This is a genomic window from Pseudomonas sp. GOM7 (assembly GCF_026723825.1).
Classification (GTDB): domain Bacteria; phylum Pseudomonadota; class Gammaproteobacteria; order Pseudomonadales; family Pseudomonadaceae; genus Aquipseudomonas.
Genome location: NZ_CP113519.1, coordinates 57,672 through 114,447 on the forward strand (window position 1 = coordinate 57,672; position 56,776 = coordinate 114,447).

46 protein-coding genes (2 of these 46 only partly in view) are annotated in these 56,776 nt (G+C 64.2%); 16 read left to right on the forward strand and 30 right to left on the reverse strand.

All coding sequences use genetic code 11. From position 1 onward, the window contains the following. Positions 1–65, forward strand: the 3' end of a protein-coding gene (locus OU800_RS00270; protein WP_268180222.1) for a hypothetical protein. Its footprint begins 604 nt before the window's first position; only the last 65 of its 669 coding nucleotides appear in the window; its start codon lies beyond the left edge, outside the window; the stop codon is at positions 63–65. On the opposite strand, the gene OU800_RS00275 is transcribed toward OU800_RS00270, so the two are convergent. Beyond that, the gene (locus tag OU800_RS00275) at positions 28–957 is read right to left on the reverse strand and encodes an AEC family transporter (protein WP_268180223.1); all 930 of its coding nucleotides are present in this window, start codon (positions 955–957) and stop codon (positions 28–30) included. The two genes, OU800_RS00270 and OU800_RS00275, sit on opposite strands and share 38 nt — an antisense overlap. Positions 958–1,111: 154 nt before the next feature. On the opposite strand from OU800_RS00275, the gene glsB reads away from it, so the two are divergent. Next, positions 1,112–2,020: a glutaminase B gene (gene glsB / locus OU800_RS00280; protein WP_268180224.1), complete on the forward strand. Its 909-nt coding sequence runs from the start codon at positions 1,112–1,114 to the stop codon at positions 2,018–2,020. A 13-nt stretch (positions 2,021–2,033) separates the two neighbouring features. Here glsB and OU800_RS00285 read toward each other — a convergent pair whose 3' ends face one another. The 3 genes from OU800_RS00285 to OU800_RS00295 all read right to left on the reverse strand — a co-directional run bounded on the left by OU800_RS00285 (position 2,034) and on the right by OU800_RS00295 (position 7,881). Next, positions 2,034–5,276, reverse strand: coding sequence for an autotransporter family protein (locus tag OU800_RS00285; RefSeq protein ID WP_268180226.1), 3,243 nt, complete (start codon positions 5,274–5,276; stop codon positions 2,034–2,036). A 106-nt stretch (positions 5,277–5,382) separates the two neighbouring features. Then, entirely contained in the window at positions 5,383–6,375 is a 993-nt protein-coding gene (locus OU800_RS00290) for an asparaginase (protein ID WP_268180228.1), read from the reverse strand. Between the two features lie 66 nt (positions 6,376–6,441). Then, a complete protein-coding gene (locus OU800_RS00295) occupies positions 6,442–7,881 on the reverse strand; it encodes an alanine/glycine:cation symporter family protein (protein WP_268180230.1) in 1,440 nt (479 codons plus the stop codon). 161 nt (positions 7,882–8,042) lie between these two features. Here OU800_RS00295 and OU800_RS00300 point away from each other — a divergent pair, with 161 nt between their 5' ends. Next, entirely contained in the window at positions 8,043–8,855 is an 813-nt protein-coding gene (locus tag OU800_RS00300; RefSeq protein WP_268180231.1) for a helix-turn-helix domain-containing protein, read from the forward strand. An 8-nt stretch (positions 8,856–8,863) separates the two neighbouring features. On the opposite strand, the gene OU800_RS00305 is transcribed toward OU800_RS00300, so the two are convergent. Both OU800_RS00305 and OU800_RS00310 read right to left on the reverse strand, forming a co-directional pair. Beyond that, complete coding sequence (locus OU800_RS00305; protein WP_268180233.1) at positions 8,864–9,304, reverse strand: GNAT family N-acetyltransferase; 441 nt, start codon at positions 9,302–9,304, stop codon at positions 8,864–8,866. A gap of 18 nt (positions 9,305–9,322) precedes the next feature. Then, a complete protein-coding gene (locus tag OU800_RS00310; RefSeq protein WP_268180235.1) occupies positions 9,323–9,955 on the reverse strand; it encodes an FMN-binding negative transcriptional regulator in 633 nt (210 codons plus the stop codon). 98 nt (positions 9,956–10,053) lie between these two features. On the opposite strand from OU800_RS00310, the gene pdxR reads away from it, so the two are divergent. Beyond that, positions 10,054–11,520 carry a MocR-like pyridoxine biosynthesis transcription factor PdxR gene (gene pdxR / locus OU800_RS00315; protein ID WP_268184433.1) on the forward strand — a complete coding sequence of 489 codons (1,467 nt, stop codon included), beginning with the start codon at positions 10,054–10,056 and terminating at the stop codon, positions 11,518–11,520. 130 nt (positions 11,521–11,650) lie between these two features. Here pdxR and OU800_RS00320 read toward each other — a convergent pair whose 3' ends face one another. Together OU800_RS00320 and aspA are read right to left on the reverse strand one after the other, a co-directional pair. After that, positions 11,651–12,901: a dicarboxylate/amino acid:cation symporter gene (locus OU800_RS00320; protein WP_268180237.1), complete on the reverse strand. Its 1,251-nt coding sequence runs from the start codon at positions 12,899–12,901 to the stop codon at positions 11,651–11,653. 110 nt (positions 12,902–13,011) lie between these two features. Next, the gene (gene aspA / locus OU800_RS00325) at positions 13,012–14,436 is read right to left on the reverse strand and encodes an aspartate ammonia-lyase (protein ID WP_268180239.1); all 1,425 of its coding nucleotides are present in this window, start codon (positions 14,434–14,436) and stop codon (positions 13,012–13,014) included. A gap of 242 nt (positions 14,437–14,678) precedes the next feature. On the opposite strand from aspA, the gene OU800_RS00330 reads away from it, so the two are divergent. After that, a complete protein-coding gene (locus tag OU800_RS00330; RefSeq protein WP_268180241.1) occupies positions 14,679–15,584 on the forward strand; it encodes a LysR substrate-binding domain-containing protein in 906 nt (301 codons plus the stop codon). A gap of 314 nt (positions 15,585–15,898) precedes the next feature. Further along, complete coding sequence (locus OU800_RS00340; RefSeq protein ID WP_268180244.1) at positions 15,899–16,402, forward strand: DUF2127 domain-containing protein; 504 nt, start codon at positions 15,899–15,901, stop codon at positions 16,400–16,402. A gap of 224 nt (positions 16,403–16,626) precedes the next feature. Here OU800_RS00340 and OU800_RS00345 read toward each other — a convergent pair whose 3' ends face one another. From OU800_RS00345 to OU800_RS00355, 3 genes are all read right to left on the reverse strand, one after another. Continuing rightward, positions 16,627–19,482: a M48 family metallopeptidase gene (locus OU800_RS00345; RefSeq protein ID WP_268180246.1), complete on the reverse strand. Its 2,856-nt coding sequence runs from the start codon at positions 19,480–19,482 to the stop codon at positions 16,627–16,629. A gap of 353 nt (positions 19,483–19,835) precedes the next feature. Beyond that, positions 19,836–20,930, reverse strand: a complete 1,095-nt coding sequence (locus OU800_RS00350; protein ID WP_268180248.1) for a polyamine ABC transporter substrate-binding protein — start codon at positions 20,928–20,930, stop codon at positions 19,836–19,838. Between the two features lie 124 nt (positions 20,931–21,054). Then, positions 21,055–22,083: a histone deacetylase family protein gene (locus tag OU800_RS00355; RefSeq protein WP_268180250.1), complete on the reverse strand. Its 1,029-nt coding sequence runs from the start codon at positions 22,081–22,083 to the stop codon at positions 21,055–21,057. 211 nt (positions 22,084–22,294) lie between these two features. Here OU800_RS00355 and OU800_RS00360 point away from each other — a divergent pair, with 211 nt between their 5' ends. From OU800_RS00360 to OU800_RS00380, 5 genes are read left to right on the forward strand one after another with little or no spacing between them, the layout of a single operon-like run. Then, positions 22,295–22,564, forward strand: coding sequence for a PepSY domain-containing protein (locus tag OU800_RS00360; protein WP_268180252.1), 270 nt, complete (start codon positions 22,295–22,297; stop codon positions 22,562–22,564). Between the two features lie 54 nt (positions 22,565–22,618). Next, positions 22,619–22,921: a PepSY domain-containing protein gene (locus OU800_RS00365; protein ID WP_268180254.1), complete on the forward strand. Its 303-nt coding sequence runs from the start codon at positions 22,619–22,621 to the stop codon at positions 22,919–22,921. A gap of 10 nt (positions 22,922–22,931) precedes the next feature. After that, positions 22,932–24,212, forward strand: a complete 1,281-nt coding sequence (locus tag OU800_RS00370) for a sialidase family protein (RefSeq protein WP_268180256.1) — start codon at positions 22,932–22,934, stop codon at positions 24,210–24,212. Next, a complete protein-coding gene (locus OU800_RS00375) occupies positions 24,205–24,795 on the forward strand; it encodes a hypothetical protein (RefSeq protein WP_268180258.1) in 591 nt (196 codons plus the stop codon). Before OU800_RS00370 ends, OU800_RS00375 begins: the two co-directional genes overlap by 8 nt. Continuing rightward, positions 24,792–26,828 (forward strand): LTA synthase family protein, encoded by a 2,037-nt coding sequence (locus tag OU800_RS00380; RefSeq protein WP_268180260.1) that lies wholly within the window; start codon positions 24,792–24,794, stop codon positions 26,826–26,828. Before OU800_RS00375 ends, OU800_RS00380 begins: the two co-directional genes overlap by 4 nt. Before the next feature lie 75 nt (positions 26,829–26,903). Here the strand turns inward: OU800_RS00380 and OU800_RS00385 are convergent, their stop codons facing one another. The 3 genes from OU800_RS00385 to adhP all read right to left on the reverse strand — a co-directional run bounded on the left by OU800_RS00385 (position 26,904) and on the right by adhP (position 29,921). Beyond that, positions 26,904–27,896, reverse strand: coding sequence for an AraC family transcriptional regulator (locus tag OU800_RS00385; protein ID WP_268180262.1), 993 nt, complete (start codon positions 27,894–27,896; stop codon positions 26,904–26,906). Positions 27,897–27,977: 81 nt separating this feature from the next. After that, positions 27,978–28,772, reverse strand: coding sequence for a hypothetical protein (locus tag OU800_RS00390; protein ID WP_268180263.1), 795 nt, complete (start codon positions 28,770–28,772; stop codon positions 27,978–27,980). Positions 28,773–28,898: 126 nt separating this feature from the next. Then, positions 28,899–29,921 (reverse strand): alcohol dehydrogenase AdhP, encoded by a 1,023-nt coding sequence (gene adhP, locus OU800_RS00395; protein ID WP_268180265.1) that lies wholly within the window; start codon positions 29,919–29,921, stop codon positions 28,899–28,901. A gap of 302 nt (positions 29,922–30,223) precedes the next feature. Between adhP and purE the strand changes: the two genes are divergently transcribed. From purE to OU800_RS00420, 5 genes are all read left to right on the forward strand, one after another. After that, entirely contained in the window at positions 30,224–30,715 is a 492-nt protein-coding gene (gene purE / locus OU800_RS00400) for a 5-(carboxyamino)imidazole ribonucleotide mutase (protein ID WP_268180267.1), read from the forward strand. 147 nt (positions 30,716–30,862) lie between these two features. Further along, positions 30,863–31,948 (forward strand): 5-(carboxyamino)imidazole ribonucleotide synthase, encoded by a 1,086-nt coding sequence (locus OU800_RS00405; protein ID WP_268180269.1) that lies wholly within the window; start codon positions 30,863–30,865, stop codon positions 31,946–31,948. Between the two features lie 197 nt (positions 31,949–32,145). Beyond that, positions 32,146–32,391 carry a GlsB/YeaQ/YmgE family stress response membrane protein gene (locus OU800_RS00410; RefSeq protein WP_268180271.1) on the forward strand — a complete coding sequence of 82 codons (246 nt, stop codon included), beginning with the start codon at positions 32,146–32,148 and terminating at the stop codon, positions 32,389–32,391. 67 nt (positions 32,392–32,458) lie between these two features. Continuing rightward, entirely contained in the window at positions 32,459–32,992 is a 534-nt protein-coding gene (locus tag OU800_RS00415; RefSeq protein ID WP_268180273.1) for a DUF3299 domain-containing protein, read from the forward strand. Between the two features lie 30 nt (positions 32,993–33,022). Beyond that, entirely contained in the window at positions 33,023–33,493 is a 471-nt protein-coding gene (locus OU800_RS00420; protein WP_268180275.1) for an FAD/FMN-containing dehydrogenase, read from the forward strand. Positions 33,494–33,656: 163 nt separating this feature from the next. Here OU800_RS00420 and OU800_RS00425 read toward each other — a convergent pair whose 3' ends face one another. The 16 genes from OU800_RS00425 to tssF all read right to left on the reverse strand — a co-directional run. Continuing rightward, positions 33,657–34,643, reverse strand: a complete 987-nt coding sequence (locus OU800_RS00425; protein WP_268180277.1) for a lysozyme inhibitor LprI family protein — start codon at positions 34,641–34,643, stop codon at positions 33,657–33,659. Positions 34,644–35,175: 532 nt separating this feature from the next. Next, entirely contained in the window at positions 35,176–38,166 is a 2,991-nt protein-coding gene (locus OU800_RS00430) for a hypothetical protein (RefSeq protein WP_268180279.1), read from the reverse strand. A gap of 50 nt (positions 38,167–38,216) precedes the next feature. Continuing rightward, the gene (gene tssI, locus OU800_RS00435) at positions 38,217–40,301 is read right to left on the reverse strand and encodes a type VI secretion system Vgr family protein (protein ID WP_268180281.1); all 2,085 of its coding nucleotides are present in this window, start codon (positions 40,299–40,301) and stop codon (positions 38,217–38,219) included. A gap of 39 nt (positions 40,302–40,340) precedes the next feature. Further along, positions 40,341–41,312, reverse strand: coding sequence for a serine/threonine-protein kinase (locus tag OU800_RS00440; RefSeq protein ID WP_268180283.1), 972 nt, complete (start codon positions 41,310–41,312; stop codon positions 40,341–40,343). Then, positions 41,309–42,040, reverse strand: a complete 732-nt coding sequence (locus OU800_RS00445) for a PP2C family protein-serine/threonine phosphatase (RefSeq protein WP_268180285.1) — start codon at positions 42,038–42,040, stop codon at positions 41,309–41,311. The genes OU800_RS00440 and OU800_RS00445 overlap by 4 nt, the downstream gene beginning before the upstream one ends. Beyond that, the gene (gene tssM / locus OU800_RS00450) at positions 42,040–45,579 is read right to left on the reverse strand and encodes a type VI secretion system membrane subunit TssM (protein ID WP_268180288.1); all 3,540 of its coding nucleotides are present in this window, start codon (positions 45,577–45,579) and stop codon (positions 42,040–42,042) included. Before tssM ends, OU800_RS00445 begins: the two co-directional genes overlap by 1 nt. Next, a complete protein-coding gene (gene icmH / locus OU800_RS00455) occupies positions 45,576–46,457 on the reverse strand; it encodes a type IVB secretion system protein IcmH/DotU (RefSeq protein WP_268180289.1) in 882 nt (293 codons plus the stop codon). The genes tssM and icmH overlap by 4 nt, the downstream gene beginning before the upstream one ends. A 2-nt stretch (positions 46,458–46,459) precedes the next feature. Continuing rightward, positions 46,460–47,791, reverse strand: a complete 1,332-nt coding sequence (gene tssK, locus OU800_RS00460; RefSeq protein ID WP_268180291.1) for a type VI secretion system baseplate subunit TssK — start codon at positions 47,789–47,791, stop codon at positions 46,460–46,462. Next, complete coding sequence (gene tssJ, locus OU800_RS00465; RefSeq protein WP_268180293.1) at positions 47,788–48,270, reverse strand: type VI secretion system lipoprotein TssJ; 483 nt, start codon at positions 48,268–48,270, stop codon at positions 47,788–47,790. The genes tssK and tssJ overlap by 4 nt, the downstream gene beginning before the upstream one ends. Before the next feature lie 5 nt (positions 48,271–48,275). Next, entirely contained in the window at positions 48,276–49,472 is a 1,197-nt protein-coding gene (gene tagH, locus OU800_RS00470) for a type VI secretion system-associated FHA domain protein TagH (RefSeq protein WP_268180295.1), read from the reverse strand. A 20-nt stretch (positions 49,473–49,492) separates the two neighbouring features. Continuing rightward, positions 49,493–49,627 carry a type VI secretion protein gene (locus OU800_RS00475; protein ID WP_268180296.1) on the reverse strand — a complete coding sequence of 45 codons (135 nt, stop codon included), beginning with the start codon at positions 49,625–49,627 and terminating at the stop codon, positions 49,493–49,495. A 37-nt stretch (positions 49,628–49,664) separates the two neighbouring features. Further along, complete coding sequence (locus tag OU800_RS00480) at positions 49,665–50,054, reverse strand: DUF805 domain-containing protein (RefSeq protein WP_268180298.1); 390 nt, start codon at positions 50,052–50,054, stop codon at positions 49,665–49,667. 11 nt (positions 50,055–50,065) lie between these two features. Then, entirely contained in the window at positions 50,066–51,577 is a 1,512-nt protein-coding gene (locus OU800_RS00485) for a sigma-54-dependent Fis family transcriptional regulator (protein WP_268180299.1), read from the reverse strand. Between the two features lie 10 nt (positions 51,578–51,587). Beyond that, entirely contained in the window at positions 51,588–54,188 is a 2,601-nt protein-coding gene (gene tssH, locus OU800_RS00490) for a type VI secretion system ATPase TssH (protein WP_268180302.1), read from the reverse strand. Positions 54,189–54,198: 10 nt separating this feature from the next. Then, a complete protein-coding gene (gene tssG, locus OU800_RS00495) occupies positions 54,199–55,206 on the reverse strand; it encodes a type VI secretion system baseplate subunit TssG (protein ID WP_268180304.1) in 1,008 nt (335 codons plus the stop codon). Continuing rightward, positions 55,170–56,776, reverse strand: partial view of a type VI secretion system baseplate subunit TssF gene (gene tssF, locus OU800_RS00500; RefSeq protein ID WP_268180306.1) — the 3' portion only. Its footprint extends 184 nt past the window's final position; the window shows 1,607 of its 1,791 coding nt (coding positions 185–1,791); its start codon lies off the right edge, out of view; its stop codon occupies positions 55,170–55,172. Before tssF ends, tssG begins: the two co-directional genes overlap by 37 nt.

Sequence of the window (56,776 nt, forward strand, 5' to 3'; positions counted from 1 at the left end):
CGCGTCAGTTGGGTGTCGATCTGCAGCTCACGGCGCGAGTGCCAGTAGCAGCAGCGACAGCGTGAGCAGCGAGCCAAGTGTCGAGTAGAGAATCGCCCGCGACACCAGCGCTGCCTGGCGTTGGTAATACTCGGCGAGCATGAACGGCCCGGTGCCGGTGGGCAGCGCGCTGAGCAGCAGTGCGGCATGTGCCCAGAACGGCGGCAGGTCGAGCAGGACGAAGGCAATGAACCAGGTCACCAGTGGCTGCAGCAGCAGCTTCAGGGCCACCAGTGGCCAGGCGCCCTGAGCCGAGCCGCTCTGCCGCTGCGCCAGGAACAACCCCAGCGACACCAGCGCGCAGGGCACGGTGGCCGCGCCCAGCAGGCGCAGGAACTCGTCCAGCGCTGGCGCCAGCTGCCACCCACCGAGCGACCATAGGGCACCGAGCGCAGGAGCGACCACCAGCGGATTCTTCAGCAGTGCCAGGCTGACCTGGGCAATCGCTCCGCCCAGCCCCTTCTGGCTTTGCAGGCCGACCTCGATGCACACCACGGCCAGGGCGAACAGCACGCAGACCACGATCAGCGAGGCGATCAGCGCTGGCGTCATGCCGTCCTCGCCGAGCACCAGCAGGCACAGTGGAATACCGATATAGCCGGTGTTGGCATAGCCGGCGCTGAGCCCGTCGATGCTGGCGTCGACCAGGCTGCCAGTGGTCTTCCAGCGGTACGCCAGGGTGACCAGGAACACCGCCAGGGTGCCGCCGCTGAAAGCCAGCAGGAAACCGGGCTGCCAGATATGCGCCCAGTCGGCCTTGGCCGTGAGGCTGAACAGCAGCGCTGGCAGGCCGAGCCAGACCACGAAGCGGTTCATTTCCGAGGCGGCGGTCGGCCCCAGGCGGTTGCTGCGGCGACAGACGAAGCCGACCAGGATCAGGCCGAAGATCGGCAGCAGCACATTGAGAACGGTGGACATCGGCACAGCCATCGGCGCAAAGAGGCCCGAGCCTAGGGGCTGTCGCCGCTGTGGCGCAAGCCATTGCCTGTGATTCGGTTGCGCCCGCAGGCGTCTAGCACTGACCTGCCGGGATGCTCCGGCGCTGTCGCGAGACTTTGAACAGGCTTTATGCATGCAAGCGTTGTTGAACGAAATCCTCGATGAAGTCCGCCCGCTGATCGGCCAGGGCAAGGTGGCCGACTACATCCCCGCGCTGGCCAGTGTCGTGCCCGATCAGCTAGGCATCGCCGTGTACGGCAACGACGGCCAGTTGCATGTGGCCGGAGACGCGCGCACGCCCTTCTCCATTCAGAGCATTTCCAAGGTGTTCAGCCTGGTGCAGGCCATCGGTCACAGCGGCGAAGCGATCTGGCAGCGCCTGGGCCATGAGCCGTCCGGGCAGCCGTTCAACTCGCTGGTGCAACTGGAGTTCGAGCGGGGCAAACCGCGCAACCCCTTCATCAACGCCGGCGCGCTGGTGATCTGCGACATCAACCAGTCGCGCTATGCGGCCCCGGCGCTGTCGATGCGTGATTTCGCCCGGCGCCTGTCGGGCAACCCGGAGGTGACGGTGGACAACCACGTCGCCGAGTCCGAATACCAGCACCGTGCGCGCAACGCTGCCATGGCCTACCTGATGCAGGCCTTCGGCAACTTCCACAACGATGTCGAGGCGGTGCTGCGCAGCTATTTCAGTTGCTGCGCGCTGCGCATGAGCTGCGTCGACCTGGCCCGCGCCTTCGGCTTTCTGGCCAACCAGGGCTTCTGCCAGCACAGCGGCGAGCAGGTGCTGTCGCCCCGGCAGAGCAAGCAGGTCAACGCCATCATGGCCACCAGCGGGCTGTACGACGAGGCCGGCAACTTCGCTTATCGTGTCGGCCTGCCCGGCAAGAGCGGCGTCGGCGGCGGCATCGTCGCGGTGGTGCCGGGGCGCTTCAGTGTCTGCGTATGGTCGCCGGAGCTCAACGCCGCCGGCAACTCGCTGGCCGGCATCAAGGCCCTGGAGCTGCTCAGCGAGCGCATTGGCTGGTCGGTGTTCTGAGCCCCGCTGAGGCTCAGAAACGAGCCTGCCAACGCAGAATCAGCGCATGGTTCTGCGCCTTCTCGCCCAGTTCGCCGTTGTAACTCAGTGCCAGGTTCTGCGCGACGCTGAGGCCGAGATCCAGTCCCGCTTCGACTAGCAGGCTGTCGCGATCCAGCGCCGTGCCCTCCACCTCGAAGGCATTGCCGCCGGTGAGGAAGGACTGCCGTGCGCTGCTTTCGAGGTCGCCGAAGGTATGGCGCCAGCCCAGGCTCAGGCGTGGGGTCAGGCTCATGCCGTTCTCCAGGGTGCCGAGGTGGGCCAGGCGTACGCCCAGGCTGCTGCTGAGGTTGTCCTGGTCGTTGCCCTCGACATGCAGGGCACCGCTGCCGCCGCGCTCGTCGTAGCCTTCGCTGCTGTAGCGCTGGTAGCCAAGAGAGGCGAAGGGCTCGGCCAGCAGGCGTTGATGGGCCGTGCGGTAGGCCAGTTCGGCGAAGGCCTGCTGGCTGTTGGCGTCGAAGTCGCCCTTGAGTTTCTCCTGCAGCCCGGCGAAGTCGAGGCGGCGCTGGCTGTCGTTGTCGTGGCGGCTATAGGCCGCGCCGAGGCGCAGGGCCCAGGGGCCGTCGAGACGTTGTGCGTACAGGCCCAGGTGCAGGCTGCCGATGTCGTTCTCGGCGCTCTGGGTGGCGTCCACCTGGGTCTTGCCGTAGCCGCCCAGCACGCCCAGGCGCCATTGCCCGCCGACCGGCCAGTCGGCTCCGATCACCGCGCCGCCGTTGTCCTGGCGAATGTCGCCGGCCACGCTGTCGAGCTTGCCGTGGCTGCCCAGCGCTTGTATCCACAGGCGGGCGGCGGCGTTCGGGTCGTTCAGTTCGCGCGCTTGCTGGGGCACGCCGAGGGCGGCGAGCAATGGCCCGTCTTCCTCCAGTTGCGCGGTTTGCAGGCCGCCGCCGGCTACCTGCTGCATGGCCGCCAGCATGCTGGTGCCCACCTGCGTGCTGCTGGCCAGGGTGGCGCCGGCATTGCTGGCGTTGCTGCTGCCGGCCAGTTGTTCCAGGCCACGCTGCACATCCTGCGCGCTGGCACCCAACAGACGTTGCTGCAAGGCGCTGGCATTCTGGTTCTGCAGCGCCCTGGCCAGGCTGCGGGTATTGGCATTGCCGGCGAAATCGACCAGGCCCAGATCGTTGCGCTGCAGGGTCAGGGTGACGCTGTCGGCGGCGTAGCTCAGGGTCGGGGTAAAAAAGGCCAGGTTGCTGCTGACCGTGGCGAACTGACCGCTGATGCCAGCACCGGCCTCAAGGATCTGATACTGCCGGGACAGGGCATATTCACCTGGCGCGGCGAGAATGCGCAGGTTGGCGCCGGCCAGGCTGGCGCTGCCTCGCACCTGGGTGGCGTCGGCGCTGCTGGGGGTGAGGTGGAAGTCGAAATTGGCGCCGCTGGTCAGCGTCAGGTTGCCATCCACCTGGCCGCCGCCGAAGCCGGCACCGCTGGCGACGCTGACATCGCCGAGAATGCGCCCGAGGTTGTGCAGGCTGCCGCCGAGTACCTGCACGCGGTCACTGAAGTCGCTGCTGTCGAGCGTCCAGGCGCCCGCCAGCACCTCGAGGCGCTCGAAGCCGGTGCTGTTGCCGAAGCTGCCACCCTCGGCGCCGTTCAACTGCACCCGGTCGTAGCCAGCGCCGCCGTCGATGCGGCCGATGAAGCGCCCGCCAGCCAGTACCTCCAGGCGGTCGTCACCGGCGCCCAGATCCACCGCCAGGCCATTGCGGCCTTCGATCAGGCCGGCATTGCTGAGCAGGTCGTCGCCAGCCCCCATCTGCACGGCGGCGCCCGCCGTGGTGCTGCCCAGCTCGTCCACCCGGGTGGTGGCGCTGCCGCCCTGGATGACGCCGCCGCTGCGGTTGAACAGCAGATCGTCGAAGTCACCCACCAAGCCGATGGCCGCCTCCTCCTCACCGATGATGCTGCCGGCGTTGTCGATGCGCGCCAGGGTGGCGGCCACGCTGCTGGTGCCACGGCCGCTGGCCGCCGCGGTGCCGTTGGCACCGTCGTCGATGAGGATGCCCTTGGACTGGCCGAAGATGCTCGCGCCGCTGGCGTTGATGATGGTGCCGCCACCTGCGGCGATGCCATCCGCGCCGTTGGGCCGACCGCCGGAGTCCAGACCGCCGGCGCCGAGGCCTTCGATGCGGCCATGGTTCTCGATATAGGTCACGCCGTCGATGTCGACGCCATCACCGTCGCCATTGCTGGTGGTCTGGCCCGCGCCCTCGTGGTCGTAGACATTGCCCGCGCCGGCGTAACGGCCGCTGATCAGGCCGTAGTTGAACACCACACCGTGGCTGTCGAGGCCGACGCCGGAGCCGTTGTTACCGATGATGGTGCCGTCTGCGTAGTTGATCACCACTGAGTCGGCGATGCGCACGCCGCTGCTGGTGATGCCGCCGACCACCTTGTCGAAGGTCACTCCGTTGCCGTCTGCGGAGGTGATGATCAGGCGCTCCAGCCCCAGGAGGTTGGCGTCGGGGTTGAATGCCACAGGGTCGCCGCCATCGATGCCATGGCGCGGGCCTTCGATGCTGCCATGGTTGAGTATGGCAACGTTGCTGCGACCGTTCTCGATGGCCACGCCATCGGCGGCGGAGTAATCGTTCACGCAGTTCACGTAGCTCGGGCAACTGGTGTTGACCAGGCCCGTGGAAAAGATGCGGCCGTAGTTGCTCAGGGTGAAGTTGCTGCCCAGGCGCAGGGCGTCGTTGCCGCTGGAGCTGATCACCGCGTCACGGTTGCTGGTGCTGCCGTTGATGATCTGGTTGCCGCTGCTGCTGTAGTTGGCGTCGGCCTTGATCGCCCGCTCACCGTCCACGCTCGCGCCGCTTTGCGAGATGGTGCCCTGGTTGTCGATGAGGTAGTGGCCATTGGCGCGGTTGAGGCGGATGGCGACGTTGCCGGTGGCGTCGATCAGCGCGCCGGCGGCGTTGCGCAGGGTGAAATCGGGGGTGCCGCTGTTGGCATCGATGGCCCTGGCCGTGCCACTCTGGCGGATGCTACCGGCATTGTTCAGCAGCGAACTGCCGCTGGCCACCGTGACCGCCACGGTGCTGCCGCTGGTGGCCAGGCTGGCTGTCTGTTCCACCGTGCCGGTGCCGCTGAGGTTTTGCCCGCTGGTTTCCGTGCTACCGGCGGTGATGGTGAAGTCGGCGTGGGCCGGGCCGGCGATCAGGGCCTGCAAGGCCAGCGCAAGGGGGAGTGGACGCAGCAGCGGGTTCATGGCGGGCACCCTTCGTTGGAATAAGAATGGCCAACGAAGATGCCCGGGGGTTATGACGAAATGATGTCCAACGGCCGGCTCCGGGAGAGCTTTTGGATGGCTACCCTCAGTCGGCCATTTCTCCGCACAGATCCAGCCCCAGCCAGCGCTCCACCTCGGCCTGCGCCAGGCCGGCGCCGAGCAGGGCGAACAGCTTGCCCAGCGCCGCTTCGCGCGTCATACCGCCGCAGGACACCAAACCGGCCTCGGCCAGCCGACTGCCGGCCGCGTACACGCCGAACTGCACATGGCCCTGCATGCACTGGCTGATGGCAGCCAGCACCACGCCCTGCTCATGGGCTTCGCGCAGCGCAGTCATGAACTCGGCATCGCCGGCCGGGCCGGTGCCGCTGCCATAGCATTCCAGCAGCAGGCCACGGGCGCCGCTGGCCACCAGTGCGCGCACCTGGGCAGCCTGCACGCCCGGGTAGAACGGCAGCACGGCCAGGCTGACCGGCTGGCGCTGCTGGCGGTAGTCGGTGGCCGCGTCGATGCTGGCAGCCCGCTCGGCCTGACGCGTGCGCTCCAGCACCTGGAAGGCGTCGAAGGCATCGCTGCGCAACTTGGCGCAACGCGCGCCGTGCATCAGTTGGCCGTTGAAATACAGGTGCACCCCCGGCGCGACGCCGCGATGCAGGGTACGCAGGGCACCGAACAGGTTGGGCCAGGCGTCGCCGTTGGGCACGCCAGCCGGCTGCATGGCGCCGGTGAGCACCACTGGCACGTTCAGGCCAAGCAGCAGGAAGCTCAATGCCGCGGCGCTGTAGGCCAGGGTATCGGTGCCATGCAGCACGAGCACGGCGTCGCAGCCGTCGGCTTCGACTGCCTGGACGATGGCATCGCGGATGGCCAGCCAGTGGCGCTGGGTCATGTTGGCGCTATCGATCAACGGCAGCAGTTCGCGGAAGACCCAGTGGGGCAGCTCGGCCGGGTTCTCTTCGCTCTGCCGGGCACGCATGCGTGCCTCGAAACCGGAGGCCGGCGCCAGGCCGGCTTCGCTCATCTGCATGCCGATGGTGCCGCCGGTATACAGCACCAGGAGTTTTGCTGGGGTCGCCATGGGCTCTCCTCGGTAAACGTTGGGCAAGAAAAAGGGGGGCAACGCCCCCCTTGTTTCACGCGGGCGTCAACGCTGGTAGACGCGATCGCCAAGTTCGGCATGCGCGGCCGGGGCATCTGCCGGTGCGTGCCAGGCCTTGGGGTCGAGATCCAGATCGGCGAACTGCTTGGGATCGAGTACCGGGGTTTTTACACCGGCTTTGATCTGGCCGTCATAGTCGCGCATCAGGCGCAGGCCGACCTTGAACAGCAGTGCCAGGGCAATCAGGTTGCAGATTGCCAGCAGGCCCATGGTCACGTCGGCGAAGGCGAACACGGTGCCCAGATCCTGCACCGAACCCCACAGCACCAGCACGACCACCAGTACACGGTAGACCATCACCGGTACGCGCTTCTCGGTGAAGAAGCCCAGGGCGTTCTCGCCGAGGTAGTAGTTGTAAACCAGGGTGGTGAAGACGAACAGCAGCAGCGCCATGCTGACGAACACGCGGCCCCACTCGCCGACGACAGCGGCCAGAGCGCTTTGCGTCAGGACAACACCGGCCATCTCGGTACCCGGCTGGTAGACGCCGGACAGCAGGATGATCAGCGCGGTGCTGGTGCAGATCAGCAGGGTGTCGATGAACACACTCAGCGACTGCACGATGCCCTGAGCGGCCGGGTGTTGCACTTCGGCAACGGCAGCCACGTTCGGCGCACTACCCAGACCGGCTTCGTTGGAGAACAGGCCACGCTTGACGCCCATCATGATGGCGGCGCCCATGCCACCGGCAAATGCCGGTTCCAGGCCGAAAGCACTCTTGACGATAAGAGTCAGCACGTCCGGGACTTCCGTAACGTTCAGGGCAATCACGGTCAGCGCCATGGCGATGTAGGAGAACGCCATGATCGGAACCAGTACGTCAGCCATGCTGGCGATACGCTTGATGCCACCGAAGATGATCAGGCCGATCACCACGGTCAGCGCAATGCCGCTGGCGATGGTCGGCAGACCGAAGGTGTCATGCAGCGAGCTGGCCACGGTGAAGGACTGCACGGCGTTGAAGCCGAAGCCGAAGGTCGCCAGCAACAGCAGCGAGAAGATGATGCCCAGCCAGCGCTGGCCGAGGCCGTGCTGCATGTAGAACGCCGGGCCGCCACGGTAGGTGCCATCGGGCTCACGGCGCTTGTATAGCTGGGCCAGCGAGCACTCGAAGTAGCTGGTGGCCATGCCGATCAGAGCCACGACCCACATCCAGAACACCGCGCCAGGGCCGCCAAGCATGATGGCCACGGATACGCCAGCGATATTGCCTGCGCCGACGCGACCGGCAACCGACAGCATCAGCGCCTGGAACGAACTGAGTTGACCGGGCTTGCGTTCAAAGGCTTGGGCAAAAATGCTGAACATGCTGCCCAGGTAGCGGAACTGGACGAAGCGTGAGGTGATGGTGAAGGTCAAGCCAAGGCCGATCAGCATTACGATCAGCAGCTTGCTCCAGATAAAGTCATTGAGAAGATCGAGCATGGAGGCTTTCTCTCTTGTTGTTCTGAATGGGGAATACGCCTCTCTGGGCGGATTGCGGAATGGTTCGTGATAGAGGCCTCATAGGGCAATTTCGCAGGTCGCGGCGAAATGACGCGAGTTGATGCTAGAATCGCGTCACTCGCATCACCTGGACCGCCCATATGTCCGATTCCCTCGGCAGCAATCTCAAACTGCTTTGCAGTCATTACCGCTCGATTGCCGAGGTCTGTCGCAAGCTGGCCATCAACCGTGCGCAGTTCAATCGCTACCTGGCCGGGCAGAGTCGACCGACCGCGCACAACCTCAAGCGCATCTGCGATTTCTTCGGCGTCGAGGCCCACGAACTGGCACTGCCGAGCGAGGCCTTCGCCCGGCTGATGGGCACGCGCCATGGCGAGCCACAGCCGAGCCATGGCAGAGACCCACTGCTGGAGCTGTTCGAGCCATTGCGCGGCCATGCCAGTTCGCTGGCGCGTTACTGCGGTTACTACTTCGAGTATTCCAACTGCATGTCGGTGCCTGGGCAGATCCTGCTGTCGCTGGTGCACCTGCGCGAGGAACGTGGCAGCTACGTGTTCGAGCGCCAGGAACGGCAGGAGCGCGCCCGCGGCGGCGTCGCCGAGGACTGGGTGCGCTGCCGTTACCTGGGGGCCGCCTTCTACCTGCAGGATCGACTGTTTCTCATCGACTACGAGTCGCTGACCGGCAACGAGATGAGCCAGACCATCCTCATCCCCAGCTTCAAGAGCCATATCACCCGCCTCAACGGCCTGAAGACCGGCGTCTCCAGCGGCGACCGGCGCACCCCGGCCTGCACCCGCGTGGTCTGGCAATACCTGGGCAGCGAGATCAATCGGGTCAACGCCTACCGACAGGTGATGCTCTACGCCCCGGACGACCCACGCATCGACGACGACATCCGCCAGCGCCTGGGTGGTGCGCAGTTGCGCGATGGGCTGTTCGAGATCGAGTGAGGCGCGGCTCAGAACAACTTGCGGTACTGAATGAACCCGGAACGGTCGCCGATGCGGTCGTAGAGCATGCGGCCCTGGTAGTTGGTTTCCTGCGTCAGCCAATGCACGCGGCTGGCGCCAGCGGAGCGTGCCTCGGCGTAGACGTGCTCGATCAGCGCACGGCCCACACCGCCGCCACGGATGTGCTCGGCCACGAACAGATCCTGCAGGTAGCAGTAGTCACCGGTCGTCCAGCAACTGCGGTGGTAGATGAAGTGCACCAGGCCGACCGCTTCACCGTCCTGCCAGGCCAGTGCGGCGTGCATCGGCTCGGCCGGGTCGAGAAAGCGCTGCCAGGTGAGGGCGCTGGTTTCGGTCGGGATCTCGGCCTGGTAGAAGTGCTGGTAGCCCTGCCACAGCGGTAGCCAGGCGGCGTGATCGGCAGCGGTGATGGGGCGGATGTCGAGCATGGGGTTTTCCTTTGGTCTTCAGTCGCTAAGGGGCATGTGCGCTAGCAGTTCCCGCTCGCGCGGGTTGGCTGAAGCGGCCAGGCCATTGCGCACGCCGGCCTGATCGGCCGTCGAGCGGTTCTGGCTGAGTTTCCATTTGCCTTCGAGGCGGCGGATCGGCATGGCGAAGCCGACGATGGCGCGCAGCATGGTGTCGAGGTACTCACGCGGTGCATCGCTGACCGCCCAGGGCTGCGGGCGCCCCTGTTCGTGGCGTTCGCTGAGACGGCTGACCAGCTCCAGCAGGCGCTCGGGCTCGTCGAACACCTCGGCCTGACCCCAGGCATGCACGGAGATGTAGTTCCAGGTCGGTACCACCTTGCCGTGCTCGGCCTTGGCCGAGTACCAACCGGGATGCACGTATGCGTCCGGGCCGCTAAACACCGCCAGGGTCTCGGCGCCATCGGCCAGATCGCGCCAGTGTGGGTTGGCGCGGGCGAAGTGGCCGTAGAGGGTGCCGAACTCGCCTTCGCTGGGCTCCAGCAGCAGCGGCAGATGGCTGGCTTGTAAGCCCTGTTCGCCGGCACTGCTGAGCAGAGCCAGACCGCAGGCGTGAATCTGTGCGTGCAGGCTGGCCAGGTCATCCTGGCGGAAGGCGGCGGGGCAGTACATGGCAGCTTCTCCTGGCGTGATGAGCCCATGCTAGGCAGGATATTGGCCTGACGTAAGATCCATTTAAGATCACTTCGATGGAGCCAATCGCCGCTGCCATGGCCAAGTCGCCTGCCCTGCCCTTCGATCTTTCCGGCATTCACCTGCAGCCAGGCCATGGTCTGGCGCGCCAGCTCTACCAGGCGCTGCGCGAGCGTATCCTCGACGGTCGTCTGGTCGGTGGTACCCGTTTGCCGGCCAGTCGCGAGCTGGCCGCTTTGCTCGGTATCTCGCGCAATACCGTGACCCGCGCCCTCGACCAGCTCTATGCCGAGGGCTATGTGGCTGGGCGCGTCGGCGATGGCACCTATGTCGTCGAGCTGGCGCGGCCGCGTCCAGCCTCGTCCGCCGTTGCCGCCACGGCCGTCGATACCCCGGCGCTGCAGCGCTTGCAGGCGCATCATCTGCCGGTGCCGGTCGAGGGTGCGCCGCGGGCGTTTCGCATCGGTGTGCCAGCCTTCGACCTGTTCCCCTTCACCACCTGGGCACGCCTGCAGGCGCGCTTCTGGCGCAAACCTTCGCTGGCGCGCCTGGGCTACGGCGACCCCGCCGGCCTGCTGGAATTGCGTGAGTTGATCGCCGCCTACCTACGCAATGGCCGTGGTCTGGACTGCGACCCCAGGCAGATCGTGCTCACCACGGGGGCACAGCAGGCCATCAGCCTGTGCGCCCAATTGCTGGTGCAGCCCGGTGAGCGGGTGGCGGTGGAAAACCCCGGTTATCGCGCCGCCGGGCATGCCTTCGCCGTGGCCGGGGCGCAGGTGCGGGGCGTGCCGGTGGATGGTGAAGGCTTGCAGGTCGAGGCCCTGCAAGGCATCGGCGGCTGCCGGCTGGCCTACCTGACGCCTTCACACCAGTACCCGACCGGCGTGACCCTGTCACTGCCCCGGCGCCTGGCACTGCTGGAGTGGGCCAAGCGCGAGGGTGGCTGGATCATCGAGGACGACTACGATGGCGAATATCGCTACAGCGGCACGCCGCTGGCACCCCTGGCCGCGCTGGATGCCCTGCAGCGGGTGATCTATGTCGGCACCTTCGGCAAGCTCGCCTTCCCTGCCCTGCGCCTTGGCTATCTGGTGCTGCCCATGGCTTTGGTCGAGGGCTTCAGTCGCCGTCTGGCGCTGGACATGCGCCATCTGGAGATCGGCACCCAGGCGGTGATGGCCGAATTTATCGCGGCCGGGCACTTCCAGCGGCATGTGCGGCGCATGCGCCAGGCCGCGCGGTCGCGGCGCGACATCTTGCTGCGTGAATGGCCGCAGGCGATCCCGGGTTGTGCGCCGTTGCCGGCGGTGGAGGCCGGCCTGCACCTGAGCATCAGGGTCGAGAGCCTGGCGCGTGAGCACGAGCTGATCAGCGCGGCGCGTGCTGCCGGGGTGGAGATGAACCCGCTGAGCGGTTATTGGCTGCCCGACAGTGAAACGGCTGAGGACGCCCGCGCCGGGCTGGTGCTGGGTTTTGCTGCGGTGCCTGAGGCGCAGATCGTCGAGGCGGTGCAGACGCTACGCAGGGTCTGGAGGCTTTAATGCTGGCCAACCGGCGGTGCGCGCAGCGCACCCTACGGCAGCCACTCTTGAATGGCAGGCCACAAAAAAAGGATGGCCGAGGCCATCCCAGAGTGGTGAGGCTGGTGAGGCCTCCTATGAAAATCGTTGTTCAGGCCGCGTTGTCGCTGTTGTAGATATCCCGATCCAGCTCATTTTCACTGCGGCCGACCAGGGTGGTGGTCATCAGGTCGCCGGCGACATTCACCGTGGTGCGTGCCATGTCGAGGATGCGGTCGATACCGGCGATCAGGGCCACGCCTTCCAGCGGCAGGCCGACCGAGCTCAGCACCAGGCCGAGCATGATCAGGCCGGCGCCAGGGATGCCGGCGGTGCCGATCGAAGCCAGGGTGGCGGTGAGGATGATCATCAGGTACTGGCCGGCGTTCAGGTCGATGCCGAAGCCCTGGGCGATGAACAGTGCCAGCACGCCCTGGTAGATGGCGGTACCGTCCATGTTGATGGTGGCGCCCACCGGCAGCACGAAACCGGCCACGCCTTGCGACACGCCAAGGTTCTTGCGCGCGCACTCGATGGACACCGGCAGGGTGCCGGAACTGCTCGAGGTACTGAAGGCCACCGCCAGTGCCGGGGCGATGCCACGGAAGAAGCGCAGCGGGCTGAGGCGCGCCAGGCCGCCGATCAGGCCACCATAGACCACCAGCATATGGGCGATGCTGGCCAGGTAGATCACCCCGATCACCCCGGCCAGCGGCAGCAGTACCTCGATACCGTGGGACGAAACCACCCCGGCGATCAGTGCGAACACGCCGATGGGGGCGAAGCGCATCACCAGGTCGGTGAGCTTGTAGAGCACCTCGGCCAGGCTGTCGAACAGGCGAATCGCCGGCGCCGCCTTCTCGCCGACCAGGTTCATGCTCAGGCCCAGGGCGATGGCGAAGACGATGATCTGCAGGATGTTGCCTTCGGCGAAGGCGGTCACCGGGTTGGTCGGTACCAGGCCCACCAGTATCTCTACCAGCGAAGGTGCCTGCTTGGCCTCCATAGTGCCGTTGGCGACCATCTGCATGCCCTCGCCGGGGCTGAACAGGGTGCCGAACAGCAGGCCGATGCTCACCGCGAAGGCGGTGGTGATCAGGTAGATGGCGATGGTCTTGACGCTGATGCGGCCGAGCTTGGCGCTGTCGCTCATCGAGGTGATGCCGGCCACCAGGGAAACGAAGACCAGCGGCACGATGAGCATCTTGATCGCATTGAGAAACAGTGTGCCGATTGGCGCCAGCGCCTGGGCGCCACTCTTGAACAGCATGCCGACGGCCACGCCGAGCAGCAGGCCGACGAGAATCTGCTGCCACAGTGGCACGCGGGCAAGGAAAGACTGTGCAGCGGTGTTCTGACTCATATGGGTTGTCACCTGGATTGTCGTTGTTGTGATGCCGTCTGTGCGGCCTTGGTGCTATTGCCGTGGAAACGAACACGCCGCCCTGGCGGCGGCGTGTGTCATGCGCATGTTCAGCCCTGCAGTGGAACCAGGCGCGGTGCGATCATGTTCTCGGGGCGCAGGATGTCATCAAGGGTGGCGTCATCCAGCAGTTTTTCCTCGCGCACCAGTTCCAGCACGCCGCGACCGCTTTCCAGCGCGACCTTGGCGATACGGGTGGCGTTCTCGTAGCCGATGTAGGGGTTGAGCGCGGTGACCAGACCAATGGAGTTCTCCATCAGCGCGCGGCAGTGCGCTTCGTTGGCGGTGATGCCGTCGATGCACAGCTCGCGCAGCATGTCCATGGCGCGGGTCAGCAGGCGGATCGAGTCGAAGATCTTGTAGGCGATCAGCGGCTCCATCACGTTCAACTGCAACTGGCCACCCTCGGCGGCGATGGTCAGCGCCAGGTCGTTGCCGATCACCTCGAAGGCCACCTGGTTGACCGCCTCGGGGATTACCGGGTTGACCTTGCCCGGCATGATCGAACTGCCCGGCTGACGCGCCGGCAGGTTGATCTCGTTGATGCCGGTGCGCGGGCCGCTGGACAGCAGGCGCAGGTCGTTGCAGATCTTCGACAGCTTCACCGCGGTGCGCTTGAGCATGCCGGAGAACAGCACGAAGGCGCCCATGTCGCTGGTGGCCTCGACCAGGTCGGCAGCCGGCTTGACCGGATGGCCGCTGATCACGCCCAGGCGCTTGACCGCCAGGGCCTGGTATTTCGGATCGGCATTGATGCCGGTACCGATGGCGGTGCCGCCCAGGTTGACTTCGTGCAGCAGGGTCGGGGCGAGCATCTTCAGGTGCTGCAGGTCTTCGCCGAGGGTGGTGGCGAAGGCGTGGAATTCCTGACCGAGGGTCATCGGTACCGCATCCTGAAGCTGGGTGCGGCCCATCTTCAGCACGTGGCCGAACTCCAGGCCCTTGGCCGCCAGCGACTGGATCAGCTTGTCCAGCGCGGTGAGCAGGCTGTCGTGGCCCAGCAGCAGGCCCAGGCGGATGGCGGTCGGGTAGGCGTCGTTGGTCGACTGCGCCATGTTCACGTCATTGTTCGGGTGCAGGTACTGGTACTCGCCCTTCTCATGACCCATGGCTTCCAGGGCGACGTTGGCGATCACCTCGTTGGCGTTCATGTTGGTCGAGGTGCCGGCACCGCCCTGGATCATGTCCACCACGAACTGATCGTGGAACTCACCCTGGATGATGCGTGCACAAGCGGTGCTGATCGCCGTGTGTTTGGCAGCGGAGAGGTGGCCCAGCTCACGGTTGGCGTCGGCTGCAGCCTGCTTGACCATGGCCAGCGCGATCACCAGCTTGGGGTAGTGCGACAGGGTCACACCGGACAGTCGGAAGTTCTGTACCGCACGCAGGGTCTGGATGCCGTAGTAGGCATCGGCGGGGACTTCGAGGGTGCCAAGCAGGTCTTTTTCGACGCGGAAGGATGCAGCAGCGGACATGATGAGACAGGCTCTCTGGGAGATACGGCAAGTGCCGCGATGCCCATAGAGTAAGGTTTCTGGCGCTTGGCCGGCCAATGCCGTTGCTTGCTGCCCTATGCGCAATCGGCATAATGTGTATGTGACGCCCGTCTGACTTCGGACGTACCGCGTAGCCCGGATGCAATCCGGGAGCGCCCATTCAAACTCCCCGGATTGCATCCGGGCTACGTGCCGCACAGTGTCATGCCCCGGAGCCGGCAATGAATCTGGAAACCAAATGGCTGGAAGACTTCGTCACCCTGGCCGCCACCCGCAGCTTCTCCCAGGCCGCCGAGAAGCGCTTCGTCACCCAGCCCGCGTTCAGTCGGCGCATCCGCAGCCTCGAAGCCATGCTCGGGCTGACCCTGGTGGATCGCTCCTGCACCCCCGTCGAACTGACCGAGGCCGGGCGGTTGTTCCTGGTCACTGCGCGCAGCCTGGTGGAGCAGCTCGGCGAGGTGGTGCGCCATCTGCATAACCTGGAAGGCCAGCAGGGCGAAGTGCTGCAGATCGCCGCCGCGCACTCGCTGACCCTGGGCTTCTTCCCGCAATGGATCGCCGACCTGCGCCGCGACGGCCTGCCGCTCAACACCCGCCTGGTAGCGACCAACGTCGGCGAGGCAGTGCACTCGCTGCGCGAAGGCGCCTGCGACCTGATCCTCGCCTACTACGATCCCGACGCCGCCTTGCAGATGGATCCGAAGATCTTCCCCTCACTGCACCTGGGCACCACCGCCATGCTGCCGGTCTGCGCCACCGACGAGAGTGGCGCGCCGCTGTTCGACCTCGACAGCGGCCAGAGCATCCCCTTGCTCGCCTACACGGCTGGCGCCTTCCTCGGTCGCTCGGTGAACCTGCTGCTGCGCCAGCGCGTGTTGCGCTCCACCACCGTGTACGAAACCGCCATGGCCGACAGCCTCAAGAGCATGGCCCTGCAGGGCATGGGTGTGGCCTGGGTGCCGCGCCTGTCGGTCACCGCCGAACTGGCCCGTGGCGAACTGGCCATATGTGGCGGCGAGCACTGGCAGATCCCCCTGGAAATCCGCCTCTACCGCTGCGCACTGGTGCGCAAGGCGGCGGTGCGCTTGCTGTGGCGCAAGTTGGGGGCGGGGGAAGTCGGGGGATAAGTGGTGGATTACGCCTGTGGTTAATCCTGATTATTGGAGCGTTATCGTTATGGCATTCAGTGAATCGGAAAAGGCCGCTCTACTGGCCGTGAAAGGTGTTGGGCCTACGGTCATCAAGCGCTTCGAGGAGATAGGTATAGATTCATTCTCTGAACTGGCGAGCCATGAGCCAAAGGAAATAGCCCAAAGGGTGGCTTCCGTGCTCAGAACTACCTGCTGGAAGAATAGCCCTCAGGCCCTGGCGGCAGTGGAGTCCGCTATCAAAAGGGCGAGACAAGGTCTGTAATGAATGATGCGCACACACTGAAGAGTCGATGATGACATCCACGAGAAGCGGCCTTCGGGTCATTGCCGCGATAGAGGCCTGCAAGGGTCTTGCTTCACTTCTGGTCGCGCTTGGGCTGCATGAGCTGGCGGGGCGGAATCTGCAGCAGTTGGCTGAGGCGCTGGTCAGCCATGCGCATCTGAACCCTGCCAGTCACCTGCCCGGCATTTTCATTCAGGCCGTGAGCGCGCTACCCAATGTCGATCTGACGCTGCTGGCCTTTGGCGCTCTGGCGTATTCCGCCGTTCGCCTGGTCGAAGCCTATGGCCTGTGGAGGGGGCTGGTCTGGACCGAGTGGTTCGCCCTGGGCAGCGGGGCGATCTATTTGCCATTCGAGATCTATGAAATGGTTGCTCATACCAGCCTGCTGAGCGTTGCCGTCTTCGTGCTCAATGTCATCGTGGTCGGCTACATGGCCCGCGTACTGCTGGTGCAGCATGGCGCGGCAAAGGCATCTGGAGCTCAGGCCAACGAGCCGCGCAAGATCCTGTAGGAGAAATTCATTCGCGACAGGGGGCAACGTGGGCGACCGTGATCGCGAATGAAGGTTAGGCGCCTAATGCCGATCAGTTAAGCGCCGACTGGCTACGATCAGTCCCCTCTCCCCCAGCCCCTCTCCCGTAAACGGGAGAGGGGAGCCAAACGCGTACAGCCTTAACTGACTGGCATTAGGCTAGGCGCCTTCTTCGCTCCTACAGCGCTCCGTCGGCTTCGCAATCAAGGCGTCTTGCCGGCATAGGCTTTCCAGAGGTTGGCATGGGTCGCGTCCGGTGCATCCCAGCGTACATGGGCCTGGATGATCTGTTGCGCCTGTGCTTCGTTGCCGACCAGCTTGAGAACCTCCTCGGGTGTGCTGTCGCCCATGCCACTGATGATATGGCGCGTGGCGCCACCGCTCTTGCTGCTGATGGACTCGGGCGGGTCGGTGAAGAAGAAGTCGGCACGGGCGTCGAGCCAGCGCGGCGCGCCGAGAAAGCGTGGCTCTTCCTCGGCGGCATTGCCGTATGAGGCCGTCCAGGCAACCAGCGGGCTGGCGCCGGCGACGTTGTAGACGTAATGCAGCCCCGGGTTGCCCAGGCTGGGCTTGAAGGTTTCGATCAACTGACCATCGAGGGTACGAGCGCTCACCTGGGTGTTGGGGGTGAACTCGGTCTTGAACTCGGTGGACGAGTAGGGCCCGACCACCGCGCTCTGCTTGCCAATACGTACCTGCACGCTGGTGCCCAGGCCGTTGTACACCGCGACTTTGGTGTCCACGCCGGTCAGGCTGCCGAAGCCGAGCACAGCACCGACGATCAGCGCTGCCACCAGCAGGCGCATGCTGGTGGCGAAGGCACCATCGGCAATCTGGAAGCGATCCCACCAGTCCAGCTTCAACTGGCGCTTGCGCTCCTGGCCGGGCAGGAGCACGGCGTAGCGTTGTGGGTGGCGAGCCGGTGTCGGTGCCGCCTCGGGCTGGCTGTTCTGCCGCAGGTGGCGAGCCAGTTCGGCTTCGCTGTGCAGCAACTGCTCCAGGGTGGCGCTGCACAGGCCGGATAGCTGGGCGGCGAGGCTATTGCCCCAGCCATCGATCACCTGCATCCATTCGTTGACGTTGTCGGTGCTCGCCTGCGGCAGGGTGAAGTCCTCGAGCGAGGCCGCCCAGGAGTCGATGCCCAGCCGCTTCAGCAGCGGCTCATCGAGCACCACGAGCTGTTTGTCTTCGTGGATGGCCGCCATCACCCGATGCAGCGCATTGGCCGTCTGCAACAGGCGCTTGAGCTCGCGGGAGCTGACCTTGCCGTCGGCCAGCACCACGGCGGTGACATTGGCGAGCAGGCCCTGCGCATCGCGCAGGTCGGCCAGGCTGTGTTCGGCATAGTGCAGCACTTCGATCAGGCCGATCAGGTAGGCCGGCCAACCGCTGCCGAACCGTTCGGCGATAGCCAGGTGGGTGGCCCGGCAGCGTCGATCATGGCCTAGGATCTCCTGGCGCAGGGCTTCGGCCTCCTCGCTGACCTGCTCGATCAGGCGCGGCAGGTCGCGACGGGCAACGCTGCTGCCACGAAACACGATGCTGCCACCAGCGGCCTTGTAGACCTTGTCGCGCAGCGCTTGCAGCATGCCGCGCTCTTCTTCCAGAGCGCGCAGTTGGTGGAGCTGCTGGCTGAGGCTGGGCGGATAGAGGGCCTGCAACGCGCCGTACAGATCGGTGATGGGCGTCGAGTCCTGATAGAGCTCGGCGGCCTGTTCGGCATGGCGCGTCAGGCTGCGGCCCAGGTAGGCGCCCTGGTAGTCGGGGGCGTATTGCAGCATGTCGTAGCGGTCGGCCAGGTTGCGCAGGGATTCTTCCAGGGTGACGGGCTCGAGCTGCGCGCCGTGGAAGAAGTCACTGGTCAGGCGCTGGCGCAGCGCCGTCGGCTCGTCGAACAGCACCCAGGCGCTGCGCTCGTCGTGCGGAGCGGGCAGGTACAGGCGCTTGGCATTTTCTTCGCGGTCGCTGTTGGCCGGGTGGGTCGACCACATCTGCGGCGGTTGGGCGAAACCGGAAACGAACACGCGGTGCTGCTCGGGCGCGTTGCTGGTGCGAGGCGGAACCTTGCCGTAGCTGGGGTCATTGAGAATCTGCGTGACCCTTTCCAGCACCTGGGTCTGGATGCTGAACAGATCCTGCACCGAGCGGCCTTGCTGGTATTCGGCGTTGGCGAACGCCAGGGTGCGATCCCAGGCCTCGTCGGCGGCTTGCAGCTTGTGCAGGGCATGCACCAGCTCGTCGCTGCCGGTCAGGGAGACCGCCACCAGGTCGGCCTGGAACTCCATCTGCCGCGACAGCGCGCGTTGCGCCAGCACCACCAGGCGGAACAGGGTGTCGAGCAGCGAGCGGATCGACCAGACGATCAACGACAGCAGCCAGCCGATCCAGGCGATGCGCAGGTCGAACTTCGACAGCACGCGCAGCAACTTGTCCAGGGCGTCACGCTTGCTGATGATGTGCGAGGCGATCTGCTGGGCGATATAGACCCAACTGCCGATGGCCATGGAGCGCTGGGCGAAATGGCCGAACTCGTGGGCCAGCACGGCCTTGAATTCGCTCAGGGTGAGGATGTTGACCAGGGGCAGGCCTATTTCCAGGTTCTTGCGCGAGGGAAACAGGAGGTTGACCACCGACAGGTCATAGAACACCGCCGCATTGACCCGCGCCGAGAGATACACGCGGTGAGGCCGTGGTGCACCGGCCTCGTCGGCCAGTCGGTAGATAAAGGCGAACAGCTGTGGCTGCTCTTCGGGGCGCAGCTCGACATGGTTCGGCGCACCGCCGCGTTCGACGAAGAGCAGGGCCTTGAGCATGAACACGCAGAGGAAGGCGGAGCAGCCACCCACCAGGAAATGCACGAAGGCTTCTTCGCTACCGGCCAGGCCGCTGTTGATCAAGCGCCAGGCGGTCCAGCCGAACCAGCCGGCCAAGGCGAAGTACAGTGTGACGAACAAAGCCAGGCTGCCGACGGCGAGCCAGGCCTGGCGTTTGTAGAGGGAGCTGGGGCGGGTCAGGTTTGCCGGCACATCGCTGGGCCCGGCGGGATAGAGATTGTCCATATCGTGTCCTCGTCTCGAAGCTTTAACAGCTTTCAAGGGCTTCCATTGCACAGGGGTAACGCTGGGCCAGAGTGTCGATCAGTTGGAGACGCCAGTCCAGCGGCAGTAATGTGACATGGCCACTATTTCTGCAGCGTCTATTCGTTGGTTGGGGTGCGGTCGTCAAGACCAACGCACCCGCGAAGGCACATGATTGCTCCCACGCTCCGTGTGGTAACGCAGCCCAGGACGCTCCGCGTTCATCACGATTGTCACAGCAGCCAGCAGCCAGCAGCCAGCAGCACCAGGCACGACGCGGCGCCTCGCAACCGATGGAGCCCACGCAAAGCGTGGGCTCCATCGTTATAGGGGCGTTATTTGCCCGACTTGATCGAGGTCCACGCCCGTGTGCGTACGCGTTCGATCTTCTGTGGCAGAGGCTGCACCACGTACAGTGATTTCTGCATCTCCGGCGTTGGGGTCAGATCAGGGTCGGCGGCGATCTCCTTGCTCACCAGCTTCATGCCCGGCACGTTGGGGTTGGGGTAGCCGAGAAAATCGCTGATCGGCGCGATCACTTTCGGGTCGAGCAGGTAGTTGATGAAGGCATGGGCCTCGTCGACGTTCTGCGCGCTCTTGGGGATGGCCCAGGTGTCGAACCAGATCGGCGCGCCCTCCTTGGGCAGGCGCCAGTTGATCTTCACCCCGTTGCCAGCTTCCTTGGCGCGGTTGGCGAACTGGTAGAAGCTGCCGGAGTAACCGATGGCCACGCAGATGTCGCCGTTGGCGATATCGGTCATGTACTTGGCGGAATGGAAGTAGGTGACGTAGGGGCGCACCTTGAGCAGCAGCTCGGTGACCTTCTCATAGTCGGCCGGGTTGGTGCTGTTGGGGTCGAGTCCCAGGTAGTGCAGGGCGATGGGAATGATCTCGCTGGGCGAGTCGAGCATGGCCACGCCGCAGGATTTCAGCTTCTCCATGTACTCGGGCTTGAACACCAGATCCCAGCTATTGACCGGGGCATCATCGCCCAGCGCCGCCTTGACCTTGTCCGGGTTGTAGCCGATCAGTACGGTGCCGTACATGTAGGGCACGCCGTACTGGTTGCCCGGGTCGTTCTTCTCCAGCAGCTTCAGCAGCGCTGGGTCGAGGTTCTTCCAGTTGGGGATCTTCGACTTGTCCAGCGGGGCGAACACACCGGCCTTGATCTGGGTTTCGAGGAACTGGTTGGAGGGGATCACCAGGTCGTAGCCGGAGTTGCCGGTGAGCAGCTTGGCCTCCAGCGCCTCGTTGGTCTCGAAGGTGTCCCAGGTGATCTGGGTACCGGTTTCCTTCTGAAAGTCCTTGGGCACGGATGGCAAGATGTAGTCAGCCCAGTTGTACACGCGCAGCTCCTTGGCCTGCACCGCACCGCTGAGCAGGGTGGCGCCGCACAAGGCGGCGCCGAGCATCTGTTGGATGGCTTTCATCGTTTCTCACCCCTGAAGTGTCGTTGTTGGTCTTTTGGTAGGGTGGACCGGGCGCGTAGCTGACGCTTTATCCGTCCACCGTTGCAATGCCAGGTCTGACGCCCGGTGCATGGAAAAGCGCCAATTACGCGCCCTCGAACCCTTCCAGCACGTTCACCGCGTTGACGCCGATGGCCTCCACCGCATAGCCGCCTTCCATGATGAATAGCGTCGGCAGGCCCAGCGCGGCGATGCGCTTGCCCATGGCCAGATAGTCCGGGCTGTCGAGCTTGAACTGCGAGATCGGGTCTTCCATGTAGGTGTCCACGCCCAGCGATACCACCAGCACCTCGGCGCCGTAGTCGGCGATGCGCTGGCAGGCCTGCTCCAGTGCCGCGCTCCAGGTTTCCCAGGTGCTGCCCATGGGCAGTGGGTAATTGAAGTTGTAGCCCTCGCCGGCGCCCTCGCCCAGTTCGTCGGCGTAGCCGAGGAAGAATGGGAACTCCTCGGCCGGGTCGCCGTGGATCGAGGCGAACAGCACGTCGCTGCGCTGGTAGAAGATGTCCTGGGTGCCGTTGCCGTGGTGGTAGTCGACATCGAGGATGGCCACCTTTTTGCGGCCCTGATCGAGGAAGGCCTGGGCGGCTATGGCGGCATTGTTCAGGTAGCAATAGCCGCCCATCACGTCGCCAGCGGCGTGGTGGCCTGGCGGCCGGCACAGGGCGAAGGCGCTGTGGGCGCCGTGGGCGATCTCGGCCTGGGCGCTGAGCGCCACCTGCGCAGCACTATAGGCGGCCTGCCAGGTGCCGGCGGTGATCGGGGCGCCGCCGTCGAAGCTGTAGTAGCCGAGCTGGCCGTGCAGGTCGTTGGGGATCATCCGTCGCAGGGTGCGCGCCGGCCAAGTGAAGGGCAGCAGGTCACCCTTGCCGCCCTGCGCCTGCCAGCGCGCCCAGGCACCCTGGAAGAACTCCAGGTAGGCCTTGCTGTGGATGCGCTCGATGGGCTCCAGGCCGAAATCCTTGGGCGCGCGAACTTCGCCGAGTTGGCGCTGCTTGACGCGGGCGAGGATATGGTCGGCGCGTTGCGGCATCTCGAAGCAGGGCAGCAGTTGCCCGTCGATCAGCTCGCATTTGCCGTGGTGCAGGTGATGGTCGTCACTGTAGTAAGTGAGCATGCAAAGCGCTCCAGGCTCGTTGTTATGCCTGCATTGTTCGTTCGTCGCGCCGTGCTGGAGAACGCTGCTAATGGCCAAAAGGGGATCGAAATGGCCAAGTTGCACGGGCACAGGGATGCTCGCCGGCAAGATGTAACGGGGTGTGAGCCTTAAGTTTTCGTTAAGCCAGCGCGCCGAAGGTGGCGGCTCCGACACCTCTCAGGAGCTCACCATGCGTCGTCTATTGCTCGTTTCCGCCCTGCTGGCCTGCGCCGCCCCGGCCTTCGCCAAGACCGAATGCACCACAGCCGACCGCTCCACCTGGCAAGACCCCGAGCAGTTCCAGGCCAAGCTCGTGGCCGATGGCTACAAGATCAACAAGTTCAAGGTTACCGAAGGCAACTGCTACGAGATCTACGGTTTCGACAAGGAAGGCCGCAAGGTTGAGATCTACCACGACCCGGTCAGCGGCAAGGCGGTGAAGACCGAGATCGAAGACTGATCTCAATCCTGGTGCCAGCCCTGAGGGCTGGCGCTTCCCTGAAGAGAACCTGCCATGCCTCTTTTAGCCCGAGCCACTCTGGGCAGCCTGCTCCTGCTGGGTGCCACGCCGCTACTGGCAGATGCCGACTGCGCCCGCCCCGACCGCAGCGCCTGGATGCCCGAGTCGCAATTTCGCGAGCAGATGAAACGCCAGGGCGTGCAGATCACCAAGTTCCGCATTACCCCCGGCCACTGCTACGAGATCTATGGCTTCGACCGTGACGGCCGCAAGCTGGAGATCTACTACGACCCGGTCGACGCCCGCCCAGTAGAAGAAGTCGCCAGGTCATCCCTGGAATCGCCAAGACATCCCTGAGCCACCGACCATGATCTCGACCTTCAAGACCTGCACCCCGCTACTGGGTGCAGCCACGGTGTTCGTCTGCGCCTGGCTCAGCGCCGCGCCCCATGTGCTGGCACCCTTCGCCAGCCAGCCGGCGCAGCCGACGACCGACACAGCTCCGGCTCTGGCCGCGCACTTCGCCTCCTCCGATCTGGAAGATTTCGTCCACTCCGCCTCGATCACCGGTCTGCCCGGCGGCGACCTGATGGCGGCCTGGTTCGCCGGCACACGTGAAGGCGCCGCGGACGTGCAAATCCGCGCCGCGCGCTTCGATGCCACCAGCGGTCAGTGGAGCGCCGAGCGCGTGCTGGCCACCCGTGAAGCCACCCAACGCGCGGTCGGCAAGCACATTCGCAAGCTGGGCAATCCGGTGATCAGTCTGGCACCGGACAACCGCCTGTGGCTGTTCTACGTCTCGGTGTCGCTCGGCGGCTGGGCTGGCAGTGCGGTCAACGCCATGGTCTCCGATGACCTCGGTGAAACCTGGTCGGCGCCCCGCCAACTGGTCGCCAGCCCCTTTCTCAACATCAGCACCCTGGTGCGCGCCGCGCCGGTGTTCCATGCCGACGGCAGCATCGGCCTGCCGGTGTACCACGAGTTCCTCGGCAAGTTTCCCGAGTATCTGCACCTGAGCGCGAAGGGTGAGGTGCTGGGCAAGTACCGCATCGGCAAGGGTCGCTACTCCTTGCAACCCACCGTGGTGCCGCTGGACGAGCGCCGCGCCGTGGCCTTGCTGCGCTATGCCGGCGAAGCGCATCACCGTGTGCTGGCCAGCTACAGCGAGGACGCCGGGCGTAGCTGGAGCCGGCCGCAGCCGGTCGAGCCGAGCAACCCCAACTCGTCCCTGGCGGCGGTCGGTCGCCCCGACGGCAGCCTGCTGGTGGCGATGAACGATCTGGAGGACGGGCGTTTCCGCCTGACCCTCTACGCCACCGACGCCAAGCTGGGCAACTGGCGCACCCTGGGCGAACTGGACGAGACGCCCAACCCCTGGGGCGAGCCGATCCCGCGCGACGAATTTCCCGCCGTGGTCGGCGAGAAATTCCGTGCCAGCGGCGGCAGGCCCGAGCAGCAGGCGCGCTTTCTCGAACGGGTGACGGCGCGCATGTGCAGTGCCGATGGCTGCACCTTCGACTACGAGTACCCCTACTTCACCCGCGACCGCGAGGGTACCTACCACCTGGTCTACTCGTGGAACGACATGTTCATCAAGCACCTGGCCTTCAACGAGGCCTGGCTGTCGGAGCGCCGCCCGCATGACTGACTTCTGGCTGCCGCACCTGGCCTTCGCCCTGCTGGTTTTCCTGATCTTCACGCGTCTGACGCGCAATACGACACAACGCAGCATCCTGTTGGCGGGTTGCCTGTTGCTCAGCCTGGTGTCAGTGCAGGGCATCAGTCTGGCGCTGCATCTGCGCACCTATATCGGTGACCTGTCGGTGGCCAGCCTGGTGCTGCTCGGCTGGGCGACCCTGTGCCGCTTCGGCGTGCCTCCTGCCGGCGCCCGTGATCGCCTGGCCAGCCTGGCACTGTTCGCCGGCCTGGCCGTGCTGCTCTACCCGGCGGCGCTGGGCCTGAGTTATGCCGACCCCTACCAGCTCGGCTTCGAGCCGCGGCCGATGCTGCTGGTGCTGGGCCTGCTGTGCGCGGTGCTGATCGTCCAGCGCAGTTGGCTCGGCGCCGTGGCACTGGTACTGGCGACCCTGGCCTTCGCCCTGCGCCTGGGGGCCTCGGCAAACTATTGGGACTACCTGATCGACCCCTACCTGGCCCTCTACAGCCTCGGCGCGCTGCTGATCGCAGGCGGACGCTGGCTGTTGGGCCGTCCGACAAGGAACCTCGCATGAGCTGGCTGAAATCCCGCCGCCTGCATTACCTGGCAGGCCTGACGGCGCTGCTGTTCCTCCTCTTTGCCGCCCTGCGCGGGCTGTTTGTACTGGGCTTTTCTGCCGTCGACAGCGTCAGCGACCCGGACGTGCTACCCACCCTCGGCATCGGCCTGCGCTTCGATCTGCGCCTGGCCCTGCTGTTGATGCTGCCGGCAGGGCTTCTGCTGGCCTTGCCCAGGCTGCGCCTGGCGCGTTTTCGCGCCGTGCGCTGGCTGCTGCGTGGTTACCTGGTGTTGGCCGTGGCGGCGCTGGGCCTGTTGTACATCATCGATTTCGGCCACTACGCCTATCTGGGCGTGCGCCTCAACGCCACGGTGCTGCGCTTTTCCGGCGATGCGCAGATCTCCGCCGGCATGCTCTGGCAGACCTACCCCGTGCTGTGGATAACCCTGGCTTGGCTGGCCGGTGTGGCGCTGTGGGCCTGGGCGCTGCTGCGCCTGGAGCGCGTTACCCTGGATCGACCGCAAGCGCAGCGAGTCGGCGTATTGCCGGCAATCGGTGGTGCGGCAGTGGTGGGCGTGCTGGTGTTCTTCGGTCTGCTCGGCCGCGCCAGCGCGCTGAACCTGGAAAACCCGGTGCCGCTGCGCTGGAGCGACGCCTTCTACAGCGGCAACAGCCAGATCGGCGCGCTCGGCCTCAACCCGGCGCTGTTTCTCTTCGACACCCTCAAGCTCGAACCCGCCGCCTTCGACGAGGCCGCCACGCGCGAACACTACGCGGTGGTTGCCGATTACCTGGGCGTCAGCGAACGCGATGCGCAGGGGCTGAACTTCTTCCGTCACCAGCCGGTGCAGGCACACCGCATCCAGGCCGAGCGCCCGCCCAACGTGATTTTCGTCATGCTCGAATCCCTCGGCACCAGCGCCGTGGGCGCCTACGGCAACCCGCTGAACCCGACGCCGAATCTGGATCGCTTGGCCCAGCAAAGCTGGTTCTTCCGTCACTTCTACGTGCCGGTCACCGGCACCGCCAAGACGGTGTGGGCGAGCATCACCGGCATCCCCGACGTATCGCGCCAGGAGACCGCCACGCGCAATCCGCTGATCGCCCGCCAGCGCACGCTGATCAATGCGCTCGACGGCTATGAGAAGTTCTACATGATCGGCGGCAACGCCGGCTGGGCCAACATCAACGCGCTGATCCGCCAGAGCATCGACGGCGTGCAGCTCTACGAGGAGCGCCACTGGCAGTCGCCGCAGGTGGATGTGTGGGGTATCTCCGACCTAGATTTCTTCAAGGAAAGCACGCGCATCCTCGGCGCCCTGCCCAAGGACAAGCCGTTCTTCGCCTACCTGCAGACCTCTGGCAACCACCGCCCTTTCACCATCCCCAAGGACAACGACGGTTTCGAGCCACTCGACCTGCCGCTGGAACAGGTGCAGCAGGCCGGCTCGCGCAGCGTCGAGCAGTACAACGCGGTGCGCCTGCTGGACTTCAACATCGGCCGTCTGATGGAGCTGGCCAAGGAGCAGGGTTTTTACGACGACAGCATTTTCGTCTTCTTCGGCGACCACAACACCCGCATCAGCCAGATCCCGCACATGGCGCCGGCCTTCGAGCAACTGGGGCTGGAGAGCAACAACGTACCGCTGCTGATCCACGCGCCGAAATGGCTGGCGCCGCGCGAATTCGACGAAGCCGTGGGCCTGGCCGATCTGCTGCCGACGGTGGCCGGCCTGGTCGGCGTGCCCTTCGACAACGGCGGTCTCGGCCGCGACCTGCAACTGCCAGCGCCGGAAGGCGAGCGCGTGGTACCGCTGGTGCTGCAGGAAGGCACTTTCCCGGTGATCGGCGCGGTGACCCGAGATTTTCTCGTGCAGATGCAGCACGACGGCAGCTCGCCGACCCTGCACGACCTGCGCTCGCCAACACCGCGCGACAACGTCGCCGAACGCCACCCCGAGGAATTCAACCGTTTGTTGGGACTCAGCCGCGGTTTGCACGAAGCGGCGCGCTTGCAGATGTATCGCAACGTGCAGGTGGAGGAGTAAGGGGCCGGTGCGCGCGGCGCACCCTACAAAGGCATGCGCCGTGCCGGCTCGTAGGGTGCGCCATGCGCACCAGCCCTACGCGCGAAAGCGACTCGGCGCTACGCCACTCCAGCGCTGAAAGGCATGGCGGAAGCTGGCCGTCTCGCTGAAGCCGAGTACCTCGGCGATGCGGTACACCGGCCATTGCTCTTCGCTGAGCAATGCCTTGGCGCGCTCGAAGCGCAGCTCGTCGAGCAGGCCCTGGTAGCTGGTGTCCAGCTCCTGCAGATGGCGGCGCAGGGTGCGCGGCGAGCAGTGCATCTGCTGCGCCAGGTTCTCCAGCCCCGGTGGCTCAGCCAGTTGTGCGGCGAGCAACTGGCGCACTCGCTCCAGCCAGGCCTGGCGACTGCTGAACTCGGCGTTCTGGCGACGGCAACGCTCGATCATGGCGCCATGGGTGACGCTGTCGGCCAGCGGCAGGCGGCGTTCCAGAAGCGCCGCGGGGAAGGCGAAGGCGTTGGCGCTGGCGGCGAAGACCAGCGTACAGGGAAAGCTATCGGCGTAGCGCGCGGCATAGCCTGGGCGCGGGTGGCGAAAGCACGCCTGGCTGACGGGCAAGGGCTGGCCGAGCAACTCATCGCAGGTGAGCTTCATCGACGCCAGGCACATCTCTACGTTGAAAGCTTCCAGCGCCGCACGGTCGCGATAGTCGCTGGCGCGTATCCAGGCCAGATCGTCGTCCACCAACAGCTCCAGGCGGAAGTAGGTACCGAGCAATGCCGGGTATTGCAGCAGCAGGCGCAAGGCGTCACCAAGGGTATCAGCCGACAGCGCGGCGTAACCCAGCAGCCCATAGGAGGAAACGTGCAGGCTGCGTCCCAGCTCCAGCCCCAGATCGGCGCGCAGGGCCAGGGCGTTGGCACATACCTGCAGCTCCTGCACTCGGGTGATGCGTGCGTCGGCATTGTCCAGATCGGCCGCACCAATTCCGCTCCCGGCCAGCAACTGCGGGCGCAGCTCGGGCTGGTCGGCGAAACGTTGCAGGATCAGAAAAACCACATGCAGGGTCGTCAGCGGGGCATGCAACATGATGCGTTCCGTTTGCGTGGGTCAGCAAAAGAACGCAAGAAACATGCCGCCACTTATGGGCTTCAGGCTGTCAGCAACTGCTCAGCGGTTACGCAGAATGGCGTTGATGAAGTCGCCCTGGTTGGCTTCATCGGCATGGGTGGTGAGCTGCAGCCGGCCGTCCTTCTCGTGAAGCTTCAGCCGTTCGCCGAAGCGGCAGTCGACACCCTTCAGAGTCTTGGCTTCGGCCTTGTAGCGATCGTCCTTTTCGCACAGGTAGGCCATCTGATTGACCACCTCGCCGCAGAAGCTCGGTACGCTGAGGCCGATCAGTTGTTCGTCGCTGAGCGCGCTCCAGTCAACCTGGGTCGCTAATGGGGTGCCGCAGGCCTTGGACGCTTCGCTGTCCATCTCTTGCAGGCGGGCACTGTAATCGGCCACACGCTGCTTGCGGTCAAAGGCCGCCAGGCGAGCCTGTACGCCGTCCTTTTCCTGTTTTTCATAGAGGGCGAGCAGGTCGGCAGGCTTGAGCGCCTTGGACTTTTCCTCGTCATAGCTGAGCTCGAAGCCCTGGGTATCGGGCAGGTTGAGCTGGTAGCTTTCGCCACCCCAGGCGCGACGCTTGTTCAGCAGGTTGTAGTCGCGACCGTCGAGGCGGATACCGTAATCGCGTTGCTCGTTACCCAGTTCCTGCACCTCGGTGAGGAACACCACTTCATCGAGCGGATGGTTGATACCACGCACCTGCACTAGGGCCTGCTTGCCGTCGGCGGTGGGGGCCAGGGCCAGGCTGACGCCTTTGCCGGCATCGAATACCTGCGGATGTTTGGCCAGTTCGAGAGCGCTTACCTGGAGGGAGAGCAGCGCAAGGGCGAAAAACGGTAACGCATGTTTCATGAGTGGCACGTCCTTGTACGGATGAGGGGGCACTCAGTATAGGCAACCGTCTGCCGGCATTCTGTGCGCTCGTCCTCGTCCGGTTTGTAGGAGAAGTGCCAATCCTTGGCGCTTTCCCCGCAAGCGTCAGAAGCTCAACACCACGCGCCCTTCGATCTGGCCTTGGCGCATCTGATCGAAGATGCCGTTGATGTTGTCCAGGCTGTCGCTGTGCACCGTGGCCTTGACCAGACCCTCATCGGCGAAATCCAGCGCTTCCTGCAGGTCGGCACGGGTACCGACGATGGAGCCGGTGATGTGGATGGCCTTGAGCACCACATCGAAGATCGGCGTGGGGAAGTCACCCGGCGGCAGGCCGACCAGGGCCACCGTGCCGTGGCGACGCGCCATGCCGATGGCCTGGCCGAAGGCCGCGTTGGATACCGCCGTGACCAGCACGCCATGAGCACCGCCGATATCCCGTTGCACCACCTCGGCCGGGTTCTCCTTGCGCGCATTGATGGTCAGGCTGGCGCCGAGCTTGCGTGCCAGCTCCAGCTTGGCGTCATCGACATCCACTGCGATGACATGCAGGCCCATGGCGCGGGCGTACTGCACGGCCACGTGGCCGAGGCCGCCGATACCGGAGATCGCCACCCACTGGCCGGGTCGGGCCTTGGTTTCCTTGAGCCCCTTGTACACCGTCACCCCTGCGCAAAGGATCGGTGCGATTTCCAGGAACTCGACGTTCTTCGGCAGAATGCCGACATAGTTGGGGTCGGCCAGCACGTATTCGGCATAGCCGCCGTTGATCGAATAGCCAGTGTTCTGCTGGCTTTCGCAAAGTGTTTCCCAGCCGGTCAGGCAGTGTTCGCAGCAGCCGCAGGCGCTGTACAGCCAGGGCACGCCGACCCGGTCGCCTTCCTTCACACGGGTCACGCCGCTGCCGACCGCCGCCACGTAGCCGACCCCCTCATGGCCGGGAATGAATGGCAAGCTGGGTTTCACCGGCCAGTCGCCCTCGGCGGCGTGCAGGTCGGTATGGCACACGCCTGACGCTTCGATCTTCACCAGAATCTGCCCTGGGCCTGGCAGCGGCGTCTTCACCTCCTCGATACGCAGCGGCTGCCCGAAGGCGTGGACGACGGCGGCTTTCATGGTCTGGTTCATGCGCTGTTCCTCTTGCATGCGAGTGTCTGGCCAGTGTGCGCGCCTGGTACTCGTCGACATTGCTCCAGAGCAAGGTTTGAGTGATTTCCCGGCGCGCTGCCGTTGGCGTGACAAACGGTCATGGGCAATGCCCGCCCATCGCGCCTTTGCGTTATACTGCGCGGCCTTCGGCCGGCAACGCCCGGCCAACCGAATCATCACAAGCCACGCTGGCCTGCCCGCGTGGCTTGTTGGTTTTTGACGCGCCCTGCTGGGCACACCTATGACGCGCCGCATGGCGCCCGAGATGAAGAGGCACGACGATGAGCGCACTGGTTGGCGTGATCATGGGCTCCAAGTCCGATTGGTCCACCCTTAGCCACACCGCCGAAATGCTGGACCGGCTGGGCATCCCCCACGAGGTCAAGGTGGTGTCCGCCCACCGCACCCCGGATTTGCTGTTCCAGTACGCCGAAGAGGCCGAGGCCCGTGGCATTCAGGTGATCATCGCCGGTGCCGGTGGCGCGGCCCACCTGCCGGGCATGTGTGCGGCCAAGACTCATCTGCCGGTACTCGGCGTGCCGGTGCAGTCGTCCATGCTCTCGGGCGTCGACTCGCTGCTGTCGATCGTGCAGATGCCCGCTGGCGTGCCGGTCGCCACCCTGGCCATCGGCAAGGCCGGCGCGGCCAACGCCGCCCTACTTGCCGCCAGCATCCTCGGCCATCAACACCCGCAGTTCCATGCCGCGCTCAAGCAGTTCCGCCAGGAACAGACCGAGACCGTGCTGAACAATCCGGATCCGCGCGAGGCCTGAAGTCCATTCCATCAGGGGCTGCGACACGGCGCATTTGAACGCTGTTCGCTGCTCGGAATGCTCATTTACCGGCGTAAACTCCGCTTCCTGCGCTGCGGGCAGCGCTCAACTGCTTGGTCTCGCCACCTGCTGAAAAGGGGCTTTGTTATGAAAATCGGTGTGATCGGTGGCGGCCAGTTGGGCCGCATGATGGCCCTGGCGGGCACCCCGCTGGGCATGAGCTTCGCCTTCCTCGACCCGGCGCCGGACGCCTGCGCCCAGGCACTCGGCGAGCATATCCGCGCCGACTACGGCGACCAGGATCACCTACGCCAGCTAGCCGACGAGGTGGATCTTGTCACCTTCGAGTTCGAGAGCGTGCCGGCGGAAACCGTGGCCTTCCTCTCGCAGTTCGTGCCGGTCTATCCGAGCGCCGAGGCGCTGCGCATCGCCCGCGATCGCTGGTTCGAGAAGTCCATGTTCCGCGAGCTGGGCATCCCCACGCCGGAGTTCGCCGATATCCAGTCGCAGGCCGACCTCGACGCGGCAGTCGCCAGCATCGGCCTGCCGGCGGTGATGAAGACCCGCACCCTGGGCTATGACGGCAAGGGCCAGAAAGTGCTGCGCAAGCTGGAAGACGTCACTGGCGCCTTCGCTGAACTGGGCAGCGTGCCATGCATCCTCGAAGGCTTCGTACCCTTCAGCGGCGAGGTGTCGCTGATCGCCGTGCGCGCCCGCGATGGCGAAACGCGTTTCTACCCACTGGTGCACAACTCCCACGACAGCGGCATCCTCGCCCTGTCCATCGCCAGCACCGAGCACCCGCTGCAGGCGCTGGCCGAGGATTACGTCTGCCGTGTGCTGGACAGGCTCGATTACGTCGGCGTGCTGGCCTTCGAGTTCTTCGAGGTGGATGGCGGCCTCAAGGCCAACGAGATCGCCCCGCGCGTGCACAACTCCGGGCACTGGACCATCGAGGGCGCCGAATGCAGCCAGTTCGAGAACCACCTGCGTGCCGTCGCCGGCCTGCCGTTGGGTTCCACCGCCAAGCTGGGCGAAAGCGCCATGCTCAACTTCATCGGTGAAGTGCCGCCGGTGGAGCAGGTCGTCGCCATTGCCGACTGCCACCTGCATCACTACGGCAAGGCCTTCAAGGCCGGGCGCAAGGTGGGCCATGCCACGCTGCGCAGCGCCGACCGTGCCGGTCTCGATGTCGCCATCGAAGCCGTGCAGGCCTTGATCGCCAAAGGCTGATCCGGCTCAGGCTCTTGAGCGACGGCGATCGTTCAAGAGCCCTCGATAAGGCATCTGCCCGCCCTGTTGCCTCTGCTGTTGGCTCCGGGCGACCGACGTCATGGCCTCCTGCCAGCCGATGAAGCGAACTGATAGCCCCTGCTGCCTGTCCCATGCATGGCCTGCCGCAGCCGCGGCTTCATCAAGGAGACACGCCTATGAGCATTATCGGCACCATTTTCATCGGGCTGATCGTCGGTCTGGTCGCACGCTTTCTCAAACCCGGCGATGACAGCATGGGCTGGATCATGACCATCCTGCTCGGCATCGGCGGTTCCATCGCCGCCACCTATGGCGACCAGGCACTGGGCATCTACCAGGCCGGGCAGGCTGCTGGTTTCATCGGCGCGGTGATCGGCGCCATCGTTCTGCTGGTAATCTACGGCGCGATCAAGAAGGGCTGACCTGCCCTCCTGCGCAGGAGCCGGTACGCCGGCTCTCGCTTACCGCCGCCACGAGATCCCCCACACCATGCGCCACCTGCTGCTCGTTCTACTGCTATTCACCGGCCTGGCCCGCGCCGAACTGCCGGAAACCGACTGGCTCGACCTCATGCCCCCGGATGACCGCAAGGCCCTCGAAGAGATGCCCGAGATCAGCCATGATACCCCCGAAGGGGACAGCACCTTCTACAGCAAGGGCGGCCTGCGCCAGCAGGACAAGAACCTGCCGGCGGTTATGTACTCGGCCAAGACCGTCGCCGCGCTGGATGGCAAAGCCATCCGCCTGGGCGGCTACCCCGTACCGCTGGAAAACGACGAGAAAGGCAACAGCACCCTGTTCTTCCTCGTGCCCTACCCCGGCGCCTGCATCCACGTGCCGCCACCGCCGCCCAACCAACTGGTGCTGGTGCGCTACCCCAAGGGCATCGTGCTCGACGACATCTACGCGCCCATCTGGGTCAGCGGCACGCTCAAGGTGGAAAAGATCAGCAATGACCTGGCCGACGCTGCATACGCCCTGGATGCCAGCGAAGTGCGCCTGGTAACCGACGAAGACCTCTAACCCCTGCTTATCCCTGCTAGGAGTTCCAGCATGAAAGCTGTTGTCTTGATGTTGCTGTGCCTGCTGTCCACCGCTGCACTGGCCCTGGAGCCCGGCGAACGCCTGGCGCCCTGGACGCTACTGGATCAGTTCGAGGCGCCCTACACCCTGAACGACAAGACCCACATCCTGCTGGTCGCCCGCGACATGGACGGCGCCAAGCTGGTCGACGCCGCGCTTGAAGGCAAGCCCAAAGGTTATCTGGAAGCGCGCCAGACGGTCTTTCTCGCCGATATCAGCCGCATGCCCAGCATCATCGCCACCCTCTTCGCCCTGCCGAAGATGCGCGACTACAACTACCGCATCCTCCTCGACCGCGACGCCCGCATCGCCCCGCGTTATCAGGCTGGCGAAGGTGAGGTGCTGTGGCTGCAGTTGGAGGATGGGAAGTTGGTGGAGCAGAAGGTATTCAAGGAGGCAGGGGCTTTGCAGCAGGCATTGGATTCAGTGCCGGCAGCGTAAGAACTAACTGCGTCAGCATCTGATCGCTCTGCGTTGCGCCCTGCTCTCGAAGCAGGGCCAACGCGGTAGCCAAATACAACTTCTGCTCACGGTTGTCGGAGGCAAGGTATAAGGCAGCAGCATCCCACGCCTGCATGATTGTTTGCCTTGGAGAACTGGCTATTCACTCAGGCGGAACTCGATCAATTTTGATGGTTTCCCATTTACCATTCCTCAAGGCCTCGTGAGTTTGTACGAACATGAAATCATCGGCGTCGACTGTTTCAGGCTCTTCTGTCATGCGGTATACCGCAACGGGTATATTCTTTCGCAACTCGTATTCCGTATATTGGTGCCAGCAGCAACCGCTCTTTTCCCAGGTTGATAGCCGTCGCTTATCCGGGTGAATATCGAACATGCCAAGCGTCGATTCAATGAGCTCACTCAGAGCAAGGCTCTTAATGAACTTTGACTGTTTTTTTGAGAAAAGAAATACGTCATAGCTGGGGCCGCCATAAGAGCCATTGTTTCCATTACGAATCGCCACATCCTCTTCGCCATCGAAGTTGAAATCGCTCACGTTAATGGTTCCTTGCATGCCATACATTTCGGCGTTATTTGTTAGGATCTGATTTTCCTCATCAACGGCGATATATAGCTGCTTCATGGGTATATATTGCAAGGGTTTTATGGATCCTTTTTCATATACAGCAACACGGCCAAAGCGATCAGCCCCCTCATCTGCTGATTTGATGTTTACAAACTCAAGCTGGAAATCGTAATGCCCAGATGCGTGCGATATTCGCAGTTTACGGTCTGCTGGAACAGGGCCTTTCAGCAATAGTTCGTCAATGCGAGACTCATAGATAGGCACAAGACAGTCTGCAATGGATTTGGCTTTTCGGCATTTATTACGGCTATCCCGCACCCAATGACGTTGCTCTTGTTTGAGGCTATCTACATCATAGCTGCCGTCTGGGTGTTCAATGCTTGTTTTATACACATCGTACAAGAGCTCATCTAGCTCTGAAAGCTGATTGCTTGCGCAGATGGCTTTATCAATATCGTTATCAATTCTGTGATCACAATAAAAGCTAGCGGCATTGGCTGGAGTGTATGTGACGAATAGATAGAAAGCCGTGCTTGCAAAAGTCACCGAAAATTTTTTCATTTGTCAATCCTTGATTGTCATGTCTACGATCCCTTCACCAGCTAGTTTAAGCGTTGGAGTAAGTTTATGGGATTAGATCTTCCTTCATTTTGCTACTCTTTCCGTTTTCCTTCGCCTTTATGGTTTGCTCTCGGATTGGACGTAGTTTTTGCCATTCCACGTTAGGCGAGTATTTGGCCCGCAAAAAATATCTCTCATGCCGTGAGATGTCTCGTCATATAAACCTATCGAGTCGCACATGAAATTTATATGGATTCTAGATTTTCCGAGATCAAGATAAGCCGTGAGAACAGACTTGGTTATAGGCTTGCATTTTTCTGTCTCTGGACATGTGGAGGTAGGGCCAATTTTTGAATATGAGAAGTTCAAAGAGCTATCAGCTTTTCCGCCGCCGGTGATGTCGACGTTAATGCTGCCATCATAGAACAGGTCACTTGTCTCTCTTGCTATCTGCTCGGTGGTTACAAGCATTAAAGGGGGGGCGCATCGTGCAGCAGTCGAGAATAACGCCACAGCAATAAGAATAAAAAACTTACTCTTCATATTTGAAGCCTGCTTTGTAGTAGTCAGCAATATTTTCTGCAATTTCTTGCTTCGTTATAACGCCATCGCTATTGCGATCATGAAATGTATTCACAGTATATGCAGCTTGTCCATCGGCGTAAATCGTATCTTCTGGCTTCTTCTTTATTATGCTTGGAGTGAAAATGGAAAAATAAACGTCCCCTAAGGACCACTCCGAGGTTGGCACACCGACGTTCCGTGCAGTCATAAGAAAGTACTTCTCAACATATTCTAATTGCTCTACATGCGTCATTTTTGCTAGAAGAGCAGTTGTTGTGCCAAGGTCAGCCGCTGTTGAACTCATAAACTGTATCAATCCTGTAGCAGAGGAGTTAGGGTTTTTGATCGCCGGATTGAAAGTTCTGCCTGTTTCTAGGGCGATACACGCCATAACATAATTGGGGTCTAAACTCAAATTCTCTCCTAGCGCTAACATCCTTTCCCTGAATCCTTCGGATACTTGCATTCCATAAAGTTCTCTAACCCTCCCCAGCCAAATCAACTTACTCACTTTACTGTGGAAATTTTGTAATAGACCATGCGGATGAAAATGCCAAGCCACCCCATCCGCCGCTATCCCTGGCTGCCCTGCCAATTCCTTCCACCAACTCAGCGTTTTAATCCGCTCTTTCTCTTTTACCCACTGAGGATTCGGATCTTCCGGCGTGTGCTCCATCAGTTTGTCTAGCTGGTTCCATTTGCTTTCGTTCCAGAACCACTCGCTTTCATGCTGGCTGATCAGCAGGGAAAGTTGCTGTGCCAACCAGGGTTTGCCGAGGGCAGCCTGAAATTCCGCCGGGGTGAGCTTCTTGTCGCGTACGCCCTTTTCGTCCGGCTGATCGATGATTTCGTACAGCTTGCTGAGGATAGGGCCGCGCTCGGCTTCTTCGATCAGTGCTGCATAGCTTGCAGTTTCCTCTTCTGTAGCACGCCCGGTGGCGTCGAGGGTTCTTGCCAGGTGGGCGTCCAGGGGGAGTTTGTCTTGCAGGGAGCTGAAACCTGGCCATTCCCAGGGCGAGTGACGTGTGACGATCAGGTCTTTTTCTGGTGCCCAACCGGAGATGTCGTTGCCTTCCATGTCACCGACGGTGACGTACCACCAGCGTACCTTCTCAGCGTCGATGGCTTTACGCTCATCGGGCAAAGCGTCCCAGGAGCTGGCGGGCAGTATGCGTACGTAACCGCTGGCTTTACCTTCCAGGCCACTGTGCAGGGGGAACTCCGTCCAGGCATCGAGCGAGCCGGCCGTGCTGCTGCGTTGGCCCTGGGCGTTCAGTGCCGATCGCTTGACCCAAAAGGGCTTGCCAACCACAGCACCAATTTTGCGCCAGGGATGGGTCGTGGGGATGTTGCCTCCTTCATAATCATGAGGGTCGCCCCCTTCGACCGAATTGGAATACACCTTGAGAAAGTCGACCTGATTCGGCATGTCCGCAGCATCGACGCCCATTCGGGTTGCCAGGGTTGTCTTCTGCGTAGCACTTAGCGGATAGGTAAGCGTTGTCGAGCTGTAACTGCCTAGCTCGCTGTTCTTGTCGGCGTTGCAGATGGCGTACTTCTGTACCTTGGCCCAGCAACCAGCCTTGGGGGAGTCGCTGCAAAGACGCACATCCACGTTCGCTTCGACCTGGGTATCGGCGGCAGCGGGCTGGGCGATCTTCGAGCCCTTTTCCACCTTGATCAGGGTCTTCTGTTCGTCGGGCAGTTTTTCTCCGATAGCACGGCTTTTTTCGATAAAGGCCGGGACGTCCTCACTGGTGAACACTTCCAGGTGCAGCATCGCTTTGGGGCGGGAATTATTGAAATTCTGATATTTACCTATATGCCCTACCAGTTCACCGGCCTTGATCGAATAAGGTTTAGGCAAGATATAAACGCTATCCAGCGCACCGGGCTCGGTTTTCTGTGTTTCGAGTGCGTCGAAGAAAACGTAGCCTAGCGGCTTGCCATCCGGCCCGCTGGGCAGTGCGGGTACGCCGCGATAGTCCATGACCTCCAGTACCTTGCAAAAGCCCTTTTTCCCCTTCGCGCCAACCTTGAGTGTGGCACCACGCGGCAATACACCAATGATCGTGCCATTAGCCTCCTTGCGTACCCTCAATCCTTGGTGACTAAGGGTAAGCTCGGACTCAGTATCCGTGGCCTTATCCGCTACGGTGTTGTCGGTCAATTCATCCTCATACACCCAGCCGTCAGTACCTGCCGGTAGGGCGGGTATGGCCACGCCTTCATCGATGCTGAGCAGCTTTTTATATTTCGTCTTGATGCTGTGCGCTTCACCGAGCGTGACCTTACAGCCCTTGGGGAGCAAGGCGAGTACCTTGTTCGTCCCGTCGTCGTTCAATGCACGGACTCGCAAGCCCACGAGTGGATCATCGGTGGTGGACTTGACCACATAGCAGGTCGGCGCGAGGAACTCCGCGGGCTCAGGGGCAGTGGCTGATTTATAGCTGTCCCAGTCGAGCAGGTGCATATACAGGCTGTAAAAAGTCAGCCCTTCACTGGCTGGCGCGCTTTCGGTGTCCGTAGCGGCTGGCGTGGCTGTATCTGTAGGCGTTGTGGCTGCTGTGGTGTCGCCTGTCTCACCGGCAGGAGTGGTGGGTGCAGGTAAAGACGGCAGTTCCAATCGATGCCTGACCAATACGAACCCTGTTGAGAACGGCAGATGCACGACCGTGGGGCCGTCACCGTATTGGGTGGTGGGACAGCGCTGGTCGATCCGGTAAGCAATCACCTCGCCATCCGCGATGCAACGAATCGAGGACTGGTCAAGGCTCCCAGCGGTGTTGTCATCGAAATGCACGCCACCGTGCCAGAGGCCATTGGCGCCCATGGGGTAGAAGCCATCTTTGGCTTTGGCCAAGGCATCGAGATAGATCTGCGGGTCGCTGACTTCTTTACTGTCTTCCCCGGCGGTCTTGAACGGATAGGCCCAGTTGATCGGTTTGTTATCTGCCATGGTGATAGTCCTTGTTCACGGGCGTGAATAGAGCCCGCGCTTGATCCCTGTTAACCGGAGAAATTCAGCGTGCGTTTGGGTTTTGCCTTGGGCATCAGCTCATTGGCCAACGCCTGCTCCAACAAACTCCCCGCCTTGTCACTATCCGCCGCGTCTGGCAGCACGGGCGGTTTGATCTTGAGCCCTGAGCCCTTGCCCGGTGAGCCGCCGGCATTGAGTCTTGCCAGCGGGCCGCTGATGGTGATGCCGCCAGGGTCGAGCTTGATAAAGCTGCCGCCGGCCTTGATGGTCAGTTCGATGCCGGCTTCGATGACCATTTTCTGCCCGGCCTTCAGATGAATCTCGCGGCCTGCCTTGGTCAGTTGCGCGGTGCCCAGTTTGATGTGCTGGTCGGTGCCTACCGTCAAGTGATCCTGCGGTTTGACTTCCACCTTGCGCTCGGCGGTGACGGTGAGGTGTTCCTCGGCCAGCAGTTCGGTGTAGCTGTTCTTTTCCACGGTGTCGTGGCGCTCGTTGCCGACGCGGATCTTCTGGTCGTGTTCGATGTTTTCGTCCCAGTCGCGTTGGGCGTGGAGGTAGATCTGCTCGGCGCCTTTGCGGTCTTCGATGCGCAATTCGTTGTAGCCACCACCGCCGGGGCTGCTTAGGGTCTTGAACACGCTGCGGGTCTTGTTCGCCGGCAGGTCGTAGGGCACCACGTGTTCGGCGTGGTACAGGCAGCCGGTGACCAGCGGCTGGTCGGGGTCGCCTTCGAGGAAGGTGACCAGCACTTCCATGCCGATACGCGGGATGGTGATGGCGCCATAGCGGTCACCGGCCCAGCTTGAGCTGACCCGTAGCCAGCAGCTTGTCTTTTCGTCGGCCTGGCCTTCACGATCCCAGAAGAATTGCACCTTCACCCGGCCATATTGGTCGCAGTGGATTTCTTCGCCGGCGGGGCCGGTGACCACGGCGGTCTGGCTGCCCAGCACCTTGGGTTTGGGGTGTTTCAGCGGCGGGCGGAAGGGCACGTCCCAGGGGGTGGCGAGGAAGCGGTTGCGGTAGCCTTGGTGAAAGTCGGTGTCGCCTGATACACCCTCTCCCCCGGCCCCTCTCCCATGAATGGGAGAGGGGAGATCGAGTACCGACTCTTCCAAGACTTGCGGCTGTTTGCCCTCGTGCCGCACTTCGGTGAGCAGCCACAGGGCGTTCCATTCGCGCTGCGGGTGTTCGGAGATCTCCAGCAGGTGGCCGCTAACCAGGCGCGGTTGGTCGCTCTTGCCTTGCAGTTGCTGGTAGTCGCTGCGGTGGCGTTCCAGGGCGCGTTTGGCCAGGTGCTTACCGCGCGTGCGGTCGGTGTAGCGGCCAGGATAGTCGTAGTCTTCGAGGGCGGGCAGGTGGTCGAGCTCGCCGGCCTTATCGCCCTGGTAGGTGGCTTCCAGCAGCAGGCGCGGTTGCTCGAAGTCGTAGTCGCGGCGCGTGGTGCGCCGGGTGCGGGTTTCCAGGCGCAGGGCCAGGCGCTTGAGCACCGGGTCGTCGGCGGTCATGCCGCTGTCCTGAACGTAGGGCGTGGGCCGGCCAAGCTTGGCGAAGGCGCTCTGGTCGTCGCCGAACACCAGCACATGGCCGCTTTCGCTGTGGCGGAAGTGGTAGTGGATGCCTTCCTCCTCGCACAGGCGCTGGACGAAGTGCAGGTCGCTCTCGTCGTACTGCACGCAGTAGTCGCGTTCCGGGTAGACGGTGGGGCCGAGCTGGAATTCGTAGCCACCCTGGACGATGCCGTGCTCTTCCAGCACCTGGGCGACGATCTGCGGCACGCTCAGATGCTGGAAGATGCGCTGGTTGATGCGGTATTCGAGCAGCTTGAGCTGCGGCACGAGGCTCAGGCGATAGCGGGTCAGGCGTTTGCCGGACTCGCCCTGCTCGGCGCGGTGGATGATGCCGTGGATGCCATCGCCATTGGGGCTGAAGGCGAGGTAGGCGCGCTGCTGCAGCAGGGCCTTGAGGTCGAGGTCGGGGCGCTCGCTGATCAGTTCCACGTCGAAGCGGTAGAGCTGGCTGACGGCCTCTCGTCCGTTGAATTCGAGCACCTGCAGGTCATGCTCGACACCCTCGATGTTCAGGCTGAAATGGGTTTCGTTGGCCGGGTTGAACATGTGCGTATCCTTTCGAGTGAGTCCGTTTTCAACTGCCTGTCATGCCTTGCCCAGCCAGCGTTGTAGACGCGAAGCCGGTGGCCGGCGAAAGGCCTCGAGCAGCGCGTTGCAATCGATCTGCCGCTGGCTTTCCTCGAAGGCCAGCGCGGTGCGCAGGGCCTGCCAGCAGTGCTGGGGCACCTGCGCCGGGCGTTGCAGGTGCTTGTCCAGTTCCATGCTCCTGGCTTGCTTGGCACTCAGGCGGCGGAACGGGTGTTGCCCGCTGGCCAGTTCCACCAGCACGCAGGCCACTGCATAGACATCGGCGGCGGCCGACAGCGCGGCGCCTTCGAGCAATTCCAGTGCGGCGTAGCGGGGCGTCCAGGCGGCGATGCGATTGCGGCACAGACGTGGCAGGCCGGGCAGCAGGCCTTCCACCGGCTGGCCCAGACCATAATCGAACAGGCGCAGGCCGTCGTCGGCCAGCATCACATTGCTGGGTTTCAGATCACCGTGCAGTACGCCCAGTTCGTGGGAGTAGGCCAGCGCGTCGAGCAGGGGAATGGCGATATCGCGCAGCTCTTCCCAGCTCAGGCCTTCGGGGCGCTCGCAGAGCAGTTGATCCAGGGTCAGGCCACGCATCAGCTCCAGGGTGATGAAGGCGCGTTCGCAGGCCGTGTCCACCTCGAAGCCGAACAGGCGCACCACGTGGCGATGGTTGAGCCGCGAGGTGAGGGCGAACTCGCTGTAGAGCAGGGCGTTGGCGTCCGGGTACTCGGCGAAGTCGTCGCTGAGGGTCTTCAGCGCCACGTAGGGTTCGGGATCGCCGAACTGTTCGCGCAGCAGGTCGCGGGCACGGTACACCGCGCCCATGCCGCCGACGCCGAGCAGGCGCTCGATCTTGTAGCGCCCGCCGAGCACGTCCGGCAGCTCGCCCGGCGCCTGGCGCGGGGTTGCGCGCTCGGCGGGCTTGGCAGCGGTGGCGGCCAGGGCGAAGTAGGTGAGGTTGCTGGCTTCGGCGGATTCGGTCATCGGCGGATCACCACGGCGCTGATGTTGTCACGGGCCGGGCCGTCGAGCGCGTGCTGGAACAGGCGCTCCACAGCCAGGTGCGGCGAAGGCAGGTTGAGGCAGGCGCCCAGCGTGTCGGCGGAAACGCCCTGGTAGAGCCCGTCGCTGCATAGCAAAAAGACATCGCCGGGCAGCACGTCGAGTTCGAGGATGTCCAGTTGCAGGGTTTCGCTGGCGCCGATGGCGCGGGTCAGGGCATGGGCCGCCGGGTGGCGCGCAGCCTCCTGCGGCGCCAGGCCCTGTTCGTCGATCAATTGCTGCACCAGGGAATGGTCGCGGCTGAGCTGATACAGACGCGCGCCACGCCAGAGGTAGCAGCGGCTGTCGCCGGCCCAGACGCAGGCGGCGCGGTCGTCCTCCAGCAGCAGGGCGACCACCGTGGTGCCGATCACTGTGTCGGTGCGTTCGGCGGTTACCGTCAGTTCCTGGCCGAGGCGGTGGTTGAGGCGATGCAGGCATTGGCGCAGGTTCACCAGGCGCTCTGCCAGGCCGCCATCGCGTGGCAACTCGGCCAAATGCTCGACCACCAGGCGGCTGGCCAGGGCACCGTTCTGGTGCCCGCCCATGCCATCGGCCACCACCCACAGGCCCTGCTCGGGCAGGGCCAGGAAGGCGTCCTCGTTGCGCGCGCGCACCTTGCCGGTGTCGGTGCGCGCGGCGCTGCGCCAGGCGTTGGCAACAGCGCTCATCAGAGCGTCGCCGGCAACTTGAAGCTGCGCAGCAGGCCGATGTCGAACGGGTTCGGCGAGCGCTGGCTGTGCAGCAGGTAGTTGGCATGCAAGCCCCCAAGGTTGGCCTTGAGGATCAGCACGTCACGGCCGCTGTGGTAGTCCACGTCCATCAGGTCGAGCAGGCGGAACAGCGACCAGGGGCCGGTGTTCTTCTCGATGCCGACGCGGCGCCCACCCAGTTCCTCGACCACCAGGCTGGTGCGATCCTCGCCGCTCGTCGCCGGCCAACGGAAGGCGGTGGCGACGATCGGGCCGTGGCGGTATTCCAGCCCCTGATTGCCGAAGCGGAAGTCGGCGCGGCTCAGGCTGGAGTCCAGCGAGTAGGGCTCGAGCTTGAACAGCACCTGTGGCTCGGCCGGGTTCTCGGCGAAGAAGCTGCGGCGGATCACCTGAGCGCGGCTCATCTGCAGGAGGAACTCGCGCGACAGCGGCAGGCCACGGCCATCGACGCGACGCAGGCGGTATTCGTCGGCACTGCCGCTGACGAAGGCACGCAGGTACTGGTCGAAGAAGCGCTCGGCGATGCCCTGGGCCTTGAAGAACTCGCGGAAGTCGGCCACCGCCACGTCGCTCTCGCTGTGCGCACTGAACGGGTAACGCTGCTTCAGCGAGTTGTCGTAGGCGGCGTACAGCTCGCTCTGGTAGCGCTGGTTGAGGAAGTGGTAGGCATCATTCAACACCAATGTCCAGCTATCCTCGGCCAGCAGTGCCAGCCAGTTGCCCACCGGCTGCGGCAAGCGTGCCGCGGCGCTGCGCACCTGGTTGATGGCGTCACGCTTGCCAGCCATGCGCGCCTTGGCCATCTCGAACGCGGCCTGGTCGCTGGCTCCGGCGTTGGCCAGGCTGGCCAGTTGCCGTTGCAGCTCGTCCAGTGCCTGCATGCCGGCTGCCAGGTCGACACCGGCACCGCCGTTGTCGTCGAGCAGCTTGTGCAGGCTCTCGAAGCGGCGCTCCAGGGTCTTGCGCGCAGTGTCCGGGGTGTTCTTGGCCAGGGCTTGCTGAGCCTGTTCGGCGGCGGCGCTGGCCAGCTTGGCAGCCTTGCCCAGCTTGCCCTTGGCGCCTTCCAGGGCATCAGCGGCGGCACCGGCATCATCGGCGGCTTCGGCCAGGCCCTTGAAGCGGGTGTTGTCGCGAATCTCCACCAGCAGTTGCAGCAACGGCGAGTTGGCAGCGGTCAGGCCATTGAGCATGGCGGCACCGCGACCGGCACTGCCGATGGGCTCCAGGCTGAGCTGGGCTATGGCTTCGCCCCAGTAGTTGCCGTAGTCGCGGAAGTACAGTTGCTCCAGCTCCACCATCAGGCGGCTGAGGTCGCCGGCGCTGAGGGTCTCGCCCTCGCCCAGCACCCAGTTGTCGCGCAGGATCTCGCGCACCAGGCTGCCACCCTGAGCGGTGAAGGTCTTGCTGTAGCCGCTCTGGGTGTAGAAGCCGGGGATGGCGTAGTCGCTGCCATTGATCAGCCCGGCTTGCGGGCCGAGCTTCTGGCTCAGGCGGTAGTCCGGCAGGCTGCGCGCCTGCTCGCGGAGCATGCGATAGACCACGTTGGCCAGCGACTCGCTGCGCAGCACCTGGCGTGCCTGGGCCACCAGTTGCGCATTGAGCGCATAGGGCGCGAACGGCTCGCTCAGCAGACGGGCGAAGTGGGTGTTCAGGCCATGCTGCGCCAGGCTGTTGCCGGTGTAACGCACCGACCAGTCGGCGGCCACCCATTCCTTGAGGAAGTCGGGGTCACGGCGTTCTTCCAGATTGAGCATCAGATAGGCGCGCAGGCTGCCGAGCAGGCGCTCGCGATCACCCAGGTTGGCGCGGATCTGCGCCTCCAGTTGCCGCGCCACGCGCGGCAGCAGGAGGTTTTCCAGCTCGGCACGGTAGGTCGAGTACACCGGCGGGTTGACCGCCTCGCCCTGGAACAGGCCGGTGCGTTGCAGGTAGGACACATCGCCCTTGGGCGGGAACACCTGAGTGGCGGCGTAGCTGCTGTCCAGCGCCTTGAGCACTTGCAGGGCATCGTCCTGCGGGTTGATCGACTCATGCTCCTGGGTGAGCGTCTGGGCGATGTCACGCAGCTCTTCCAGGCGCCCGTGGTTGGCCGAGAAGCCGGTGGCCCAGAGCACGCCGAACACGGCCAGGACGACGAAGGCGGTGGCGTACATGGCGCGCTGGCCCCAGTCGATCCGGCGTACTTCCTTCTGATCCAGGCCAGCCAGTTCCGATTCGGGGAAGATCACCCGGCTGAGCAGATGGTTGATGAAGCGCGCACGGCCCGTGCGGAAGGTGGGCAGGGCGCTGTCGGTCAGGCCGATATTGCGGCCGATGCCGGCGGTCAGCGGGTCGAGCTGTTCGTTCAGTTGCGGCGCGCTGGTCAGGTAGAAGCCGCGCAGCTTGCTGGCGCGCTGGTAGCGGTTGCCGGCGAAGGCCAGTTCGATGAACAGGCACAGGCGCTCACCGATCAGGCCGAGCTGGTGCGGGAAGTCGAGGATGCGGCCACGGCGCTGGGTGTCGCGCTCCTGGTGCATGCGCAGGATCACCTGGCTGTTGAGGCGGCGCAGCAGTTCCTCGAACTCCTGGCGTACCACGGCCACGTCGCTGGGGTTCTGCTCCTTGCGGAAGCTGGCGCCGAGCACCTGCTCGCTTTCCTCACGCGAGAGCTGGTCGAAGAACTCGTCGAAGCCCAGCACCTTGTCGGCCTTGCTCAGCACCAGGTAGACCGGCACGTCGGCACCGAGGCGCTGATGGATTTCATGCAGGCGTTGGCGGGTCTGGCGGGCCAGGGTTTCCAGCTCCACTTCGCTGCCGCCCTGCAGATACTCGACCGGGATGTTCACCAGTACGCCATTGAGCGGGCGCGCCCGGCGCTGGCGGAGCAGGCCTAGCAGGGTATTCCAGCCGCTGCTGTCGATCTGCGCGTCGGGTTGGGTGAGATAACGCCCGGCGGTGTCGATCAGCACCGCGTGGTCGGCGAAGTACCAGTCGGCGTAACGAGTGCCGGAGACGTCCTTGGTCAGGCGCTGGCTCTCGCCACGGTTGAGCGGGAAGTCCAGGCCGGAGAAGTCCAGCAGGCTGGTCTTGCCGCTGCCTTGCGGGCCGAGCAGCAGGTACCAGGGCAGGTCATTGCGCCATTTCTCGCTACGGCCACGGTACAGGCTGGAGCGCTTGAGGGTGCGCAGGGCGTCCTTGAAGCGGTGGCGCAGCTCGGCCTGCTCCTCGTTGACCTGCTCCTCGCGGCGCAGGCGCTCCTGGGCGTCGGCGTCGTTCTCGGCGGCCTTCTTGCGCGCGGTGGCACGCCAACTGGCGAAGACCATGGCCAGGCCCCAGAGCAGGAAGATCAGGCTGATGGTCAGCAGGCGGCTGGTGGCCGACTCCCAGAACTTGTAGTCGTTGACTGCCAGCAGCGGGCCGACGAACCACACCAGCAGGGCGAGCACCAGCACCAGGCACAGGCTCCAGACCCAGGTCTTGCGGAAAAAGGCGCCTAATTTGGCGAAAAAGCTCTTCATTTCACGTCATCCATGCTGACACCCGAGGCCGGGTCGAGTTGCTGATACGGCTTGAGGACGGTGTCGCGCTGCTCGCCCAGTACCCAGGCGAAGCCGGCGTACATCATCACCAGGCACATCAGGGTGAACAGGGCCACCAGCCACCAGGGCACGATGCGCACCAGGCGTCGACGGGTGTCCTTGAGGCCCTGCCAGTGCGGCGACACCTCGCGCGGCACGTCGCCACGCAACTGGCGAATCTGCCGGTAGAGGCTGTCGCGCACCGCTTCCAGTTCAAGCATGCCGCGCTGCAACACGCGGTACTTGCCCTCGAAACCGAGCGACAGGCATAGGTACATCAGCTCCAGCATCGGCAGGTGCTTGACCGGGTTGCGCGACAGGCGTTCGAGCAACTGGAAGAACTTCTCGCCGCCGAAGGTTTCGTTGTGGAAGGAGGACAGCAGGCTCATCTGCGACCACTGGCTCTCGTTGCCCCAGGGGGTGGTCACCACGGCCTCGTCGACCACGGTGCACAGCACGTAGCGTGCCGCCATCACCTGGCTGCTCTCGGCGCCATCCTGCAGGGCGCGGTGCTCGAACACCTTGATCTCGCGGGTCAGGCGCTGGTTGAGGGCGTCCAGATCCTCGCTCTCGAAGCTGTGCTTGAGGCGCACTACTTCCGAGAGCAGCGAGGAGGCCGCGGCCACCAACGGGTTGAGGCTGATGTTGAAGCTCTCCGCCGGGCGCAGGCGTGCGGCGAAGATCATGCGCTCTTCGAGCTGCTCGAATTTCGGCGGCGCGCTGAAGTCGGTCAGCGGACTTTCGGCACGGGCTTCGCCCTTGCGGTTGAGGATGACGGTCTTGTCATCCTGGCCGTATTCCATTTCCTTGGTTGTCATGGTCAGTTCCTGATCGCCCAGAATTTCAGCTCAAGCCCGGAGAACTCGCCGGACACGTGGAAGGCAAAGCCGCCGGAGCGTTCCAACTGCGCCAGCTCTTCGGAGCTGAGCTCCAAGGCGAAGTAGGTCTTGCCCGAGTGGAAGGGGATTTGCCGTGGTGCCACCGGCAGCGGTTTGACCTTGATCCCCGGCAGGTGCAGGTTGACCAGTTGGCGGATGCGCTCCACCGGGCCGACCTTGAGGTGCGCCGGCAGGCGCTGGCGCAGCTCCTCGGAGTCGCACTGGGCGCTGGCGGCGAGCACGAAGCTGGAGGTGCCGAGCAGCTTGTGGTCGTGCAGCGGCGCCACCTGGATGCCGTACTGGCGTTGCTGCAGGAGCATCTCGATGGCGTGCTGTTCGAGCACCATCGACAGCACCTGGCGGATGGCGTCCATCAGCTTGCGGAAGCTCAGGCCCTGGTCGCTGTGCAGGTAGCGGCCCTCCAGGCGCGGACGCTTGCTTTCGCTGGAGAAGGTGGCCAGCTCGCCAAGCAGGCCGACCAGCTCGCGGTAGATCTGCTCCGGGTGCACCTGCTCGACGCCCAGGTGGTGACGCAGGATCGGCTCGTAGCGGTTGATCAACTGCAGCATCATGAAGTCGCCGACCTCGGCGCCGCCCACCTTGCCGGTGGCGCGGATACGCTCGGCGAGGATGTCGCCACGGTGGGCGAGCATGCTGATCACTTCCTTGAGGCAGCTCAGCAGGTAGCCGGAGGCCTGGAAGTTGACGTAGGTGGGGCTGAATTCCGGGTCGAGGCTGATCACCCCATCCGGGGTGGTGTCGAGCACGTCGCACAGCTTGAGTTTGACGTAGGCCTGGTCGTTTTGCTGCTCGCCGAGCAGCAGGCGGAAATCCGGGCGGCCGGTGCTGACCTGGCTGACGCTGCTGTCGCCGGCGTTGCAGTCGGCAACCTCTTCGTCGAAGGCGACATAGCGGGCCAGTACGTCCTTCTGCTCCGGGCGACGGCTCTCGATGTGGTTGCCGGTGACCAGCGGCAGCGCCAGGTACACCGGGGTATTGCCGGTGTTCGGCGGCACGTCCAGGCCCAGCGGCTCGCGCTCGACGCCGAGGTCGAAGAGGCTGCCGTCGGGCAGCACACCGCTGGCCTTGCTCACCACCAGCTTGCCCATGTTGAGGAATTGCCGGTCGATCTCCAGCTCGAAGAAGCCCCAGGCATAGCTGGCCAGCTTCTGCGTACGCACCTTGAGCTGGTGATCGAGATAGCGATCGTTCTGCTGGAAGTGCTGCGGGCGCAGCAGCATGCCTTCCTGCCAGATGACTTTGTGCTGGCTCATTGTGCCTGCTCCTGCTCGTCATCGAGGTTGCGGATGCCGCGCTCGTCCAGGCTCAGATTGGCCTGATTGCGCTCCAGCGCCTCCACCGGGATGACGTAGCGCCAGCTAGCCTCCGGCAGGTCACGGTAGGCGGCCAGTACGCCGACGTAGCGGCTGCCTTCCTCCACCGTGAGCTTGAGCTCGCGGGTTTCACCCGGGCGCAGCTCCAGTTCCTCGAAGGCCACCAGGTCAGGTGCCAGGGCTTCCTTGGGGCGCTGGTAGAGGGAGAAGAAGTCGGCGTTCTCGAAGGCCACCGGGTGCTTGAGCTCCATCAGGCGTACCACGATGGGCGAGGGCCGGCCGTTGAGATCCGGGTTGAGCTGGTCGCTACCGGCCAGGCTCAGGTCCAATTTGGTCAGCTTGGAGTAGGGCGACAGCGCGGAGCAGCCGGCGAGGGTCAGCAGCGCGGCGGCGAGCGCCAGGGAAAGCAAGCGAGGCATGGGCATCATCCTTGAAGGTCGGTGTTGAGGGTGGCGATCAGGCGAACCTGCTCTTCGTAGGCACTGGCGAAGTCGCGGGCGAACAGGCGGTCGCTCCAGTCGTCGTTCTTTTCCAGCGAGGTGTGCAGGCGACGATAGGCGCGCCAGCGGCTGCCATCGGTGGCGATCAGCGGTTTGCGGCCCTCGCGCTCGAAGCGCAGGGTCAGTTGCTCGGGGGCCAGTTGTTCGAGCATGCCCTTGACCGCCGCGCGGCTGGCGGCCAGCAGCGCCACCTGATGCGCCTGCAGGTCACGGAAGCTGCGGCTGATGGCCTGCTCGGCCGGCAGTTGGCCGGCCTTGCCGCCACGCAGCAGGACGCTGAGGGTTTCGCTGGTATCCAGGCCGTGCTTGAGCGGGTTGTTGCCGGCGCTCTGCACCGTGGTCAAGGCCAGGCGCAGTTCGTTCTTCAGTTCACTGCGGGTGCGCAGGGCCTGTTGCAGGCTACCGACGCTCTGCTTGAGCAACTTGGCGGCATTCAGCGCCAGGGCCTGGCGGGCTTCTTCGTCGAGGTCGTCGAGGCGCACGCCGAGGGCATCGGCGAATTTCTCCCAGAACGTCGGCGGCAGGCGCTCGGGTTCCGGGGCAGGTTTTGGCTGCGGTGCCGGTGTCGGCATCACCAGCTCGGGCACCAGCAGGTTTTCCTCGTCGATCTGCGCATAGTCGCGCTGTTGCGCCTGGGCATTGCTGGGGCGCAGCACGGCGGTCAGGTCGTCCACCTCGGCGTAGACGCGCTCCTGTTGCTCCAGGGCGGTGATCGGGTCGAGATCGAGGAAGGCATCATCGGGGATGATGCTGCCAGCCGCCTGTGGCAGGCCGATATCGCCCTCGAACATGGCCGGGTCGCGGATCAGTCGTGCGCGTATCTCGAAATCGCCCAGGCAGTACACGCTGCCATGCTCGATACGCTGCGGGCGGCCCTTGGCCAGGCTGGCGCCGCTGTCCTTGAGGGATATGCCATTGCTGCTGGTATCGGTCAGGTAGAAGGCGCCATCGCGATAGCTCACTTCCGCGTGCCGGCTGGAGATGACCCGCTTGCGATCCGGGATCACCCAGTCGCATTCCTCGGCACGGCCAATCACGCCACCGGCCTGCTTGAAGGTCTTAGTGGTCATCAGACCTGGCACGAACTGCTGCGCGCTGACCACATCGAATACCAGTTCCATGGTGAACCTACTCCTTGCGGTCAGTGGCCGCGTTTTTCTGCTTGAGGGTCGCCCAGCGGGCGGTATTGGTCGTCGCTAAACTTGTAGTTGCCAGCGCAGCCGGCCAGGGCGATGGCCAGGGCCAGCAGGACGGCGGTTCGGTAGCGATGCTGCATGGAATGCGCTCCTTTGAGAGATGTGGAAATGAACATGTCAGATGGCCCCGTTTAACTGTTTGGCAGCAAAACGTTCAGGTGTGGGAGGACCATAGCGATTGCTCTGGCGTTGACCGGGCCAGATCAGCAGTAGCGGCCAGATCAGATTGATCAGTAGCACCCAGTAGCCGCTTCGACCCAGATCATGCAGGCGACGGACGCCAGCAGTTAGCGTGGCAACCCACCAGTAAAGGAAGGCGAAAAGAGCAAAGGAAGAGAGCACGTACTGCAGCCACATCGGATAGCTCTCGCCACTGATGGCAACGAGCAGGAAGATCGGCCAGGCACTCCACACATGGAGCAACAGATACTTGAGTCGCCCAATTCTTCCGCTGGAAATCATTGGTTCCAGCAAGAACCACGAAATACGGCCCAGGAAATGCCTCATGATCTCTCCCATCACACTTCACTCGGGCTGATCTTCAGCCGCTGCATGCGGTACAGCAGGGTGCGCCGGGGCAGGCCCAGCTCGTTGGCGGCGCTGGTCTGGTTGCCACGGTTCTTGCGCAGGCAGTCGAGCAGCAGGTTGCGCTCGAGACGATCCATGCGCTCACGCAGGCTCAGCGGCGTGGTTTCGACGTAGGGGCTCTGCTCCAGGTTGAAGTGCTCGGGCAGCAGTTCGCCGCCTTCACACAGCAGCACCGCACGTTCCACCAGGCCCTTGAGTTCGCGCACGTTGCCGGGGAAGGCATAACCGGCCAGGTGCTCAAGCGCGGCGTCGCTCCAGCGGCAGGCGTCGCGTTGCAGCAGGCTGCTGGCGGTGCTGGCGAAATGGCGGGCGAGCAGCAGGATGTCTTCGCCACGCTGGCGCAGCGGCGGTAGCTCGATGGGGAAGTTGGACAGGCGATAGAACAGGTCTTCGCGGAAGCGCCCGTCCTCGACATGCTTGCGCAGTTCCTGATGGGTGGCGGCGATGATGCGCACGTCCACCTTGTGCGTCTCGTTGCTGCCCAGTGGGCGCACTTCGCCCTCCTGCAGCACGCGCAGCAGCTTGGCCTGCAGGGTCAGCGGCATGTCGCCGATCTCGTCGAGGAACAGGGTGCCGCCGTTGGCGATGTCGAACAGGCCGGGTTTGTCGCTATCGGCGCCGGTGAAGGCACCCTTGCGGTAACCGAACAGCTCGCTTTCCAGCAGGTTCTCCGGCAGGGCCGCGCAGTTCTGCACGACGAAGGCCTTGCTGCGCCGCGAACCACAGTCGTGAATGGCGCGGGCGACCAGCTCCTTGCCGGTGCCGGTTTCGCCGGTGACCAGCACGCTGACCGTGCTGTGCAGCACTTTGCCGATCAGTTGATAGACCTGCTGGATGGCCTGGCTCTGGCCCAGCAGGCCGTAGCCGCTAGCGCAGGGCGTGGCCACATTCGGCGTGGGGAGCTCGTCGTTCGCCGGGGCACGCAGGCGTTGCAGCAATTGCAGTTGCGCCAGGGCGAAGCTGCCCAGATGGGCGAATGAGGCGACGAAACCCTGCAGCTCGCGCGGGCCATGGCTGGCCACCAGTAGCAGGCCACGGCTGTGGCCTTCGGCGTTGCTCAGCGGCAGGCACAGCAGGCTGCGCCAGGCGGTGCCCTCGGGCAGGCAGGCGATGGCGTGCAGGCTGCTGTCGAGTTCCTCGATGCACAGTGGCTGGTTCTGGCACAGGCAATACTGCAGCAGGTGCTCGCCATCGTAGTCACTGGACAGGCTGGCGGCCGTACGCGCTTGCAGCGTGCCGTCCAGCCACTCGGCGCTGAGGGTCAGGCGGGTGTTGGTGTGATCCAGCAGGTAGAGCTGGCCCAGCTCGCAGTCGGCCAGCTCGGCCGACGCGCGCACCAGCTCGGCGAGCAGGCGCTCGCTGCTGGCCGCACCGGCCAGTTCGGCGTAGCGCTGCAGCAGGGCCTCGGCGTAGCGCAGCGGCTGCGGGATTTCAGCGAACATCGGCGACATCTCAGGCGAACTCGCAGATCACGGTGGAATCGGCATCCAGCGTGGCGTGCACGCGCTGCAGGCTTTCGCCGGCGGCCATGGCGTCGAGCAGGCGGTCGACCACCAGCGGCTGCAGGTGCTGGTCGATCAGGTGATCGATCAGGCGCGCGCCGCTGTCGCCATGGGTGCAGCGCTCGGCCAGGTGCTCGACCAGGCCGTCGCAATGGCTGAAAGCGAGCTGACGACGCGCCAGGCGCTCGCCGAAGCGGGCCAGCTTGAGGCCGACCAACTGACGCAGCAGGTCAGCGTCCATGGGGTAGTACGGCACCACGCGCATGCGCCCGAGCAGGGCAGGCTTGAAGTGCTGCGACAGTTGCGGGCGGATGGCCAGCTCCAGATCCTCGGCAGCCGGGCGCTCGCCGCCGGCACAGAGGCTGGCGATGCGATCGCTGGCCAGGTTGCTGGTCATCAGGATCAGGGTGTTGCGGAAGTTGATCTCGCGCCCTTCGCCGTCGTTGGCCACGCCCTTGTCGAAGATCTGGTAGAAGACGTTCATCACGTCCGGATCGGCCTTCTCCACCTCGTCGAGGAGGATCACCGAGTAGGGCTTCTGCCGTACCGCCTCGGTGAGCATGCCGCCTTCGCCATAGCCGACGTAGCCGGGCGGCGCGCCGATCAGCCGCGACACGGTGTGTTTTTCCTGAAACTCGGACATGTTGATCACGGTGAGGAAGCGCTCGCCGCCATATAGCAGGTCGGCCAGGGCCAGAGCGGTCTCGGTCTTGCCGACGCCGCTGGGGCCGACCAGGAGGAACACGCCCACCGGCGCATCGGGCTTGTTGAGGCCGGCGGCGGTGGCGCGCATCGCCTTGTCCAGTGCCTGGATCGCTTGCTCCTGGCCGCGCACACGCTGGCGCAGGTCCTCGGCGAAGGTGATGACCTTGGTGTTGTGCTCGCGGGCCAGTTGACTCAGCGGCACGCCCGTCCAGTGGCTGATCACTTCGGCTACCAGGCGCGGGCAGACCTCGAAGCTGACCAGGCGCTCGCTGGCCTGGGCTGCGGCCAGCTCGGCCTGCAGCGCGCGCAGTTCGGCTTCCAGTTCTTCCAGGCTCGGGCGCGGTTCATCGCTGGCTTCTTCGTTGCCTGTCAGGCGGGCGGCGGCGCATTGCTTGCGCTGTTCCAGCAGGCGTTCAGCCAGCTCGCGCTGCACGGCCCAGCGGGTTTCCAATTGTTCCAACTCGGCGCGGGCGACGACCAGGCGCTCTTCCAGGGCATCCAGGGCTTCATGGTCGATATTCAGACCGGCTTCCAGGTCGCGGCGCATGGCTTCACCCTGGCGCTCGCCCTCGGCGATCTCGCCGCGCAGGCGCTCCAGCGCCTCGGGGGCAGCAGCCAGGCTGATACGTACGCGGGCGCAGGCGGTGTCGAGCACGTCCACGGCCTTGTCCGGCAGTTGCCGACCGGCCAGGTAGCGCGCCGACAGTTCGGCGGCGGCGACCACCGCGTCGTCACGCAGGTAGATGCCGTGGCTCTTCTCGTACACCGGCGCCAGACCACGCAGAATGGTCACCGCCTCGTCGACGGTGGGCTCGTGCAGTTGCACCGGCTGGAAGCGACGGGCCAGGGCCGGGTCCTTCTCGAAGTACTTCTTGTATTCGCTCCAGGTGGTGGCAGCGATGGTGCGCAGCTCGCCACGGGCCAGCGCTGGCTTGAGCAGGTTGGCGGCGTCGCCGCTGCCGGCCTGGCCACCGGCACCGATCAGGGTGTGGGCTTCGTCGATGAACAGGATGATCGGCTTGGGTGAGGCTTTCACCTCATCGATCACCCCTTGCAGGCGACGCTCGAACTCGCCCTTGACGCTGGCACCGGCCTGCAGCAGGCCAAGATCCAGGCACAGCAGTTCGACGCCCTTGAGCACCTGCGGCACCTCGCCATTGGCGATGCGCAGGGCCAGGCCTTCGACGATGGCGGTCTTGCCGACGCCGGCCTCGCCGACCACGATGGGGTTGTTCTTGCGTCGGCGGGCGAGGATGTCGACCATCTGGCGAATCGCGCCGTCGCGGCACAGCACCGGGTCGAGCTTGCCGTCGCGGGCCTGCTGGGTGAAGTTGTGGGTGAAGCGCGCCAGGTTGGATTCGCCTGCGGCGGCCGGCTTGCCACCTGCGGCCTGCGGCTGCTGGCTGAGGGCGAAGTCGCGCAGGCGTTCGGCGTTGAGCTTGCCCAGCAGCGCCTGGTAGTGGCTGCCGGCATAGCGCATGGGGTTGCGCAGCAGGGCGAGGATCAGCGCGGCCTGGTCGACTTGATTGGCGCCCAGCTCCAGGTTGGCCACCAGCAGGGCATCCTGCAGCCACTGCACCAGCTCGGCACTGAATACCGGGTTGCGCGATTCGCTGTGCTCGCCGCGCGGTTGCAGGGCCTGGGCCAGCTCGCCAGCGTCCAGTTCGGCATCTTGCAGCGCGCGCGCCAGCAGGCTTTCCGGGCGCTCCAGCAGGCCCAGCAGCAGGTCTTCGACGAGAATCTTGTTGCCGCCGCGTACCACGCAGCGCTCGGCGGCCATCTCCAGATCGCGTTTGCTCGCGGCGTCCAGGGCTTGAACCAGTTGTTGCAGATCGACGTTGATCATTTCATCTTCCTTAATGTGTTTTGCTGCCGAGCGTGACCAGGCCGTCGGCGTTTTCACGGCCAAGCCAGGTCGTCCACCCTAACAGGCAGGGATTTTCTTCGCCGATGCGCAGGTCACGAATTTCGTCTTGGCGCAGTTCCAGGCGGATGTCGTAGTCCAGCGGATCGCGCAGGGTGAAGCGCACCAGCGCGCACAGCGGCTGGTAACCCGTGCCGATCGGCAGGAACTCGTGAAAGCGTGTCCAGCCGAGCTGGCGCACGTGAATGCGGAATTTGCCGCCGCGGTCGCGCACATGCTCGCCGAGCACGGTGTCCTCGCCGAGCCGGCTGTTGGCCAGGCCGAGGCGATTGCGCTGTTCCTCCAGCACGGTGACCTGGCGCTCCAGGCACTGCTCGATGAACAGCTCGGCATGCTTGAAGTAGTAACGCAGCACCGACTCGATCAGCGCCGCCGAGTGGGCACGCAGGCTGAGCAGGCCGAGGTAGGGCAGCAGGCGCTTCCAGTTCAGCTCCTGCGCCTGGCGGATCTGCTCGCTGCCAAGACCGATCAGGGCGAACAGGTGTGCCGAGAAGGCGTCCACTGCACCGCTCTGGAAACAGGCGCGGTAGCGGTACTTCTTCCAGATCGGCAGCAACAGGCGCTGCAGGCGGTTGTTGAACAGGTCGAGGAAGTCGCGGGTCGGGTTGCCGTCCTCGCTGTCGCCCAGGGCCTGTTCGCTGTAGAACGCCGGCAGCGGCGAGCCGCCACCGAACAGGCCGACCAGGTTGACGCGCATGCGCGCGCGCAGCTCGCCGTGTTCCTCGAAGAACTGCACGCGGTCGATGTCGCTACCCGGGAAGCCCAGGCTCGGGTTGGCCTGGAACTCCAGATGCTCATAGAGGCGTTCCTCATCCAGATCCGGATGGGCCGCTGCAAGGCGCTCGAGCACCAGCTGTACGGCCTGAAACAGGCTGTATTCGCGGATACCCCGGCTGAGCCGATTCAGAGCAGGGGCTGTTGCCCCATGCGTGGCGTCCATTTGTACGACTCTCCCTGTGTACTCTGTACGTGCAGCTCGTGGTAGCTGTTGAGACTGGCGTAGAGGGCGAAAAATTCATTGAGCACCGAAGCGAAGAGGAACAGATCGCCCTCGCCCAGGTAGCCTTCCGGGTTCATGACCAACTCGGTACGCACGCCACGCACCGGCAGACCGCGATGCAGGCGGTCGACATGGCGGTGGCCGATGCTCTTGAGGCCGCCGAGCAGGCGTTTGCTGACGCGCTCGGCATGCTGGTCGTAATAGCGCGGCAGGTCGTAGGTCTCGAGAATCACCTTGAGCGCCTCGACGTTGGCCAGCGACAGGTAGTTCAGCGACATGTTGGAAATCAGCTTCCACAGGAAGTCGCGGTGCAGCGGCGGTGCATAGCTCGGGGTGACCGCGCTGATATTGCGGAAGCTGAGAAAGTCCGGGGTGTCTTCGCTGGGCAGGCAGATATCGCCCAGGCGCAGTTGCCGTGGCAGGTTCTGGTTGGTGCATGTCAGCTCGATGGACAGCGTCTCGTGTTGCTCGAGGTTGTACAGGCCGAAGCTGAGCCAGGTCTCCAGGCCTTCGCCGAGCATCGACGGTTGCTGGCGCACGCTGTAGTGCGGGCGCGCCACCGGCACGTCGAAGCTGGGGTCGTGCTCGAACGACTCGAACGGCACGTACTCCTCGTAGCCCATGCCACCCGGCTTCCAGCCGGTCACGCAGTCCACCGAGAACACCCCGCAGTGCTGCGAGTCGTATTCGGCTGGCAGCAGCAGGTACTGATCCTGCTTGCCGTCGAGGCGGATCGGGATGGCGTCGTGCTTGAACAGATTGACCACCGGCGTGCAGTACAGGCGCACGTTTTCCAAGGTCGGGCGGATGCGTTGCACGCCAGCCTTGTGGATATCGAAACGCAGCTCCAGGCTGCGTGCCTGCTTGAGCAGATCCTCGGGCAGGCCGTTGAGGGCGTCCAGGCCGAGCAGGTCGACGAAGAGGAATTTCTCCTGGAAGGCGAAATACTCCTGCAGGTAGCGGTAGCCACGGAAGGTGTTCAGCGGGTAGGGGATCAGCGCCTCGTCTTCGGCGAAGCCCACCGGCTGCACCTGCTCGGGCTTGAGCTGCAGGGTGCCGAGCGTCTGGCCGAAGGCATCCTGCATCGGCTTGCCGGCGGCATCGAGCAGCACCACCTGGATGCCGCCGAGGTTACGCAGCAGCGCCAGGTAGAGCATCTGGCCGATATAACGCTCGCCGGCCAGGTGCAGGCGCAGTTTGTTCAGGCCAATCTCGCCAATATGGCCGTCGGCCGTCATCGCCAGGCGCAGGCTGAGCAGTGCACCGTCGCCCTTGACCGAATAATCCAGACCGTTCAGTGCCAGCGGCAGCACCTCGGTGGGGAAGCAGGTGCGAAAACGGCAGGTGACGTCCTCGACCGGCTTGGCCTCTACCGGCGTACCCCGTGCCACCGGCAGTGCCGGGCCAGGCCGGGTCAGCGGGTCGAATTGGAGCATGCTGAAGGCCGGCAGCGGGCGCATGTAGTTCGGCCACAGCAGGTGCATCAGCGAATGGGTCAGCTCCGGCAACT

Excerpts from the sequence above, each read along its gene's own strand:
- OU800_RS00275 (WP_268180223.1), bottom strand. The coding sequence starts at position 957 with ATGTCCACCGTTCTCAATGTGCTGCTGCCGATCTTCGGCCTGATCCTG.
- glsB (WP_268180224.1), top strand. The coding sequence starts at position 1,112 with ATGCAAGCGTTGTTGAACGAAATCCTCGATGAAGTCCGCCCGCTGATC.
- OU800_RS00285 (WP_268180226.1), bottom strand. The coding sequence starts at position 5,276 with ATGAACCCGCTGCTGCGTCCACTCCCCCTTGCGCTGGCCTTGCAGGCC.
- OU800_RS00290 (WP_268180228.1), bottom strand. The coding sequence starts at position 6,375 with ATGGCGACCCCAGCAAAACTCCTGGTGCTGTATACCGGCGGCACCATC.
- OU800_RS00295 (WP_268180230.1), bottom strand. The coding sequence starts at position 7,881 with ATGCTCGATCTTCTCAATGACTTTATCTGGAGCAAGCTGCTGATCGTA.
- OU800_RS00300 (WP_268180231.1), top strand. The coding sequence starts at position 8,043 with ATGTCCGATTCCCTCGGCAGCAATCTCAAACTGCTTTGCAGTCATTAC.
- OU800_RS00305 (WP_268180233.1), bottom strand. The coding sequence starts at position 9,304 with ATGCTCGACATCCGCCCCATCACCGCTGCCGATCACGCCGCCTGGCTA.
- OU800_RS00310 (WP_268180235.1), bottom strand. The coding sequence starts at position 9,955 with ATGTACTGCCCCGCCGCCTTCCGCCAGGATGACCTGGCCAGCCTGCAC.
- pdxR (WP_268184433.1), top strand. The coding sequence starts at position 10,054 with ATGGCCAAGTCGCCTGCCCTGCCCTTCGATCTTTCCGGCATTCACCTG.
- OU800_RS00320 (WP_268180237.1), bottom strand. The coding sequence starts at position 12,901 with ATGAGTCAGAACACCGCTGCACAGTCTTTCCTTGCCCGCGTGCCACTG.
- aspA (WP_268180239.1), bottom strand. The coding sequence starts at position 14,436 with ATGTCCGCTGCTGCATCCTTCCGCGTCGAAAAAGACCTGCTTGGCACC.
- OU800_RS00330 (WP_268180241.1), top strand. The coding sequence starts at position 14,679 with ATGAATCTGGAAACCAAATGGCTGGAAGACTTCGTCACCCTGGCCGCC.
- OU800_RS00340 (WP_268180244.1), top strand. The coding sequence starts at position 15,899 with ATGATGACATCCACGAGAAGCGGCCTTCGGGTCATTGCCGCGATAGAG.
- OU800_RS00345 (WP_268180246.1), bottom strand. The coding sequence starts at position 19,482 with ATGGACAATCTCTATCCCGCCGGGCCCAGCGATGTGCCGGCAAACCTG.
- OU800_RS00350 (WP_268180248.1), bottom strand. The coding sequence starts at position 20,930 with ATGAAAGCCATCCAACAGATGCTCGGCGCCGCCTTGTGCGGCGCCACC.
- OU800_RS00355 (WP_268180250.1), bottom strand. The coding sequence starts at position 22,083 with ATGCTCACTTACTACAGTGACGACCATCACCTGCACCACGGCAAATGC.
- OU800_RS00360 (WP_268180252.1), top strand. The coding sequence starts at position 22,295 with ATGCGTCGTCTATTGCTCGTTTCCGCCCTGCTGGCCTGCGCCGCCCCG.
- OU800_RS00365 (WP_268180254.1), top strand. The coding sequence starts at position 22,619 with ATGCCTCTTTTAGCCCGAGCCACTCTGGGCAGCCTGCTCCTGCTGGGT.
- OU800_RS00370 (WP_268180256.1), top strand. The coding sequence starts at position 22,932 with ATGATCTCGACCTTCAAGACCTGCACCCCGCTACTGGGTGCAGCCACG.
- OU800_RS00375 (WP_268180258.1), top strand. The coding sequence starts at position 24,205 with ATGACTGACTTCTGGCTGCCGCACCTGGCCTTCGCCCTGCTGGTTTTC.
- OU800_RS00380 (WP_268180260.1), top strand. The coding sequence starts at position 24,792 with ATGAGCTGGCTGAAATCCCGCCGCCTGCATTACCTGGCAGGCCTGACG.
- OU800_RS00385 (WP_268180262.1), bottom strand. The coding sequence starts at position 27,896 with ATGTTGCATGCCCCGCTGACGACCCTGCATGTGGTTTTTCTGATCCTG.
- OU800_RS00390 (WP_268180263.1), bottom strand. The coding sequence starts at position 28,772 with ATGAAACATGCGTTACCGTTTTTCGCCCTTGCGCTGCTCTCCCTCCAG.
- adhP (WP_268180265.1), bottom strand. The coding sequence starts at position 29,921 with ATGAACCAGACCATGAAAGCCGCCGTCGTCCACGCCTTCGGGCAGCCG.
- purE (WP_268180267.1), top strand. The coding sequence starts at position 30,224 with ATGAGCGCACTGGTTGGCGTGATCATGGGCTCCAAGTCCGATTGGTCC.
- OU800_RS00405 (WP_268180269.1), top strand. The coding sequence starts at position 30,863 with ATGAAAATCGGTGTGATCGGTGGCGGCCAGTTGGGCCGCATGATGGCC.
- OU800_RS00410 (WP_268180271.1), top strand. The coding sequence starts at position 32,146 with ATGAGCATTATCGGCACCATTTTCATCGGGCTGATCGTCGGTCTGGTC.
- OU800_RS00415 (WP_268180273.1), top strand. The coding sequence starts at position 32,459 with ATGCGCCACCTGCTGCTCGTTCTACTGCTATTCACCGGCCTGGCCCGC.
- OU800_RS00420 (WP_268180275.1), top strand. The coding sequence starts at position 33,023 with ATGAAAGCTGTTGTCTTGATGTTGCTGTGCCTGCTGTCCACCGCTGCA.
- OU800_RS00425 (WP_268180277.1), bottom strand. The coding sequence starts at position 34,643 with ATGAAAAAATTTTCGGTGACTTTTGCAAGCACGGCTTTCTATCTATTC.
- OU800_RS00430 (WP_268180279.1), bottom strand. The coding sequence starts at position 38,166 with ATGGCAGATAACAAACCGATCAACTGGGCCTATCCGTTCAAGACCGCC.
- tssI (WP_268180281.1), bottom strand. The coding sequence starts at position 40,301 with ATGTTCAACCCGGCCAACGAAACCCATTTCAGCCTGAACATCGAGGGT.
- OU800_RS00440 (WP_268180283.1), bottom strand. The coding sequence starts at position 41,312 with ATGACCGAATCCGCCGAAGCCAGCAACCTCACCTACTTCGCCCTGGCC.
- OU800_RS00445 (WP_268180285.1), bottom strand. The coding sequence starts at position 42,040 with ATGAGCGCTGTTGCCAACGCCTGGCGCAGCGCCGCGCGCACCGACACC.
- tssM (WP_268180288.1), bottom strand. The coding sequence starts at position 45,579 with ATGAAGAGCTTTTTCGCCAAATTAGGCGCCTTTTTCCGCAAGACCTGG.
- icmH (WP_268180289.1), bottom strand. The coding sequence starts at position 46,457 with ATGACAACCAAGGAAATGGAATACGGCCAGGATGACAAGACCGTCATC.
- tssK (WP_268180291.1), bottom strand. The coding sequence starts at position 47,791 with ATGAGCCAGCACAAAGTCATCTGGCAGGAAGGCATGCTGCTGCGCCCG.
- tssJ (WP_268180293.1), bottom strand. The coding sequence starts at position 48,270 with ATGCCTCGCTTGCTTTCCCTGGCGCTCGCCGCCGCGCTGCTGACCCTC.
- tagH (WP_268180295.1), bottom strand. The coding sequence starts at position 49,472 with ATGGAACTGGTATTCGATGTGGTCAGCGCGCAGCAGTTCGTGCCAGGT.
- OU800_RS00475 (WP_268180296.1), bottom strand. The coding sequence starts at position 49,627 with ATGCAGCATCGCTACCGAACCGCCGTCCTGCTGGCCCTGGCCATCGCC.
- OU800_RS00480 (WP_268180298.1), bottom strand. The coding sequence starts at position 50,054 with ATGAGGCATTTCCTGGGCCGTATTTCGTGGTTCTTGCTGGAACCAATG.
- OU800_RS00485 (WP_268180299.1), bottom strand. The coding sequence starts at position 51,577 with ATGTTCGCTGAAATCCCGCAGCCGCTGCGCTACGCCGAGGCCCTGCTG.
- tssH (WP_268180302.1), bottom strand. The coding sequence starts at position 54,188 with ATGATCAACGTCGATCTGCAACAACTGGTTCAAGCCCTGGACGCCGCG.
- tssG (WP_268180304.1), bottom strand. The coding sequence starts at position 55,206 with ATGGACGCCACGCATGGGGCAACAGCCCCTGCTCTGAATCGGCTCAGC.